Here is a 56778-nt window from a genome sequence, read left to right on the forward strand (position 1 = left end):
GGGCCGCCAGGGCCCGTTCGTCGGAGATCGGAGAGCGAGCACCGTATGAGCCTGCCGGAGATCGTGTCGCGCGAGGAATGGCTTGTCGCCCGCAAGGAGCTGTTGGCCAAGGAGAAGGAGTTCACCCGCCTCAAGGACGCACTCAACGCCGATCGGCGGCGGTTGCCGATGGTAAGGCTGGACAGGGAGTACACGTTCGAGTCGGCCGAAGGAAAGTCCGGCCTGCTCGATCTGTTCGCGGGCAAGCGCCAGCTCATCGTCCAGCACGTGATGTTCGACCCGGCCTGGGAGGCTGCCTGCCCCGGCTGCACGGCCAGCGTCGACGAGATCCCCGAGGGTCTGCTGGCCCACCTGCGGATCCGCGACACCGAATTCGCTCTGGTCTCGCGCACGCCGCTGGAGAAGTTGGAGCAGTACCGGCAGCGCCGGGGCTGGTCGCTCCCGTGGTACTCCTCCTACGGCAGCGACTTCAACTACGACTTCCACGTCTCCCTGGACCCCGCCGTGGCGCCCGTGGAGTACAACTACCGCAGCGCCACCGAGCTCGCGGAGGTGAACGCGGACTGGCTGACGGACGGCCCCTCGGAGCAGCCCGGCATCAGCTGCTTCCTGCGCGAGGGTGACGACGTCTTCCACACCTACTCGACCTTCGCGCGCGGCAGCGAGGCGCTCGGCGGCGCCTACGCCTTCCTCGACCTGACCGCCCTCGGCCGCCAGGAAGCCTGGGAGGAACCGAAGAACAGGTCGGCGAATCCGCGCGGCGCCGACCCGACCTTCGCCAACTGAGCCCAAAATAGTTCGGGAGAGTTCTCGCCCGGGTGTCGAAATCGCGGAGCGTGCTTCTACCTGTCAGTGAGAGCGCCCCACCCGAGGGCGTGCGAGCCCGAGGAGCAGGACATGAAGTACATGCTGTTGATGCAGTTCAGCACGGCGACGGCGGACTTCCCGACGATCGACACCTGGACGCCCGAGGAGATCCAGGCGCATATCGGCTTCATGCGCGACACCAACGCCAAGCTGTCCGCCGCCGGCGAGCTGGTCGACGCGCAGGGGCTGGCGATGCCGGACACGGCGAAGATCGTCCGCTCGCACGGCGGCGGCGCGCCCGTGGTCACCGAGGGACCCTTCCCCGAGACGAAGGAGTGGGTGGCCGGCTGGTGGATCGTCGACTGCGAGACCTCCGAGCGGGCCGTGGAGATCGCCGCTGCGGTGTCGGCGGCGCCAGGTCCCGGTGGGGCGCCGCTGAACATGCCGATCGAGGTGCGTCAGGTGATGTCGGCGCCGACCGAGGAGCTGTGACCGCTGACTGACCCCCGCGTGCCGGTCGAGGCCGTGCCCGTCGACGACCTGCTGCGCGAGCTCGCGCCGCAGGTCGTCGGCGTGCTCACGCGACGGTTCGGGGACTTCACCGCCGCCGAGGACGCCGTCCAGGAGGCGCTGCTGGCCGCCGCCGTGCAGTGGCCCGAGGAGGGGATTCCCGGCAACCCGCGCGGCTGGCTGATCCAGGTCGCCCAGCGCCGGATGACCGAGGAGGTGCGCAGCGAGCAGGCGCGCCGCCGTCGGGAGGACCAGGTCGCCCGGCAGGTGCCGGACGACCGGCGGGCGGCGCCCGCGGCGGACGCCGAGGACGCGGCCGGGCGCGACGACACGCTGACGCTGCTCTTCCTGTGCTGCCACCCGGTGCTGTCGCCGCCCTCGGCCCTCGCACTCGCCCTGCGCTGCGTCGGCGGGCTGACCACGGCCGAGATCGCGCGTGCGTTCATGGTGCCTGAGGCGACGATGGGGCAGCGGATCAGCCGGGCGAAACAGCGCATCAAGGCGTCCGGCGTCCCGTTCCGGATGCCGGAACGGGACGGCTGGGCGGAGCGCCTCGACGCGGTACTGCACGTCCTCTACCTGATCTTCAACGAGGGCTACGCCACCAGCGTGGGCGACGACCTGCAACGGGTGGAACTGGCCCGCGAGGCGATCCGGCTGACCCGGGCCGTGCAGGCGCTGCTGCCCGAGGACAGCGAGGTCGCCGGGCTGCTGGCACTGATGCTGCTCACCCACGCCCGCAGCCCGGCCCGCACGGGGCCAGGCGGCGAGCTGATCCCGCTGGCCGAGCAGGACCGAGGCCGGTGGGACGGCGCGGCCATCGCCGAGGGGATCGCGCTGATCACCGCCGCACTCCCGAGGGGCCCGGTGGGCCCGTACCAGGTCCAGGCGGCGATCGCCGCCGTCCACGACGAGGCCGCCACGGCCGCGGAGACCGACTGGCCGCAGATCCTCGCCCTCTACGGCGTACTCGAACGCATCTCCGAGAATCCGGTGGTCGGGCTCAACCGCGTCGTCGCCACCGCCATGGTGCACGGCCCGCAGGCGGGCTTGAGCGCCCTGGACGCCCTCGCGGCGGATCCCCGGCTGAAGGGCCACCACCGGGTCACCGTGGTGCGGGCCCATCTCCTCGAGATGGCCGGCGACCGGGCCGGCGCGGCCGAACTCTTCCGCGCCGCCTCCCGCGCCACCGCCAGCCTCCCCGAACGCCACCACCTCGCCATCCGTGCCGCCCGCCTGGCCGGCCCCGACGGCGCCGGCACCGGCGGAACGGCGGGACCCGCGGCCTGACGCGTGGAGCAGCAGCGCGCCTCGGAGCCGAACGGCCCACGCGGCGTGCGCGGCGGGAGACTGCGGCGTCAACTGGCGGAGGGGGATACATCCAGATTTCCCGGAGCAACCCTCAAGAGCGGAGCTCACCATGGCGATCGTGGCCGTGTTCGACCTTCCCGGTGTCACCCAGGCCCAGTACGACGAGTCCACCTCCCGGCTGTCCGGCGGCGGCAAGATGACCTCACGCGCCGACTGGCCGGTGGCCGGGCTCATCTCACACGTGGCGGGGCCCAGCCCGTCCGGGTGGTTCGTCGCGGACGTGTGGGAGTCCAAGGAGTCGTTCGAACAGTTCGGCACGGTCCTGATGCCGATCCTGGCCGAGATCGGCTTCCCCGACGTGCAGCCGAAGATCTACCCGGTCCACAACGTCGTCACGTCCTGACCCTCAGGCCGAACCCCTGGCCGGCAGCGCAGGCCAGGGGTTCGGCTGCGGGCTCAGCCGGTGACCGGTGCCAGGTCGATGCGGTCGATGTTGGGCGCGTAGGCGGTGGGGTTGGCGAAGGTGACGGTGTTGGCGCCGGAGGTCAGCGTCACCGGGACCGGCAGCGCCCAGTAGCCCGACCAGCTGTAGGTGTTGCGGAACATGACGGTCTGCGCGGTACCTCCGTTGACGGAGATCTGGGCGGCGCGGGAGACGACGTTGGTGTTGTAGTTGCCGCTGCCTGAGACCTGGTCGTTGGCGTAGCGGACCAGCATGACGTAGCGCCCGACGCTCGGGGCGTTCACGTGGAACGTGAGCGTGTTGGCCGCGCCGTTGCCGATGTAGCCGACGTCTTTCCCGCCCGAGGCGTTCGCATCGGCGGTCACCACGGCGGTGCCGGCCAGGGTGGCGTTCTCGGCCTCGTAGCTCGTCACGCCGGTGGTGTCGCCGGAGCCGTCGACGCGCAGGTCGCGCACGGAGGTGAGACCGCTGCCGGTCGGGGCGAGGTTGATCCGGTTGTTGCCCGCGAAGAGGTAGAGCCGGGTGGCGGCGTCGGTGAGCGTCCCGCCGGTGGAGCCGAGCGTCGCGGCCGTGGTGCCGTCGAGGCTGAGGGCGGTGCTGCCGCCGGCCGAGGAGTAGTCGGTGTGGACGGTGTAGTAGCCGTCCTTGGGGGCGTACACGTCGAAGGTCGCGGTGCTGCCCGAGGAGAGGGCCAGGGCTCCGGTTCCGGTGGTGCCGGAAGCGGTGTAGTCGTACGTCGGGCTCCCGGTGGCGTCCGCGTAGGTGGCCTCGTAGACGGTCTCCGGCGTGGCGCTCGCGGCGGTCAGGTCGATCTTGTCGAGGGTGACCTCGTTGGTGCCCTTGGCCAGGGTCAGCGTGTGCGTACCGGCGCTCAGCGTGAGACTGACCGGGGCCTTGCTGCGGTAGGTCCAGTTCAGCGTGGACGGGTAGGCGACGGTCTGCGCGGAACCGCCGTCGACGGTCAGCGTCTGGGTGGCGGGGCCGCCGGACTGGTTGCCGTAGAAGACGTCGAGGTTGTAACTGCCGGTGGTCGGCACGGTGACCGTGAAGGCGACCTTGCTGGTGGACTGGTTGAGCGAGCCGACGTCCTTGCCGCCCGAGCTGGTGTAGCCGTTGGCATTGGACTGGCTGGCCTGGGTGTAGACGGTGCCGTTGGTGATGGCGGCGTTCTCCGCCTCGTAGGAGGCGGTCCAGGGCACCACCGGAGCCGTCGGCGTTCCGGTCCCCGCAGGGTTCACGGTGATCCGGTAGGCCGCAAGAGAGTTGAGCCCGGTGAGCGGGACGGTGACGCTTCCGTCAGCGGCGACGGTGTACGTCGTACGGGCCAGCGTCAGCGGCGCGGCGGCGGCGCCCTCGTACCCGCTCCACGCCGTCTGCTGCACGCTCACATCGACCTGGCTGCCGAAGGTCGCCGCCGGGATGTGCTCGATCACCGCGCTGACAGACCCGGAAGCGCCGCCGAGCAGCACCTGGGCCTGCTTCTTCGAGGTGTCCAGCGAGGCGGTGCCCTGCAGGGTGTCGACGGTGTCGAGCTGAGGCGGCGTCACCGCGACGGTCTGCCCGCTCAGTCCTGCGTACCAGCGAAGCAGCCACCAGTCGCCGTTGGGGATGTTCGTCTGCCCGACGTTGTCGTCCAGGTTGCCGGCGATGTCCCAGTAGGCCTGGTCGGCGTAGACCTTGTTCCGTTCGAACATGGAGATCCACTGGATCATCTGGCCGGGCACCGAGAGGTCGCGGCGGTTGCCGTACTCGTCGATGTCCACGGGCAGGGCCGCGATGCCGTCGGCGCTCTCCAGGGCGCGGTAGGCGGCGATGTGGGCGTCGAAGCCGGTGAGCGAACCGGGGTTGAGCTCGTGCCAGGTGGTCATGGTCGGCAGCACGTTGTTGGCCTTGGCCCAGGGGTAGAAGTCGCCCATGAAGCGGGCGTCCCAGTTGGCCTCGTTGGGCCCGGCGATCCGCGCGGTGGGGATGATGGAGCGGATCTTGTCGTAGACCGAGATCCAGTCGGCCTCGAAGGTCGCCCGGTTGGCCGCGTAGGTGGTGGCGTCGGAGACGCCCAGGTTGTACCAGATCCAGTCGGGCTCGTTGAAGGGCACGAAGACGAACTTCGCCGCGTCCGGGCCGGCCGCGACCTTGCGGACCATGGTGTCGACCTTGGCCAGATAGTCGCTGATGCCCGGCTGCTCATAGGGCCACTTGGCATAGATGTCCTGCATGTAGATCAGCACGTCGCCGCCGCCGTCGGCCTTGTAGCCGGGCTCCACGGCGAGCGCGTCGCCGTTGGGGTGCTGCAGTCCGTCGGGGGCCTTCTGCGCGATGGTGGTGACGTGCAGCGGGGCGACCAGATTGTCGCCGGGGACGCCCTGGTCGCTCAGCCCGTAGAGCGAGCCGTTGGCGCCGTGCAGGACGGCGCCGGTCGTGGCGGCCAGGTCGACGCCGAGTTGCGGGGTGGCCGCGTGGGCGGCGGGGACGGAGAGCGCGGTGGCCGCGAGCGCGGCACTGAGCAGGGAGGTGCCGAGGAGCCTACGAGAGCTTCTGCGCATGGGTGTCCTCCTCCCCCCGCGTCGTCGCGGGAGGGTGACGGGTGCCGCTGGGTGGGGTGGGGACGTGCAGGGTGTGCGCGGCGCTACTTGACCGCGCCGCTGGTGATGCCGGCGACGATCCGGCGCTGGGCGACCAGGAAGACGGCGACCATGGGCAGGCTCATCACCACGACGTAAGCGAAGATCAGGTGCCAGTTGTTCAGATACAGCTGCGCGCTGGCCACCTGGTAGAGGTTGAGCGGCAGGGTCGCCTGGTCTCCCCCGCCGAGCACGAAGAAGGCGTAGAAGATGTCGCTCCAGGCGAAGAGCATCACCATGATGGTGGCGGTGGCGATCACCGGGCGCAGCAGCGGCAGGATGATCCGTGCGAAGATCCGCAGCGGTCCCGCGCCGTCCACCCGGGCCGCCTCCTCCAACTCCTCCGGCAGCGTGCGGATGAACCCGGTCATGAAGAAGATCGAGGTGGACAGGTACATCCCGGTGTAGACCGCGATCATGCCGGGCCGGGTCCCGGCGAGGCCGAGCTGGCGCAGCTCCATCACGATGGTGATCACCGCAGGCGGGAGCAGCAGCCCGCTGATGGTGACCGCGTACATCGCGCCGACCAGCCGCCCCCTGCGCCGGGCGAAGACCCAGGCCGCGCCCGCGCCCAGAACGAGGATCAGCACGACCGACGGCACGACGACCAGCAGGCTGTTGAAGAAGCCCTGGAAGATCTTGCCTTCGTCGACGGCCTGCCGGTAGTTCGCCGCCGCCTGGAAGTGGTGCGGGAGCGCGAGGTTGGGCTTGACCGCCTCGGCCTGCGGCTTGGCCGAGGTGACGGCGACCAGCCAGAGCGGGACGCCGATGGTGACGGCGGCCAGCACCAGCACGACCAGGGGCCGGACGAGGTCCCGGGCGCTGCGGCGCGGCGCGCGGATGACGCGGGTGAGTACGGCCGTGGTCACAGTGCCTGCTCCCGTCGGCGCAGTCCGATGATGACCGGGACCGCGAGAACCACCACGATGAGGAAGAGCACCAGGCTCATCGCGGAGGCCTGCGCGTACAGGCCCTCGCCGAAGATGCGGAACATGTAGATGTTGAAGACCTCGGTCTCGCTGCCGGGACCACCGCCGGTGGTGGCCTGCACGATGTCGAAGGTGTTCATCGAGCCGATCAGGGCGGTGGTGACGTTGAAGGTGGCGGCGGGGGCCAGCAGCGGGAAGCGGATGGACCAGAAGCTGCGCCAGGCCCCCGCGCCGTCGATCCTGGCCGCCTCCATCACGTCGGCGGGAACGCTCTTGAGGCCGGCCAGGTAGATCAGCATGGCCAGTCCCATCCATTTCCAGGCGTGGATCAGCGTGGTGACGACCAGCGTCCAGGTGGTGGAGCCGAGCCAGGGGGTGTTGACGTGGTGTCCGGCCAGGGCGGACAGGAGGCTGTTGAGGGCGCCGTCCTGCGCCAGCAGCGCGCGGAAGACGTAGCCGACCGCGAGCGCCGAGATCAGCACGGGCAGGAAGAACGCTGCGCGGAAGAAGCGGTTGAAGCGCGTGTCACGCTCCAGCAGCAGGGCGAGCGCCAGTCCGAAGCCGTTCTGGAAGAGCGCGACCAGCACCGCGTATTCCAGGGTGATCCTGATGTCCCGCAGCATCGAGCCGTCGTGCAGGATGCTCTGGAAGTTGGAGAACCCGGCGAAGCTGATCCCGGTGTGGAAGGCCGACCAGTTGGTGAAGGGGTAGACGAAGTTCAGCAGGTTCGGCAGCAGGAAGAAGACGCCGAACACCGCGATCGCGGGCAGGGCGAACCACCAGGGCTGGTCGGCCCGCCGCTTCCGGCTGCGCCCGGCACCGCGCACGGCGGGCGGGCGGCCCGCGTCCGGTTCGGCCGCGGCGTCCGGGACGCCGGCGGCGGTGGCTGTGTGCGCCACGACTGGTACCTCCGTGAGAGGGCCCCCGAGGCCGGGGCAGGGAGTGGTCGGCCCCGGGGGCGGTGGTGCGATCCGAGTGACGGTCAGGCGGTGTCCGGATCAGAAGCCGGCGATGGCACGCGCCTTGAGGACCTGGGTGAACTGGTCCTCGGCGGCCTGGGCGACCTGCTGCGGCGTCTTCTTGCCGTAGATCATGTCGGCGAGCGCCAGGTGCATGTCGGGGGCGGTCAGTGCCTTGACCTGGAAGACGCCGATGGCGGTGTCCAGCGCCTTGGCCTGGTCGACGGCGGTCTGCGGCAGACCGGCCGGGTTCGGCACGGCGGGCTCGACCGAGACGACCTTGTTGGCGGCGATGTAGTCCGCGTAGTCCGGGCCGAGCCAGTAGGCCAGGAACTGGCGGGCGGCGTTCTCCCGGCTCGCGTCACCGGACTTGAAGGCGACCACGCCGTTGGTCTGGTCCGGGGAGTACTCGGCGGTGGCCGAGCTGTTGGAGATCGGGAACCAGCCGAGCTTGGCGTCCATCTCGGCGGTGCTCGAGGTGGCCTGGATCTCGGACTGCAGCGACGTCACGTTCAGCGCCATGGCGGCGGTGCCGTCGAGGATCGCCTTGCCCTGGTCGACGAAGGTGCCGGTCTTGTAGTCGGCCTGGGCCAGCCCGGCGTCGAGCAGCTTGGTCTTGTACTTGGTGATCGCGCCGACGATCGTCGGGTTGGTCCAGCTGTCCTTGTTCTTGTTGAGGTTGTCCCAGAAGCTCTGCTGCAGGTCCGTCATCTGCACCTGGACCTGCCACTGCAGCGGCCACTTGTCGCCGCCGACCTCGAAGAACGGAGCGACGCCCGGCGCCTTGGCCTTGATCTGGGCGGCGTCGGCGAGCATCTCGTCGTAGCTCTTGGGCATCGCGGTGATGCCGGCCTTCGCGAAGACGGCCTTGTTGTAGTAGACGCCGAGGACGGCCGGGCTGGTCACGATGGCGGCGTAGCGGTGGCCGTCGACCTGGCCCAGACCCTGCTCGGTCTTGCCGAGCGTGGACACCCACGCCTCGTTGTCGAGCGGCAGCAGGTTGGTCTGCGGCTGGATGAAGGGCAGCGTGCTGCCGGTGGGCTGCCAGAACATCAGGTCGGGCTTGACGCCGGAGGCCAGCTTGGTCGGGACGTTGGACTCGTAGGGGTCCGGTATCACCTCGGTGGTGACGACGGCGCCAGTCGCCTTCTCGAAGGCGTCGATGGCCTGCTTGGGCTCGTTGACGCTGTTCTGCGCCACCCACATGGTCAGGTGCACGCCCTTGAGGCTCGCGCCGGGGTCCACCGAGGTGGTCGGCGCGGCGGCGGAGCCGGCCGAGGTGGCGTCACTGCAGGCCGCCGTGGTGAGCGCGAGAGCACAGCTGATCGCGAGGGCGGGGAGAACTCTCTTCATGGTGGCTTCCTTGCCTTGGTTCAGAGGAGTCGTACGAGTGGGGGCGTGCTGCCGATCCGTGTGAGCGCTAACAAATGGTTGGAGAGTCCGTACGCGGAGGCGTGCTCGACGTTCGGCTAGCGGGCGAGCGAACTTTCGCGGAGGACCAGCTCCGGCTTGGCCACCTCGACCGCGCTCCGCGCCGCCGCGCCCGGCGGGTCGAGTTGGTCGCGCAGCAGGGCGAAGGCCGCCCGGCCGATGCCGGTGAAGTCCATCCGCACGCTGCTCAGCGAGGGGGTGAGATAGGCGGAGTGCGGTGCGTCGTCGAAGCCGATGACACTGACGTCGCCCGGCACCGAGCGACCCGCCTCGTGCAAGGCGCGCAGCACGCCGAGGGCCAGGTCGTCGTTGCCGCACAGCACCGCGGTGACCGTCGGATCCCGGGCCAGCGCGAGCCCGGCCTGGTAGCCGGCTCTCGCGTCCCAGCCCTTGCCGCAGGGCTTCGGCGGGGTGACACCGGCGTCCTGCAGCGCCTCCCGCCAGCCGGCCGCGCGCGGTGAGGGCCGACGGGCGCCCGGAGAGGAGGAGGGGATCGCCACGTAATGGACGGTGGCGTGCCCCAGACCGAGCAGGTGGGCGGTGGCCTCCCTGGCGGCTGCGCGGTCGTCCGCCCAGACCGACGGGCGGGCCGGGATCCGGCCGCCCGCGGGGCTCTCCACGGCTGCGGTGCACGCCAGCCCCGAAGGGACGCGCTCCAGCGCCGCTGCGCCGATCCGGTCGTAGGCGATGACCAGGACGCCTCCCCCGCTGTCCGCGGCGGCGGCCAGCGCGCGGTCGATGTCGGCGTCCTCGTCGGAGTCGAGCACGCTGACGCCCACGGAGAAACCCGCCGCCCGAGCCTCCTCCTCCACGCCCTGCAGGGTCGCCGCATAGCCGTAGAGGGTGGTGTTCGAGGTCAGCACGGTCACCGCCCTGACCGGACCGCCGGCCAGCGCCAGTGCGGTGGCGCTACGCCGGAAGCCCAGCTGGGCGATGACCGCGTGGACGCGGTCACGGGTCTCCGGCCTGACACTCGGGTGATCGTTGATCACCCGGGAGACCGTCTGGTGGGAGACTCCGGCGACACGCGCCACGTCGCGGATGCTGGCGGCCTTGCGCTGCTCGCCCTCGGGTGGGGCGGCGGCGTCCGCTCTTGTGTGACCGGTCACAGGCATGCCAGGATTGTTAACGGTCACATGGACGGGCGTCAAGAGTCCGTAATCAGGGATTTACCTCCACGCAGCATGGGCCGCACTCCTCGGCCGAGCTGTTCCTCACGGGGAATCAGCAGCTCAACAGCGCTGCGCTGAACACGAATCGCCGTACACGCACACAGCCGTAACTCGCACGCAAGGGGAAGACGCGTTGACAACTGTTGCCCGCACGAGTGCACCGTCCCTGCTCTGGTCGCACCCGGCGCTCGGCCTCCAGCTGCTGCTGGCCGAGGACGGCGGTGTTCGGCTCGGCGCACCGGGGCAGCCCTGGGAGTCCCTGGTCCCGCTGGTCGAGATCACCGCGACCGGGCACGGGCGGGAGTGGTCCGGCGAGAGGTTCATCGAGACCGCCGTCGGCGCCAGGATGCGTCACCGCGGCCATCTGACGGACCATCGGGACGGCTGGGACCGCCTCCGCGTCCACCTGCACGACCCCGTCAGCGGGCTGACCGCCGTGGTCGCGCTCAGCACGCGCGACACGCTGCCCGCACTGCCCGTGCTGCGGGCCGAGGTACTCCTGCGCAACGACGGCGAGGCCACGCTGCGGGTGGAGTCGGTCAGCACGCTCACTCTGGGCGGCCTGGCCGACGCGAGCGGGCGCCTCGACGGCCTGGACCTGCAGTGGGCCGACAACGACTGGCTCGCCGAACTCCGCTGGCAGCAGGCCCCGCTGCGCCGGCACGTCGTCGACCTGACCCGCTCCGCGCACGGCCACGAGGGGCGGGGCTGCTTCGAACGCAGCTCGCAGGGCAGCTGGTCCACCGGCCGCCATCTGCCGATGGGCGTCCTGAGCCAGCGCGGCACCGGTCGCGCCTGGGCCTGGCAGATCGAGTCCGGCGCTGGCTGGCGCTACGAGGTCGGCGAGCGCGAACACGCCGCCTACCTGGCCCTGTTCGGCCCCGACGACGCCCACCACCAGTGGCACCGGACCCTCGCGCCCGGCGACGAGTTCACCACCGTGCCCGCCGCCCTCGCCGCCGTCCCCACCGGCGGCCCGGAGGCCGCGTTCGGCGCGCTGACGGCCTACCGCCGCCTGATCCGCCGCCCGCACCTGGACCAGTGGACCTTGCCGGTGATCTACAACGACTACATGAACACGCTGATGGGCGATCCCAGCACCGACCGACTGCTGCCGCTCATCGAGGCGGCGGCCGGCGTCGGCGCCGAGTACTTCGTCATCGACGCCGGCTGGTACGACGACGACGCGGAGGGCTGGTGGGACTCGGTCGGTGCATGGGAGGCCGCCGAGAGCCGCTTCCCCGGCGGGCTGCAGCGGGTCCTCGACGCGATCAGGGACCACGGCATGGTGCCCGGCCTGTGGCTGGAGCCGGAGGTGGTCGGGGTGCGCAGTCCCCTCGCCCGCACCCTGCCCGAAGCGGCCTTCTTCCAGCGCGGCGGCGTCCGGGTCACCGAGCACGGCCGCCACCACCTCGACCTGCGCCATCCCGCCGCCCGCGCGCACCTGGACGCCGTGATCGACCGCATCGTCGGCGAGTGGGGAGTCGGCTACCTCAAACTCGACTACAACATCAACGCCGGCCCCGGCACCGAGCTGAACGGCGAGGCGCCGGGCGCGGGGCTGCTCGGCCACCACCGCGCCCACCTGGCCTGGCTCGACTCGGTCATGGACCGCCACCCCGGACTCGTCCTGGAGAACTGCGGGTCGGGCGGACTGCGGATGGACTACGCCTTGCTCGCCCACACTCAGCTCCAGTCCACCAGCGACCAGCAGGACTTCCTGCGCTACCCGCCGATCGCCGCCGCCGCTCCCACCGCGGTGCTGCCCGAGCAGGGCGCCGTCTGGGCCTACCCCCAGCCCGAGTTCACGGACGACGAGATCGCTTTCACGCTGGCCGGCGCGCTGCTGGGCCGGATCCACCTCTCCGGCTTCCTGGACCGCATGAGCACCGGCCAACGCGCGCTGGTCACCGAGGGAATCACCGCCTACAAGCGCGTCAGGGCGGAGCTCCACGACACCGTCCCGTTCTGGCCCCTGGGCCTGCCCGGCTGGGACGACGACTGGATCGCCCTCGGTCTGCGGGGCGATGCGTCGAGCCTGGTGACGGTCTGGCACCGGGCCGCAGCGGCCGGCGGGTCGGCCGGCGGGTCGGCCGGTGTCTCTGGGCCTCGCCGCGTGCTGCCCCTTCCCCACCTGCGCGGGAAGGGCGCTCGCGTCGAGGTGCTCTACCCGGCCTCGGCGGCGAGCGGAATCGAATGGGACGACGAGCGCGGCGAACTCACTGTCGAGCTGCCGAACCTCCCCGGGGCCGTCGTGGTGCGATTCGGGCCGAAGCCACCCGCTCGTCACAGCAGCGGAGCGGACCTGGGATGATCGACCCATGGTCGACCGCATCATCGCCGCCTGTGACGGCGCCGCCAAAGGCAATCCCGGGCCCGCCGGCTGGGCCTACGTCATCGCCGACTCCTCCGGCGTCCCCCAGCGCTGGCGCGCGGGCGCGCTCGGGCACAGCACCAACAACATCGGTGAACTGACAGCGCTGGAGCAGCTGCTGGCGGACACCGACACCTCGGCGCCGCTGGAGGTCAGGCTCGACTCCACCTACACCCGCGACGCGGTCACCAAGTGGATCGCCAACTGGAAGCGCAACGGCTGGCGAAAGGCCGACGGCAAGCCGGTCCTCAACCAGGAGCTGATCCAGCACATCGACGAGCTGCTCACCGACCGCGAGGTCACCTTCGTCTACGTCCCGGCGCACCAGGTCGACGGCGACCCGTTGAACGCGATCGCCGACAAGGCCGCGAGCGACGCCGCCCGCCACCAGCAGGACGCCTCCGGCACCGGAGCCGACCTGCCCGTCCCCGACCCGGTCACCCCGGCCGGCCCGGCCAAGATCGCCCGCGCGCCACGCCCCGCAGCGAAGACCTCCTCCGGCGGCGGGTCCGCCCGCACGCTGGCCGCCCGCTATCCGGGCACCTGCCCCTGCTCCCGCCCGTACGCCAAGGGAGACAAAATCACCAAGGTCGGCTCCGGCTGGGGCCACCCGGAGTGCGCCGCAGCCTTCGCCTGAGGCCCGCCGCCGCCTGCGGCAGTCTCCCGACGCCGGCGGGCCGGCGGGCAGCCTGCGTCGGCCCGGCGTTCAGGCACCCTCCGGAAGCTGAGGCGTTCCGGCCGGTCAGCGCGTCAGCGCCGCCACCAGTCGTCGAGCGGGGTGACCGGGACGGTCCGCTTGTGTCGGGTCGCGAGGAAGATCGACTCCAGCTTCGCCGCCACCTCGGGCGCGACCTCGGCGCCTTCGAGGTATGCGTCGATCTGGGTGTACGTCAGGCCCAGTGCCACCTCGTCGGGCAGCGCGGGCCGGTCGTCCTCGAGGTCGGCGGTCGGCACCTTCTCCCAGACGCTCGGCGGCGCGCCCAGCTCCTGCAGCAGCGCTGCGCCCTGGCGCTTGGTCAGTCCGGTGAGGGGGGTGAGGTCGACACCGCCGTCGCCGTACTTGGTGAAGAAGCCGGTCACGGCCTCGGCCGCGTGGTCGGTGCCCACCACGAGCAGGCCCAGCTGCCCGGCGACCGCGTACTGGATCACCATGCGCTCGCGGGCCTTGATGTTGCCGCGCACGAAGTCCCGCAGCTGGGCCTGGTCCCCCAGCGCCTCCTGAACGCCCTGCGCCGCCTCGGCGGCGACCGCGTCCGCGCTCGGCTTGACGTTCACCGCGATCGACCGGTCCGGCCGGATGAAGCCCAGCGCGATCTGCGCGTCGTGCTCGTCGGCCTGCACGCCGTAGGGCAGCCGCACCGCGACGAAGGTGGCCTCGTGCCCCTCGGCGCGCAGCTCCTCACTCGCGAGCTGGCAGAGCCGTCCGGCCAGCGTGCTGTCCTGGCCGCCGCTGATCCCGAGGACGTAGCCCTTGGCCGGGGTCGAGCGCAGGTAGTCCTTGAGGAAGTCGACTCGCTGCCGGATTTCCGTCTTGGGCACGATGGTCGACTTGACGCCGAGCTCGGCGACGATCTGCTCGCGTAGGTTCGCCATTCCAGCACTCTACCGTGGCCCCGGACGCGGGTGGATCATCCCCCTGCGCGCAGACGCCCTCGTCAGAGGGTGAACGTCGTTCCCACGGTGTTCGGCACGAACGCCTCGCCGAAGCGGCGGGCCATCGCGTGCTGCGCGCGCCAGCCGGTGCAGTGCGCGGGCACGAGGACCTTCGGCCCGAGCGCCGCCAGGTCGTCGAGCACGCGCGGGATCAGCGGTTCGAACAGCGGTCCGTTGAGGTGGAATCCGCCGAGCGCGGCGTAGAGCGGCTGATCGCCGGTCAGCCGGGCCGCGTAGCGGCAGATGTTCACGATCCCGGCGTGCCCGCAGCCCGTCAGGACGACCAGGCCCGCGTCGCGCACGCGGACGATGAGCGCCTGGTCGTCGAGAACCAGCGGGTCGGGCTCCCACCGCCCGCCCAGGAAGGCCTGCTGCGGCGGAAAGCCGGGCTCGTAGCCGGTGACCCTGGGCACCTCGCCGGTGATCAGGACCGATCCGTCGAGCAGGAAGCTGGGCCGACGGTTCTCGATGATCTGGAAGCCGGTCTCCTCCAGCCCGCGCCGGCTGACCGTGGGGATCTCGATCGGCTCCCGGCCGGGGAGCAGGATCCGGCGCTGCCGCCAGAAGTGCGGGTGGATCAGGACCGGCATGTTGCGTGGGCCCAGGGCGCGGGCCAGTCCGTCGAGGCCGGTGGTGTGGTCGAAGTGGCCGTGGCTGCAGATGATCGCCTCGACGGAGGCGGGGTCGATGCCCAGCCGGCTCATGTTCGCGACGACGCCGTCTGGGCTGATCCCGGTGTCGAAGAGGATCCGATGCGACCGCTCACCCTTGCGGACCGTGACCAGCATGGAGAAGCCGTGCTCGGCGATCAACGCGTCCGGCACGGTGCCGTTCGTCATCACCCCGCAGTCGCGCCGACCCGCGAGCACGACGTCGGCCCGGCGGGCCGGGCCCTGGTCGGGCATGAAGACGTCGGTGATGTTGTCCATCAAGGAGACGATCTCGACGGAGTCGACCGGGTCGAGCAGGATCGGATCGCCGATCTCGACGTCATGCAGGACGGCGGCTGCGGCCTGCGGCACTGGCGGACTCGGGTCGACGCACATGGCAGCCTCCGACCGGCTCGGTGCCCCCAGTTTAGGCCGCCGTCCGGGTCCCGCAACGGCATTCCCAGGGAGCGACGTCAGTCGTGCGGTCCGCCGTCGACCCATTCGCTGCTGTGCCACACGGGACCTGCGGGACCTTCGGGAGCCGCCGTGCCGCGCGGGTGCTGATGGGCGGCGAGCGCGGTGTCGAGGTCCGGGTGCCAGGGCACCTTGCAGTCGGCCGCGAGGCGATCGCCGTCAGGGGCGTGGGCGACGAGTTCCAGGGGACGTTGCTGCTCGGACAGCTGCCGCGCGGCGCGGGTGAGGGCCGCGTGGCCCGCTTCGGACCAGCCCTTGAGGTGGGTGAGGTCGAGCAGGAGCAGGCCCTCGCCGCGGGCGACGGCCCAGCCGACAGCTCCGGTGAAGCGGGCGACGGCGCTGTCTCCGAGGTAGCCGGTGACCTGGAGGACATCGGCCGTGGGTCGGGTGGTCAGATGCCACTGGATGGTCATCGCGCGGTTCCTCCGGCTGGTCAGTGGCGGTGGCTGCCGACGTAGAACATCAGCATGACGAAGCCGGCGAAGATGTGGAAACCGATGACGTAGATGAACGCGCGGATCCAGACGCCCCTGTTGGCCCGGCGTCCGCCGCCCTCGCTGCCGTCGTCCTCGGGTTCGGGACGGCTCTCGGCTGTGGTCATCGCGGCAGGTCTCCTTCGCGCCCTCGGTCGGGCGGTGACAGCGGCCGAAGTCGGGAAGCGCCGGGGATCACGACGCCACTGCCTCGTCGGTCTCGGCCTCGCGCAGCTCGGCGAGCAGGTCCTGCTGGCCGGCGAGCAGCTCGGTCAGGATGCGGCGGGCCGAGCGCAGCAGCTCGGCGACGTCGCCGCCTGCGAGGGAGTACACGACGGTGTCCGCCTCGCGCACGGAGTTGACGATGCCCGAGCGGCGCAGCACGGCGAGCTGCTGGGACAGGTTCGAGCGCTCGACCTCGATGTTGGCCAACAGCTCCCGCACCGGCATCGGCCCGTCCTGCAACAGTTCGAGCACACGAATGCGCACCGGATGCCCGAGCATCCGGAAGAACTCGGCCTTGGCCTGATACAGCGGAACCGGCACGTTCCTCAACTCCCGTCCCACCCGGCGGACTCGTCCGAGCCGGGCCCCCTCGCAGCTCGGCGGCACCCGCCGGGGCCACGCGGGCCGTCCCTCGCCGGTGGGCCCGCAGAGCCCCGGCGACTGCACGCAGCGGACAGCATCGCAGCAATTGAAGAACTTTTCAATTCGCTGACATAGGCGGACCGTCGCCTCCTGCCCGCCGACCGCCGCTCAACAGAGGCGCGTGACCTCGCCCTCCACGACGAGAGCCTGCCCGTCCCGCAGGGTCCGGTGCGGGGTGCCCGCTGCCCGGTAGTGCGCCGCGACGAGGCCGAGAGCCTCCGTCTCCGGATGCGCGGGCGAGTCGACGTGCGGCACGAAGACGTAGTCGAGGATGCCCAACCCGTCCCAGATCACCGGCTCGCCGTAGATCCGGGGCACCACCTCCGGGTCGTCGCACGGAGCCAGTCCGCGCAGGCTCGGTCCGAGCACGCACGGCCCGGCGCTGTAGCCGGCGTAGACCAGGGCGTCCCTCCGCAGCAGCGCGGTCAGCGCGGTATCCGCACCGCTGCGGGCGAGAGCGTAGCGGAGCATGAAGACGTTCCCGCCACGGATCCACACCGCGTCGAACCGGGCCAGCTCGGCTTCGGCGACGGTGGTGCCGGGGCCCGCGCCGGGGCCGTCGAAGTAGTCCCGCAGGTCGACCTCCCTCGGGCGCAGCCCCAGCGCGGCGAGCGCCTCGACCTCGCGCTCGACGCCGGCAACGCGTTCGTGCGCGGGCTGGCCGTCCATCGCGTTCGCGATCACCGCGATCTCGGCCGGGCGCGATTCGCCCAGCAACGCCAGGAACTGCTCGGGCTGCTCGCCCATGCGGAAGGAGGAGAGATACATGCGCATCCCCGGACCCTACGCGGTGTGCCCGAGCCGATCGTGAGCTGAACAGACGTCATGACCGGCCCGTGCGGGCCGGCCATGACGTCATGTGCGCAGGATCAGACGAGGTCGAACCGGTCCAGGTCCATGACCTTCGCCCACGCCGCGACGAAGTCGTTGACGAACTTCGCCTTCGCGTCGTCGCTCGCGTAGACCTCGGCCAGCGCGCGCAGCTCGGAGTTGGAGCCGAAGAGCAGGTCGACCCGGGTGCCGGTCCACTTGACCGCGCCGGTCGCGGCGTCGCGGCCCTCGAAGCTGCTCGCGTCCTCCGACGTCGGCTTCCACGTCGTGCCCATGTCGAGCAGGTTGACGAAGAAGTCGTTGGTCAGCGTGCCCGGGGTGTCGGTGAGGACGCCGGACGAGGACTGCTGGTGGTTCGCGCCCAGGACGCGGAGGCCGCCGACGAGCGCGGTCATCTCGGGGGCGCTCAGGTTGAGCAGGTTCGCCTTGTCGATCAGCAGGTACTCGGCCGGCAGGCGGTTGCCCTTGCCGACGTAGTTGCGGAAGCCGTCCGCCGCCGGCTCGAGCGCGGCGAAGGACTCGACGTCCGTCTGCTCCTGCGTGGCGTCCGCGCGGCCGGCGCTGAAGGGCACCGTGACGTCGAAGCCGGCGTCCTTGGCGGCCTTCTCGACGGCGGCGCCGCCGGCCAGCACGATCACGTCGGCCAGCGAGACCTGCTTGCCGCCGGTCTGCGCGGCGTTGAAGCCCTGCTGGATGCCCTCCAGGGTACGCAGCACCACGGCCAGCTGGTCCGGGTCGTTGACCTCCCAGCCCGCCTGCGGCTGGAGCCGGACGCGTGCGCCGTTCGCGCCGCCGCGCTTGTCGCTGCCGCGGAAGGACGCGGCCGACGCCCAGGAGGCGGAGACCAGCTGCGACACGGACAGGCCAGAGCCGAGAATCTGGGCCTTGAGGGCGGCGACGTCCGCGTCGGAGACCAGCTCGTGGGTCACAGCGGGGAGCGGGTCCTGCCAGAGCAGTTGCTCGGTCGGGACCTCCGGGCCGAGGTAGCGCACGATCGGGCCCATGTCACGGTGGGTCAGCTTGAACCAGGCGCGGGCGAAGGCGTCCGCGAACGCGGCCGGGTCGGCCAGGAAGCGACGCGAGATCTGCTCGTAGGCCGGGTCGAAGCGCAGCGAAAGGTCGGTCGTCAGCATCGTCGGGGCGTGGCTGCGGGACGCGTCGTGGGCGTCGGGGACGGTGCCCGCGCCCGCGCCGTTCTTCGGCTTCCACTGGTGGGCGCCGGCGGGGCTCTTGGTCAGCTCCCACTCGTTGCCGAAGAGGATCTCGAAGAAGCTGTTGTCCCAGGCGGTCGGGGTGTTCGTCCAGGCGCCCTCGAGGCCGCTGGAGATCGTGTCGACGCCCTTGCCGGTGCCGAAGGAGCTCTTCCAGCCGAGGCCCTGCTGCTCGATCGGGGCCGCCTCAGGGTCGGCGCCGACGAGGTCCGCGTCGCCCGCGCCGTGGGTCTTGCCGAAGGTGTGACCGCCCGCGATCAGGGCGACCGTCTCCTCGTCGTTCATGGCCATCCGGTGGAAGGTCTCCCGGATGTCGCGGGCCGCGGCGATCGGGTCCGGGTTGCCGTTGGGGCCCTCGGGGTTGACGTAGATGAGGCCCATCTGGACCGCGCCGAGCGGGTTCTCCAGCTCGCGGTCGCCGGTGTAGCGCTCGTCGGCGAGCCAGGTGGTCTCCGGGCCCCAGTAGACGTCCTCGTCCGGCTCCCAGACGTCCGCGCGACCGCCGCCGAAGCCGAAGGTCTCAAAGCCCATCGTCTCGAGGGCGACGTTGCCGGCCAGGATCATCAGGTCGGCCCAGGAGAGGCTCTGGCCGTACTTCTTCTTGACCGGCCACAGCAGGCGGCGGGCCTTGTCCAGGTTGACGTTGTCCGGCCAGCTGTTGAGCGGCGCGAAGCGCTGCTGACCGGCGCCGCCGCCGCCGCGGCCGTCGCTGATGCGGTAGGTGCCGGCGCTGTGCCAGGCCATGCGGATCATGAACGGGCCGTAGTTGCCGTAGTCGGCCGGCCACCACTCCTGCGAGCTGGTGAGCACCTCGGCGATGTCCCGCTTCACGGCGGGGAGATCGAGGGTCTTGAAGGCGGCGGCGTAGTCGAAGTCCTCACCCAGCGGGTTCGCCACGGCAGGGTTCTTGGCGAGGATCTTCAGATTCAGCTGCTCCGGCCACCACTGGCGGTTTCCACCGCCCTGGGTCGGGTGCGCGGCGCGCCCGTGCGCGACAGGACAACCGCCGCCGCTCGGCGCGTCCGCGGCGTTGGCTTCGTGGATCTCGGTCATGGGAATCCTTCCGGAACAGGCTGGTCACGGGGCGCAGGCTCTGCTGCCGTAGTGGAGTCTTCCTGCCCCTTGGCTATCACCAGAACCGATCCTACGATGGACAGAATCCAAGTCAAGAAGCGCACCAAGACGGTAGCGGTAAACTTCGGCCGTCCCCACGGAATCCGATAGGTGAACCCATATGAGTGACCTGCTGCAACGACTGCGAGGACGCGGCTGGCGGATGACCTCCCAGCGGCGTGTCGTCGCAGAGGTCCTCGACGGCGAGCACGTGCACTACACCGCCGACGAGGTGCACGCCAGAGCGAGCGAGCGACTGCCCGAGATCTCCCGGGCGACCGTCTACAACACCCTGGGCGAGCTGGTCTCGCTCGGCGAGGTCATAGAGGTCGCCACCGACGGCCGCGCCAAGCGCTACGACCCCAACGCCCACCACCCGCACCAGCACCTGGTCTGCTCCAACTGCGGCACCATCCGCGACGTCCACCCGGCCGGCGACCCGCTGGCCGACCTCCCGGCGGCCGAGCGCTTCGGCTTCACGGTCTCCCAGGTCGAGGTCACCTACCGCGGCCTCTGCCCCTCCTGCGCCTAGCGGTCAGGCCGGCGCAGCGGTCACGGCAGCGAAGCCGCCTTGCGCAGTAGCACCGCGCGCTCGCGGACGTTGGCGCAGAGGCGCGCGGCGAGCTCCAGTTCGGCCCGCGCCTCGGCGGTCCGGCCGAGCCGGGCCAGCAGTTCGCCGCGGACGCCGGGCAGCAGGTGCGATCCCGCGAGACGGCCGGAGACGACCAGCTCGTCCACCATCGCCAGGGCCTCCTCCGCTCCGTGCGCCATCGCCACGGCGACGGCCCGGTTGAGCTCGACGACCGGGGACGGCGCGACGCGCCCGAGCGCCTCGTAGAGCAGCACGATCCGCTCCCAGTCCGTCTCGCGCACCGAGGACGCCGACGCGTGGCAGGCGGCGATCGCGGCCTGCAGGCCGTAGGGTCCGAGGCCGCGCCCGGCGGCCGAGGCCCGGCCGAGCGCGGCCAGGCCGCGACGGATCGCCGAGCGGTCCCAGAGCCGACGGTCCTGGTCCTCCAGCAGCACCGCCTCGCCGTCCGGCCCGGTGCGTGCGGGAAAGCGCGCGGCGGTGAGCTCGAACAGGGCGAGCAAGCCGGACACCTCCGGCTCGTCGGGCAGCAGGGCGCCGAGCATCCGGGCCAGCCGGATCGCCTCGTAGGCGAGGTCGGGGCGGAGCAGGCTCTCCCCGGTGGTCGCCTTCGAGCCCTCGGTGAAGATCACGTACAGCACGCTCAGCACCCCGCCTAGCCGCTCGCGCCGGTCCTCGGCCGGGGGCAGTTCGAAGGGGACGCCCGCCGCCGCGATCGTCTTCTTCGCGCGGGTGATGCGGGCCTGCACCGTCGGGACCGGCACCAGGAACGCCCGCGCGATCTCCTCGCTCGACAGACCGCCGACCACGCGGAGCGTCAGCGCCACCCGGGCCTCGGGCGAGAGCACCGGATGGCAGGCCACGAACATCAGCGCCAGGACGTCGTCGTCGACCCGGTCCGGATCCCACGGCAGATCCGCCGACCGCTCGGCCACGACGCCCTCGCCGCCCGCGTCGGCCTCGCCCTCGGCCAGCCCGCCGGCCAGCAGGGCGTACCGCTCGTCCAGTGCGGACCTGCGGCGGAAACTGTCGATCGCGCGCCGCCGCGCGGTGGCGAGCAGCCAGCCCACCGGGTTCGTGGGCTCGCCGTCGCGCGACCAGCTGACCAGCGCCTCGGCCAGCGCCTCCTGCGCGACGTCCTCGGCGAGGGCGAAGTCGCCGGTGTAGCGGGCGAGCGCGCTGACGATCCTGGCGGACTCGATCCGCCAGACCGCCTCGACCGCCCGCCGCGCCGACTCCGGGCCGGCCGGGCGGTCGGGCAGCGGGCCGTCGCTCGGCGTTGGCGTCACAGCTGGCCGGTGCGCTCGCGCCAGGCCCGCTCCTTGACGATCCACTCGTTGTCCTGCGGGAACTCGTCGATGCCCGGCACCCGCCGGATCTCGCACTTCGAGCCGGTGATCGCCGGGATCCGCTTCGCCCAGGCGATGGCTTCCTCCTTCGTGGCCACGTCGATCAGGTAGAAGCCGCCGAACAGCTCGTGCGTCTCCCCGTACGGGCCGTCGGTGACCACCGGCGTCTCGCTGCTGTAGTCGACGACCACGCCCTGAGCCGGGTCGTCCAGGCCCTCCGCGGCGACGAGCACGCCGGCGCGGATCAGCTCGTCGTTGAAGCGGCCGACCGTCTCCAGCATCTGCTCGAAGGGGGTCTCCATCATCTTCGCGAGGGACTCGTCCGTGTTGCGGAAGATCAGCATGTACTTCGCCATCGTCGGCTCCTTGAAGGTGGGGTCGCGTATCGACCCTCTCACCCCAAGGTCGAACGGGGCCGGCACGGATCGACACGACACGACGGACGAATCCTGAGCGATTCTTCCGCCGGTTCAGCTACGGCTCTCCTGCCCCCGCTGCCCCAGGCTGAGCGCGGCGTAGAGGACGAAGGAGCTCGCCAGACCCACCGCCCAGCCGTAGTCGGCCAGCGGCTTGAGGAAGGGGATCACTCCCCCGGCAGGGAACGGGCCCTGGCTCACGGTCGAGTACGAGCCGCCGATCGCCAGCAGCCCGCCGACGAGGAGGGCGACGAGGGCGCGCAGGTTCCAGCCGCCGGTGTACCAGTAACGGCCGTCGCGCCGGTACAGCTCCGCCAGGTGCAGACTGGTGCGGCGGACGAACCAGTAGTCCGCGATGAGGATGCCCGCCACCGTGCCGAGCAGGCCGCCGACCACGCCGAGCCAGGTGAAGATGTAGACGTGCGGGTTGGCGATCAGCTTCCACGGCATGATCAGCACCCCGACCACACCCGTGATCAGCGCCCCGGTACGGAAGTTGACGTACTTCGGCAGCAGGTTGGACAGGTCGTAGGCGGGGCTGACGACGTTGGCGGCGATGTTCACCGACAGGGTGGCCACCATGACGATCAGCAGCGCGAACAGCGCGCCGACCACGTTGCTCATCTTGGCGGCGAGCTGGATCGGGTCCCAGATCGGGGTCTTGTAGACGGCCTCCGCGCCGGAAGTGACCAGCACGGACAGTACGGCGAAGAGTGTCATCGTGGTCGGCAGTCCGAGCGCCTGCCCGTACAGCTGGGACCGCTGACTGCCGCCGAAGCGGGTGAAGTCCGGGATGTTCAGCGACAGCGTGGACCAGAAACCGATCATGCCCATCAGCGAGGGGAAGAAGACCTTCCAGAACCCGGCGCCCCAGCCCAGCGCCGAGGGCTGACTGAGCAACGGGCCGAATCCGCCCGCCTTGGCCGCCATGAATCCGAGCAGCGCCAGCGCACCGACGATCACCAGCGGCGCGGCCCAGTTCTCGAACCGGCGCAGGGTCTGCATGCCGCGCGTGATCACCGCGACCTCGATCAGCCAGAACACCAGGAACGAGAGCCACTGCGTCCACGGCGTGCCCTGGACTGTGCTCGCGTTCAGCCAGCCGTGGCCGAAGAGCTTGCCCGCGAGCAGGTAGATGCCCTCCCCGCCGATCCAGGTCTGGATGCCGAACCAGCAGCAGGCAACCGCCGCCCGGATCAGCGCCGGCAGGTTCGCGCCGCGCAGCCCGAAGGAGGCCCTGGCGAAGACCGGGAAGGGGATGCCGTACTTGGTGCCCGCGTGGCCGGTCAGCAGCATCGGCAGCAGCACGATCACGTTCGCCAGGCCGATGGTCAGCACCGCCTGCTTCCAGTCCATCCCCAGCGCGACCAGCCCGGACGCCAGCGTCCAGGACGGGATGCAGTGGGCCATGCCGACCCAGAGGGCGACGTAGTTGTAGGTGTTCCAGGTCCGGCGCTCGACCGGCACCGGCTCCAGGTCGGCGTTGGCGAAGCGCGGATCGTCCAGCACCACACCCTGGGCGAGGGCGACCCTGCCGTCCGGATACGTCTGCTGGATCGCGGCTGTGTCAGGTCTCGGAACTGCGGCAGAAGACATCGGGCCACCTCGGTTCGCAGGTCTCACGCGCGTAGAACGTTCCAGCAGCGTGGACCCTTCACCTCGTCCCGACAACGGGACAAACCAGACAAGCAGCCGACAAGAGCGCCCCCGCACCCGAAGTCACGGGTGCGGGGGCGTTCGAGGAGACGCGGAGCGTCAGTGCGCCGGGGCCGGGAAGGTCGGGTACTCGACGCCGGAGACGTGCTGGACGACCCGGATCACCTGGCACGAGTAGCCGAACTCGTTGTCGTACCACAGGTAGAGGATCGCGTTGTCGCCCTCGACCTTCGTCGCGCCGGCGTCGACGATCGACGCGTGGCGCGAGCCGATGAAGTCGCTGGAGACCGCGTCAGGGGCGTTGGTGAAGTCGATCTGACGCTTGAGCGACGAGGTCAGCGACACGTCGCGGAGGTAGTCGAGCACCTCCTCGCGCGTGGTCTCGCGCGCGAGCTGCAGGTTGAGGATGGCGATCGAGACGTCCGGCACCGGGACCCGGATCGAGCTGCCGGTGATCTTCGCCTTGAGGTCCGGCAGCGCCTTCGCCACGGCGGAGGCGGCGCCGGTCTCGGTGATCACCATGTTCAGCGGGGCCGAGCGGCCGCGACGGTCGCTGCTGTGGTAATTGTCCAGCAGGTTCTGGTCGTTGGTGAACGAGTGGACCGTCTCCACGTGGCCGCGGAGCACACCGTACTCGTCCTCCATCGCCTTCAGCGGCGGCACGATCGCGTTGGTGGTGCAGGAGGCGCAGGAGATGATCTGCTCGTCCGGCTTGATCATGTCGTGGTTGACGCCGTGCACGACGTTCGGGACGTCGCCCTTGCCCGGCGCGGTCAGCACGACCTTCGCGATGCCGGGGCGCAGGTGCTTCGACAGGCCCTCGCGGTCACGCCACTTGCCGGTGTTGTCGATCAGGATGGCATCGCTGATGCCGTACTCCGTGTAGTCGACCGTGGTCGGGTCGTCGGAGTAGATCACCTGGATCGCATTGCCGTTGGCGACGATCGTGCTGGTCGCCTCGTCGACGGTGATCGTGCCGTGGAACTGGCCGTGGATCGAGTCGCGGCGCAGCAGCGAGGCGCGCTTCACCAGGTCCTCGCCGGCGCTGCGGCGCACGACGATGGCGCGCAGGCGCAGGCCGTTGCCCGAGCCGGCCTTCTCGATCAGCAGGCGGGCGAGCAGGCGGCCGATCCGGCCGAAGCCGTAGAGCACGACGTCGCGGGACTCGCGGCGCTCCGGCTTGTTCTCACCGACGGCTCCGGCGACGGCGTGGGCCGTGAACTCCTCGACCGAGAGGCTGCGGTCGTCGGCGCGGTAGGTCGCGGCGAGCATGCCGATGTCGATCTGCGAGGGGCCGAGATCGAGGGCGGCGAGGGCCTGGAGGAACGGCATGGTCTCGGTGACCGAGAGCTCCTCGCCGGCTATCTGGCGGGCGAACCGATGGGTCTTGAGGATGCTGACCACCGACTTGTTCACCAAGGAACGGCTGTGCACGAGGACGGTGACGTCCCGCTCCCGCTGCAGCCTCCCGATGATCGGGATCATCGACTCCGCGATCTCTTCGCGGTTCTTCCAGTCAGTGAACAAGTCTTCGTTGACAGTCACAAGTCCATCTTTCGCGAGCTAGGTGGTACCCCCATGGTATCTTTCGGCCACTTTGATCATTCGCACGGTCCCCGCGCCGCGCACACCGCCACCTGCGGCGAATGGCGAAATGCCCAGAAAAACACTTGGACGCCGTGAGCAGCGTCACGGGACACTACGGGTTCCTGCCTCCCCGTACCCACGCGGACGCACTCACTCGGACAGGTTGGCATGAGATCGCCACAGGAGCGCGAGCTCCCGCCCGGCAAGGGCGCGGTGCTGCTCGCAGTTCGTTACTACGCACGGGAGTTGACCCGACTACGCCGGCTCACCCTGCCGGCCCTGCTGCTGCCGGCGCTGGGCAACATCGGCATCGGCTACATCGCCCCGCTGGTCGTCGCGAAGCTCGTCGGCCGGATCGCCGGCAACGGCGGCGTCTCCGTCGGTGCGGCGCTGCCCTACGTGATCGGCTTCACCGTCGTGCTGCTGCTGGCGGAGTCGCTGTGGCGGATCGGGCTGCACTGCCTGAACCGCCTCGACGCCCTCGGCATCGAGCACCTCTACGTGATCGGCATGGACGAGCTGTTCGCCAAGGACAGCGCGTTCTTCCACGACAACTTCGCCGGATCGCTGACCAAGCGGGTGCTGAGCTTCGCCTCCCGCTTCGAGGAGACGGTCGACACGCTGACGTTCCAGGTCGTGGGCAGCCTGGTGCCGCTGCTGTTCGGCTCGGTCGTGCTCTGGCGCTACGACCCGCTGCTCGTCGTCGCGCTGCTGGCGCTGATCGCCGCGACCGCGCTGATCGTGCTGCCGCTGATCCGGCGGCGGCAGCGGCTGGTGGACGAGCGCGAGGAGGCGATCGCCCGGGTGTCGGGCCACGTCGCCGACAGCCTGATGAACATGGACACGGTCCGTGCGTTCGCCGCCGAGGAGCGCGAGGCGGCCGAGCACCGCTCGCGCGTCGCCGAGTCGCGACGGCTCTCGCTGCGCTCGTGGGACTACGGCAACCTGCGCATCGACACGCTGGTCGCGCCGATGTCCGTGCTGACGAACGCGCTGGGACTGCTGCTGGCGATCATGCTCGGCGGGGGCAGGCACGGCGTCGAGGCGGTCGTCGTCGCCTTCACCTACTTCTCCAACGCGACGCGGATCATGTTCGAGTTCAACCAGATCTACCGCCGCCTGGAGAGCGCGATGACGGAGGCCGCGCAGTTCACCGAGCTGCTGCTGGTCCCGCCGACGGTGGTCGACCCGGCGTCGCCGGAGCCGCTGCGCTCCCGCGCCGCCGACGTCAGCTTCGAGAACGTGACCTTCGCCCACGCGGGTGCGGACCCGCTCTTCGAGGGCCTCGACCTGGCCGTGCCCAGCGGGGCGAAGATCGGTCTCGTCGGCCGCTCCGGTGGCGGCAAGACCACGCTCACCCGGCTGCTGCTGCGGATGACGGACATCGACGGCGGCCGGATCCTGATCGGCGGACAGGACATCAGCAAGCTGCGCCAGGCCGACCTGCGCAGCCTGACCGCCTACGTGCCGCAGGACCCGGCGATGTTCCACCGCACCCTGCGCGACAACATCGCCTTCGCCCGGCCCGACGCCACCGAGGCGGAGATCCGGCGGGCGGCGGAGGCGGCGCACGTCACCGAGTTCGCGGACGCGCTGCCGGACGGCTTCGACACCATGGTGGGCGAGCGGGGCGTCAAGCTGTCCGGAGGACAGCGGCAGCGGGTCGCGCTCGCACGGGCGATTCTGCGCGACGCGCCGATCCTGCTGCTCGACGAGGCGACCAGTGCGCTGGACTCGGAGAGCGAGGTGCTGGTCCAGGAGGCGCTGTGGCGGCTCATGGAGGGGCGGACGGCGCTGGTGGTGGCCCACAGGTTGAGCACGGTCGCAGGCATGGACCTGCTCGTCGTCCTCGACCGCGGCCGCATCGTCGAACAGGGCACCCACCAGGAGCTGCTGGCGGCGGACGGCGCGTACGCGAAGCTGTGGCAGCACCAGTCCGGCGGCTTCCTCGACGAGGCACCGGCGGCGGCCGACGCGCGCTGAGCGGGTGCTCGGTTGAGCGGGTGCGCGCCGGTCAGCCGTGCGGCGGGATACCGAGCAGGGTGTGGTCCGCGTGGGCGGCGACCTCGTCGAGGAGTCGGCGCAGGTGCGCGCCGCGCAGTCGGTAGAGGCGGGCGCGGCCGTCGGCGCGCTGGTCGACCAGGCCGCTGATGCGGAGCTTGGACAGGTGCTGGCTGGCGGCCGTCGGCGAGCAGCCGGCCGCCTCGGCCAGCGCCGTCACACCCAGCTCCTGGTCGCGAAGTGCCCAGAGCAGCCGCAGCCGGGTGGGCTCGGCGAGCATCGCCAGAGCGCCGACCGCGGTGCCCACCTGGGCCTCCGACAGCGGCCGACCGGGCTGCGGGTGCTGATGGGCCGGGGTCTCGACGGCTGCTGCCTCGGGAGGGGTCGTCATGTACGACATCTTCCCACCTGCGAAGGCATGGCAGGTGGGTGACCCGGAGATTAACCTTCTCATCTTCACGGATGCGCAGATGACGTCCTATGGTGGAGTCGTGAACACGCTTCCCGCCCTGCTGCTCGCCGCCGGCGGCGTCGGCTTCGGCCACGCCGTGATGCCCGACCACTGGCTCCCGCTCGCCGTGCTGTCCCGCACACGCCGCTACCGGACCGGGCGCGTGGTCCGGCTCTCGCTCGCGGCAGAGCTCGCGCACGTCGTGGTCTCGCTCCTGCTCGGCGCGGTGCTGGTCGTCATCGGGCTCCAGTTCCGTGACACCGTCGCCCAGCACGCCGACCTGATCGTCGGCGGGATCCTGCTCGCCACCGGCGCGGTCTTCCTGGCCCTGGACCTGTTCGGCAAGGGCCACGGACACGACCATGGCCATAGCCACGGCCACAGCGACGCCGCCGAGGGCCACCACCACGGTCACGGGCACACGCACGGCCACGAGCACGTCCCCCACGGGCACAGCACGACCGCCGTCCTCGACCGGCCCGACACCCACACGCACACCCATACCCACACCCACACCGATCAGCGGCGCGCCGCCCGCGGCCTCGCCGGACTGCTGATCCCCTTCGGCGCCGCCGCCTCCCCCGACCTGACGATCCTTCCGGTCTTCCTCGCGGCCGGCGCGCTCGGAACCGGGGCCGCACTCGGCTCCCTCGCCGTCTTCGCGGTCGTCACCATCGGCACCATCGTCGGCCTGACCACCGCCACCGCCCTCGGCGCACGCAGGCTCAACGCGCCCTGGATCGACCGCCGCGCCAACCTCGTCACCGCACTCACCCTGCTCGTCATCGGCGGCCTGGTCGCATTCGGCGTCATCTGAGCATCCGGTGTGGGTGCGTTCAGATTTCGTCAAGATCGTTGGAACCGGCGTCCCCCTGGGATGAAATGGTCGGCGGCGGCGAACCGAACCGCCCGCACCGCAGACCGGGGGAACGATGGCGCAGGTACTGATCGAAGAGAATTTCCGGCACCTCGACGGCCAGGACGTCGAAAGCCTTATCGAGGCCTTCGCGGGCCTCGGCCTGCGTGCGGAGCCCACGCAGCCGCGCAGCGCGCCGCAGCGCCACGGCTGGGTCCTGACGCTGCACTGGCTCCGGGAGGACGACGAGGCGCGCATCATCGACGAGGCCCTCCTCGCCGGCGTCGTGGCCGCGGTCCGCAGCGTTCTGGGCGTCGAGCACCCGGCGAGCCTGGGCGGCACCCGCGTCCGCGAGCGCACGCTCCCGCTCCGCGTCGACGTGCGGGGGCGTACGGGCACGCTGCTCACCTCGGTCGCGGTCGCGGTCCCGAGCGTCGGCTGACGTCGTGTCGGCCCCGCCGCAGCTCACTTGCTCTGGGACGGCGGGGCCGTGGGGAGGTTCCTTCCGTGGCGTCGGAGACTGCGGCACGTGATCTGGACCAGCCGGACCCGGCAGGTGTTGGATACCCGGATGGCAGAAGCTGAGTTGACCGGGGCCGCCGGATCCGTGATCGCCGAGAACACAGTTCCGCCCCGGCCCGGGTCGCTCTGGCGGCATCGCGACTTCCTGCTGCTCTGGGGCGGGCAGACCGTCAGCGAGGCCGGGTCGGCGGTCTCGCTGCTGGCCCTGCCGCTGGTCGCCGTGACCACCCTCGGGGCCACGCCGTTCGAGGTGTCGCTGCTGTCGTTCCTCTCCTCGCTCGCGTTCCTGCTGATCTCGCTGCCGGCCGGGGTGTTCGTCGACCGGACGCGGCGCAAGCACGGGCTGATGATGTGGTGCGACCTCGGGCGGACGCTGCTGATCGGCTCCGTCCCCGTCGCGGCCGTGCTCTGGCACGTGACGCTGTGGCAGCTCTACGCCGTCGCCGCGCTGGCCGGAGTGCTGACGGTCTTCTTCGACGTCGCCTACCAGAGCTGGCTGCCCACGCTCATCAGCGGCGAGCAACTACTCGACGGCAACGGGAAGCTGGGGACCAGCGCGGAGGCTTCCCGGCTGGTCGGGCCGTCCCTCGGCGGCGCCCTGGTCGGGGCGCTGGGCGCGGCCCGGGCCGTCGCCCTGGACGCCGTCTCCTTCGCGGTCAGCGCGCTGTCGCTGCTGCTGATCCGCCCCCGGGAGCCGCAACCGTCCGCACCCGAGGTGCGCGAGCGGGTGCCCTTCCGCGCCGCGATAACCGAGGGACTGCGCTTCGTCGTCACACATCCGGTCCTGCGCAGAATCGTCGCGTGCACCGGCACCTGCAACTTCTTCGAGACGGCCAGCTCCGCGCTCTACGTCGCGTTCCTGGTGCGCGACCTGCACGCGTCGCCGACCGTGATCGGCCTGGTGCTCTCCCTCGGGGCGCTCGGCGGGGTCGGCGGCGGCCTGGCCGCCGGTCGGCTGGCCAAGCGCTTCGGGTCGGCGCGGATCATCTGGCTCGCCATGCTCGTGCCCGCGCCGCTCTACTTCCTGATCCCGTTGGCCTCCTCCGGCTGGGGCGTCGCCGAGTTCGCGGTCGGCTACGCGGCCTCCTCGTTCATGGCGCTGGTCTACAACACCGCGCAGCTCTCCTACCGCCAGCGCATCTGCCCCTCCGGACAGCGTCGACCAGCGCCTGCTGCAGCTGCTGGCCAGGAAACAGCAACTCTTCGACGCCTACGCACGCCGCAGCGACGCCGCCGAGGCCAGCCCGGACGCGCTCGACGCGACCGACGCCTCCCTGGCCCGCCTGATCATCGAGGAGGAACAGGTCCGGCTGGCGGGCCGGGCCTGAGACCGTCTGACGCCCTCTCAGGCCTGGACGTCGAAGGGACGCATCATCTCGTTGTCCTCGTGGTCGAGGATGTGGCAGTGGTAGACGTAGCGGCCGGGCAGGTCGAAGCGGGCCTTGAGCCGGGTCGTCTCGCCCGGGTAGGCGAGTACGGTGTCCTTGTAGCCGGTCTCCCAGGCCTCGGGGCCGCGCACCGTGCCGTTGGCGGCGGTGCGGCTGACGACCTGGAACTGGGTCTGGTGGATGTGGATCGGGTGTCCGTCCACGGTGAGGTTGACCAGGTCCCACTCCCCCACCGTCCCGGCGACGGGCTTGACCGAGACCGGGTCGCTCCACATCTCCATCGCGCCGGTGCCGTCCGGGTTCAGCGTTCCCAGCGCGCCGACGATCGGGGCGCCGGGGAAGCTCGACGAGTCGCCCTCGTTGAGCGAGACGGTGAACTTCTGCCCCGGCGTGCCGAGTCCGGCGAGCCGCGGCAGTTGCAGGTGGGCCGGCGGGACGGAGGCGTCGTGCCCCTGGCTGTAGCCGACGACGATCTTCATGACCTGCCCGCTGGTCCAGTGGTCCGCCGCGACGAAGTCCGCGTCGGGAACCCCGCCGTGGTACGGCACGTCCGGGCCCTCGTTGATGACGTACAGCGTGGTCCCCGCAGGGACGGCGGTGAAGTCGAGGATCAGGTCCGCCCGCTCCGCCGGGGCGATCAGCGCCTGGTTCAGCTCGACCGGCGCGGGCAGGAAGCCGCCGTCGCTGCCGATCTGCCAGATGGGCAGCGCCGCGGTCGCCGGACGCTTGGCGAGCGGGTCGGCGACGACCTTGAGGACCAGCGTCCTGGCGTTGCAGGAGTTGACCACGCGCAGCCGGTAGCGCCGGCGCGAGGCGTGCCAGACCGGCCAGCTGCTCCCGTTGACCAGCATGGTGTTGCCGAAGGACTCGGGGTTCCAGAACGGCGGCACGTCGCTGGTGGGCAGCCAGGGGCCACCGGGGGTGGTGTCGCCGAAGAAGGTCCGACTGTCGGGGAAGAAGAGGGTGCCGTCGGTGTTGAAGCAGCGGTCCTGGATCACCATCGGTATCTCGGCGTCGCCCGAGGGAAGCACCCCGGCGGGGAGGTCGGCCGGGCCGCCGCGCAGCAGGTACATCCCGGCCAGGCCCGCCTGGACGTTGAGCCGGGTCATCCCGAGCACGTGGTCGTGGTACCAGAGCGCCGCCGCCCGCTGGTCGTTGCTGTACTGGTAGACCGAGGAGCCCGGCCGCCAGTGGACCCCGTAGCGGTCCTGGGCCTCGGCCCGGTACCGGTCGTACCAGCTGCCCGTGGTGGCGTAGCCGGCCGGGATGCCGTCGGCGTCGGGGAGGGTCCACGCCTCGGGGTAGCCGTCGCTCTCCTCGGTGACGTGCGCGCCGTGCAGGTGGGTGACCAGCGGAACCGGGCCGGTGTAGGGCAGCGGCGTCGAGCTGAAGGTCGGTCGGCTGTCCCGGCCGGCCAGGCCGCCGCCGGGGTTGGCCCAGTGCAGGCTGGGGTCGACGGTGAACAGGTGTGGCAGCCAGCGCCCGTGCCCGTCCGCCAGGCCGTTGGTCCAGGTCACCCGGACCGGGCGGCCGACGCGCGCCTCGATCGTGTGCGCCGGCGCGTGGAAGCTGCCGGGGGCGCCCGCGGCCCCGTAGCCCCAGACGGTGGTCCGCGGGTAGCCCCGGGGCAGGATCTGCTGGGTGAACTGCCGGGCGACGATCTCGTACACGTCGACGTCGCCGTGGGCGGCGCTGCCGTGGCACGGCATGACGGGCAGCCGGCGCAGCTCGGTCTGGTACTTGGGCACCGACACCGGGTCAAGGGAGCCGCCGGGCAGCGGGTTCGGCCCAGCGGTCGCGGCGATCAGCCCCGGTGTGCTGCCGCCCGCCCTTCCGACGGTCGACGCGGCGCCGGTGACGCCGACAGCGGTCACCACTCCGCCCGCCGCGGCGGCACGGAAGAGCGTGCGGCGCGTGACGGATCCCGACGTGCCCACGCTACCCGAAATGTCTGAATCAGCCATGACAACACTCCATTCGTCACGATCCCCATGCGTGGACGAGCTGACGTGCGCTCAGCAGGCGCGCTGCTGCGCGCGAGCCGTCGTGTGCGAAGTCCCCCGGCACTGGAATGACTGAGTGGCGATCCCGTCGGTGCCACCACAGTTGGTGGTGATCCCCCCGTGCTGGATCACGCATGGACTCTAGCGGCTGGACGTGTCGGCGAGTAGCGGTCTCAGCGATTAATTCTGTGTTTCCTCTGAGCGCCCGAAGAACTCGCCCCGAATGCGCCTCGAACGCGCGCTGCCTCGCGCGCCCCGGAGTCCGGGGGCGCGCGAGGTAGCGGGATGGAGCTGTGCGGTGGGACCGACGCTAGTCCGTCGCGATCGCCCGCAGGACGTTCATCCGGGCCGCGCGGAAGGCCGGGAAGAGCGCGGCCACCAGGCCCACGACCGCCGAGCCGAGGAAGACGACGCCGATCGTGGTCCACGGGATGCTGAGCACGCCCAGCCCGACCAGGCTCAGCAGCCGCTGGGCCGCGATCCCCCAGCCCAGTCCCAGGCCGACGCCCAGGACCGCGCCGAACAGGGCGATGACCACCGACTCCAGCCGAACCATGCGGCGCAACTGCCTGCGCGACATCCCGATGGCCCGCATCAGCCCGATCTCCCTGGTGCGTTCGACCACCGAGAGGGCCAGGGTGTTCACCACGCCCAGCACCGCGACGATGATGGCCAGCGCCAGCAGCGCGTAGATCATGTTGAGCAGTTGGTCGAGCTGCTGCTGGATCATGTCCTTGTATCCGGCCTGGTCGCGGACCTTGACCTGCGGATAGTCGGCCGTGGCGGCCTTGAGCGAGGCCGCCGCCTCGGCTTGCTGACCCGGCTGCGCGGCCGCGAACATCATGTTGTTCAGCGGGAACGTGTCGGCCGGAAGGTACTTCCTCGCCTCCGCGATGTTCAGATACATCGCGCCCCGGTCGAAGACCGTGTCGTCCGAGGTGATCGCCCGGACGGTGAGCTCGGCCGTGGCACCGCCCGTGAAGGCGACGCCGATCCGGGAGCCGAGGGCGACCTTGTGGTCCTTGGCCCAGCCTGCGGGCACCGACATCGCTCCCGGCCCGTAGGCGTCGATCAGCTTGCCCTGCACGGTCTTGGCCTGCAGGTCGTCGGTGTAGGACGGCGTGGCCGCCGCGACCTCGGTCTTGTCCTTGGTTCCGTCCGGGGCGATGACCGTCGCGGCGACGTCGGCCCGGTCGGTGACGTGGGCCAGGTGGCCCGCGGCGTGGATGGCTTGCGCCGCGGCCGGGCTGATCGGCCGGCCGTTGCCGGACTGGATGATGAAGTCGGCGCCGACGGACCTGTCCATCTGGTGGGTCGCCGAGGCCACCATCGAGTTGCCGACCACCGACAGCCCCGAGACCAGTGCGAGCCCGATCATCAGCGCGGCCGCGGTCGCGCCGGTGCGGCGCGGATTGCGCAGGGCGTTGCGTTCGGCCAGTCGTCCCACCGGGCCGAACATCCGCAGCGTCACCGCGCCGAGGACCCGGACGACCAGGCCCGCGAGCAGCGGTCCGACCACCACGAAGCCGACCAACGTCAGCAGCACGCCCAACGCGAGCAGCCCGGAACCCGCCGAGGCGGTCGCGGACGTGGCGGCCAGCGTGAGGGCCGTGCCGCCAGCCGCGGTGAGCAGCACCCCGAACGCGGCCCTGACCCGTCCGGCACGCGCGTCGGCGGGGGTGCCGGCGTCGCGCATGGCGGCCATCGGCGAGATCGCGCCGGCCCGACGGGCGGGCAGCATCGCGGACACGACGGTCACCAGGACGCCGAGCGTCAGACCGACCAGCGGCGTGGCCGCCTTGATCGTCAGGTTGGCGGTGTCGAGGTGCATGCCCAGCGCACCCATGATCTTGATCAGCCCGACGGCCAGGCCGATGCCCGCGCCGATCCCGGCGACCGAGCCGACGACCCCGAGCAGGACGGCCTCGAAGAGCACCGAGCGGTTGATCTGCCGTCGGCTCGAACCGATGGCCCGCATCAGCCCGATCTCCCTGGTGCGCTGCGCGACCAGCATGGAGAAGGTGTTGACGATCAGAAAGACGCCCACCAGGACGGCGATCCCGGCGAAGCCGAGCAGCACGTACTTCATCGGGTCGAGAAAGGAACCGATGTCCTTCTGCCCCTGGGCCTTCTCCTCGGCGGCCGTCCGCACCTGGTAGGTCCCGCTGCCGAGGGCCGCGTCGACGCGCGCCTTGAGCTGGTCGTTGCTGACGCCGGGCGCGGCGGTGAGCGCGTAGTCGGTGAACGCGTCGCGGGAGCCGAGGAGTTCGCGCTGCGCGGTCCCGGTGTCGAGGTAGACGAGCGTCGCGCCCGGATTGGTGGTCTTGAAGGTGGCGATGCCGCCCACCCGCACGGTGAAGTCGCCTCGGGCGGAGATGATCCGCAGCCGGTCGCCGATGCCCAGGTGGTGCTTGGCCGCCGTGTCGGCGTCGAGGACGGCCTCGTCCGGCTGCTGCGGGGCGTGGCCGGAGGTGATGCCGACGGTCCGGGTCTGGGTCCGGTCCCAGTTGGAGACGATGGTGGGCGCGCCGGTGCTGGAGCCGATGTCCTGGTTGTGGCTGTCGGCCACGGTGACCTGGCCGCTGCTGACCTCGGGCACGACGTCCGCGACGCCGGGAACCTGGGCCAGCCTGGTCTGCAGGGAGGCCGGGAGGGTGTCCGGCGCGCCGGTCTTCTGCGCGTTGTCCACCTGGTGGGGCCGGACGGTGACGTCGGAGAAGGTCGTCGCGAAGAGCCGGTCGAAGGTGGAGTTCATGGTGTCGGTGAACACCAGCGTGCCGCAGACGAAGGCCACGGACAGCAGCACGGCGACGGCGGAGAGGGCCATCCGGCCCTTGTGCGCGAGGAAGTTGCGCAGGGAGGTCCGCAACACGGTCATGACGTCCGGCCCCGGGAGTCGAAGGACTTCAGCTTCTCCAGCACCGCGTCCGCGGTGGGCGCGATCATCTCGTCGACGATGCGGCCGTCGGCGAGGTAGAGGACGCGGTCCGCGTAGGAGGCGGCGACCGGATCGTGCGTCACCATGACGATGGTCTGGCCGAGTTCGTCGACGGAGCGGCGCAGGAAGCCCAGGATCTCCGAGCCTGCGCGGGAGTCGAGGTTGCCGGTCGGCTCGTCGCCGAAGATGATCTCGGGGCGCGCGGCGAGGGCCCGCGCCACGGCGACCCGCTGCTGCTGCCCGCCGGACAGCTGCGCCGGCCGGTGCTTGAGGCGTTCCGCCAGGCCGACCGTCTCCACCACCCGCTCCAGCCAGGCGCGGTCCGGGGTGCGGCCCGCGATGTCCATGGGGAGGGTGATGTTATCGAGTGCGTTGAGCGTGGGCAGCAGGTTGAAGGCCTGGAAGATGAAGCCGATGCTGTCCCTGCGCAGCCGGGTGAGCCGCTTGTCGCCGAGCTTGGTGATCTCCGTCTCGCCGACCCAGATCTGACCGCTCGAGGCGGTGTCGAGACCGGCGAGGCAGTGCATCAGCGTGGACTTGCCGGAGCCGGAGGGCCCCATGATCGCGGTGAACCGGCCGCGCGGCATGTCGACGTCCACCCCGTCCAGCGCGACGACGCGGGTCTCGCCGCTGCCGTAGGCCTTGGTGAGCGCTCGCGCGCGGGCGGCGACAGCCGTGCGTTCTCCGTTGCCCCGGGCCTGGGGACTCCATACGGACGTGGTCACTGACGGCTCCTGAATGCTCGACACGGGCGTGCGTCCTTGTGCATCCAGGCTGCTGGACCGGGTACCTCGGCAGCCATGGGGCAGGTCACCGTGCCGGGGTGGGGCTACCCCCACCCCGGCAACCCGCGCCTGCGGCCGTCGGATCCGCGTGCCAAGCAGACGGCGCCGCTCACCGCTGGTTGGCGGCGATCAGCCGGTAGTCGGTGAACACCACCGGGCCGGCCGCAAGCACCGGCCGGTAGACCGCCTCGAACGCGCGGACCGCCGCCGAGGCGCCATGGGCCTCGTGCGCGGCCTCGTCGGCGAAGGTGAAGAGGTGGACGAATCTGGTCGGGTCGTCCTGCTGCTGCCACGCGGCGTACATGAGGGTGCCGGGCTCGTTGGCGGCGACGTACGCCACGAAGGCGGCGATCGCCTCCGTCACGGCGGGGACGCCTTCGGGCATCACCTGGTAGTGCGCGGTCTGGTAGATGGGCACGTCGGAGGCTCCTCGGCTCGGACGAATCCCCCTCTGACCCATTGCACCGCCGCCGACCGGACCAGGCCATCCGGCGCGCGGGGCCACCGGGTCCGAAGATTCACAAGTGAAGGACGAGATTCCTGCAACGTGCGGCGGTGTCGGGCGAGTCTCCCGTTCGGGGGCTGCACCACCGAACTCGTCCTGCCACGGCCGGCGCCACGTCAGCCTCCCCGGCCGCGCGGGACCCAGCACGTGACAGGGACTGACCATGCATCGTCTCCTCGGTCGACGGCTCGCCGCGACCACGCTGGCCACCGGCGTACTGTTGGCCACCGCTCCGGCGCTGGCCGCGCCCGCCTTCGCCGCCCAGCCCGCTGCCACGCGGCCCCACCACGCGGCGCCCGCCGGCCACTCGGCCGCCCACTCGGCTGCCGACGTGCTCGACGCGCTGACCCGCGCCACCGAGGTGCGCTACGCCGACGCCCACTGGAACTGGACGGCGTGGAACGACAGCACGCCCGTCGCCTTCGGCGGCGACCAGCCGAACTACCAGTGCGCGGAGTTCGTCGCCCGCTCGATGGCTGCCGCAGGCCTCATACCGGGCCTCGGTCCGAACGACCCGCAGAGCGCGTACTTCACCTACCAGGCCCCCAACGGCAAGGTGTACGACCTGCTGCTGATCTCGGATCTGCCGCAGTATCACAACCTCTACGACTACCTGATGGACAGCGGCGTGGCCCAGGACATCGGCGACCACCCCGAGCTCGCGCAGCCGGGCGACATCGTGGTCACCTACGCGGGCCCCGGCGGCACCAAGAGCCACACCGGCCTGGTCGCCCAGGCGGCGACAGCCACCTCCGAGGCCACGGTCGACGGCCACAACCACGCCAGGATCGACTTCGGTTACCACTACTTCGCGCCCTCGCACCTGGTGCGACTGGTTCCCGACGCCGCGCTCGAGGTGTGGACCTGGGCCCTGCAGCAGCAGGCCCTGCACGCGAGCGGCGCCGGCGTCGGCTCACCGCGGACCCAAAGCCCGCGCCTCGGGTCGCCGATCCCGAGCGACCCGGCCGGCCCGCAGGTCTGATCCGGCAGCGGCACGTCGCGTCACTCCACGCCGCTCCAGGCGTGGAGTGGACCGACCCAGACGGCGGTGATGCCGCTGATGTACCTGGCCCCGCAGACGTCGTCGGGGACGACGAGCTGCGGACCCGCCTCGTCGAGGGGGCGGCCGTCGATGCTGGTGGCCAGCAGGATCGGTCGGCCGCTGAACTCGGGGTCGATCTCGGCCCAGGAGAGCAGCACGAAATGCCCGTCGGCCCCGGTGACGGTCAGCAGATGGCCCAGTCGGCCCTTGCGGGTCGCGGACGCGAGCCGGGGCTTCGTCGTCCCCAGCACCTCCCAGAGGCGCGGGCCTTCGAAGGTGTGGCGCTGCGGCCCGTTGGTGCGGCAGTCGAAGGTGACGTCCGCCCGATGGGCGGAGAGTCGGCGCAGCTGGTCCACGGTCAGTTCCGCGGGCTGTTCGATGTGGCCGTGCAGTCGGACGGCGGGGGCGGCGCGGTTCACGGGCGGGCTGGCCCCTTCCCTGAGGTGCGGCAGGTCTTCCAAAGCGATACCCCGCCAGGGACTCACCGAACCGCACCTGCGACAGAGCAGCGTCGAAAACCCTCGCACTTGCCATGCACCGACCGCCCGCCAGTTCGCAACTGCGATGGCTGGGGTGGGCCCGCCGCGCCCACTCGCCTCCTACACCCAGAACGCCGCGATCTGCGCGGCGAGGGCCAGGCCCTGGGCCCGGCCGGCCTCGGCGCACGGGGTGCGGACCGTCGGGTCCAGCGGGTTCGGTCCGATCGCCGCGATCGACGCCGCGTCAGGCCCGACCACCTCGACCGCCCCGTCGAGACCCTCCACCTGTGCCTCGAGGTCGCCGTCGGCCGCCGCCAGCGGAGCAACGATCAGCACCTTGTCGCAGCCCTGCGCGAGATCCGCGTTGCACATGGACCGCATGCCGCCGTCCATGTAGCGCGCGTCGCCGATCGTGACCGGCGGCCAGACACCGGGGACGGCACAGCTCGCGGTGACCGCGTCGACCAGGCCCACGCCGGAGGTCCGCTCGAAGAGGACCGGCTCGCCGTCGCTCACGTCGACGGCGACGATCACGACGTCCCGGGTGGACCACTCGTGGACCGGAAGCCGCGCCGCGACGACCTCGCGCCGTGCCGCCTCGGAGACAGTCTCCGTCTCCACCGCCACCTTTCCGGCGAAGCGTCGGCGCTCGGTCGGTTCGAGGGCGGCGCTCTCGGCCCAGCTCGCCATCAACGCCTCGACGGAGACCCCGGAAGCGATCTCCCGCGTCTGCAGGGCCGGGTCCGCCTGGCGGGCGTACAGCTCACCCAGCGCCGCACCGCTGGCGACCTGCGCGGCCACCACCGATCCGGCCGAGGTCCCGACCAGCCGGTCGGCGTCGGTGACGTCCGCCCCCGCCTCCGCCAGCCCGGCGAGCAGCCCCGTCGCCCAGGCGACGCCCGCCGGGCCTCCCCCGCCGAGAACAAGTGCACGTGTGGTCACGATGGCATCCCCCTGGCGATTCACGGTCCCGAACTCTGAACTCTCGTCAACGAGCGTATACGGTCGGTGCGACAGAAGATCCGCAACAGCCGGTCGGGTACGGTGCCGACGACCGTCCCTCGACCCGTCCCCCGGGAGCCTCCGTGCCCGTCGTCCACCAGCCCCGACCCGTCCTGGACGTCCGCGCCGCCCTCGGTGAGGGTCCTCTCTGGGACGCCCGCGAGAACGTCCTGTGGTGGGTCGACATCCCGCGCGGTGAGCTGCACCGCTACGACCCCGCTCGCGGCAGCGACACCGTCCGTGCCTTCTCCGGCCCGCTCAGCGCCGTCGCCCTGCGGGCGCGCGGCGGCCTGCTCCTCGCGCTCGGCGCGACGGTCGCCGTGCTCGAGCCGGATGCCGCAGGCGTCGCGCCGCGCCCGCTCGCCCAGCTCCCCATGCCGTCCCCGGAGCACCGCCTCAACGACGGCCGCTGCGACGCCCGCGGCCGGTTCTGGGTCGGCAGCATGGCCGAGGACGATCCCGGCACCAGCGCGCTGTACCGAATCGAGCCGGACGGCGCGGACGCTCGCGTGGTCGAGGTACTGACCGGCGTCAGCATCTCCAACGGCCTCGACTGGTCGCCCGACGGCTCCCTCGCCTACTACGCCGACTCCCCCACCGGCGAGGTCGCCGTCTTCGCGGCTGACGACTTCCGCCGCGTCGGCACGCTCGCCCGGTTCACCGGCTGCGTCCCCGACGGTCTCACCGTCGACGCCGAGGGCGGCATCTGGGTGGCCCTCTACGACGGCCACGCCGTCCATCGCTACCTTCCCGACGGCACCCTGGACGCGGTCGTGACCGTCCCGGCCGCGATGGTCACCAACTGCACTTTCGGCGGCCCGGAGCTGAACACCCTCTACATCACCACCGCGAGCCGCGGGCTCAGCGACGCCGAACGCGCCGAACAGCCCCACGCCGGCGCCCTCTTCGCCTGCGAGCCCGGCGTCGCCGGTCGCCCCGCCCACCGCTACGCGGGGTGACCTCAGGGGCGGCCGAGGCGTTCTTGTCATGCAGCGGGCATCTGTGCCGCAATAGGGGGTCACGGGTACCGCCAACGAGCCGCACCGGAGGCCTGGATGAGCGCACGCAGACTGGGACCGACCACCCGCCTCGTCACCCCGCTGCTGCTCGTCTCGGCCCTCACCGCCTTCGCGCCCCCACCCGCCACCGCGCCTACAGCCGCGCCCGCCGCCACGCCCGCGCCGAAGTCGGCCGAGGCCACCGGGACCGGCGGCGCGGTCGCGAGCGTCTCCGCCGAGGCCACCGACATCGGCATCGCGGTGCTGCGCCACGGCGGCAACGCGGTCGACGCCGCCGTCGCCACGGCCGCCGCGCTGGGCGTCACCGAGCCCTACTCCTCCGGCATCGGCGGCGGAGGCTACTTCGTCTACTACGACGCCCGCCGCCACCAGGTGTTCACCCTGGACGGCCGCGAGACCGCACCGGCCACCGCCACCTCCGGCCTCTTCCTGGAGAACGGCAAGCCGCTGGCCTTCGGCGACGCCGTGAGCAGCGGTCTCTCCGTCGGCGTCCCCGGCAGCGCGCAGACCTGGCAGGAGGCACTGGACCGCTGGGGCAGCCGCTCGTTCGCGGATCTGCTCCGGCCCGCGGAGAGGCTGGCCGAGAAGGGCTTCGTCGTCGACCAGACCTTCCACGACCAGACCGCCGCCAACCAGACCCGCTTCGGCTACTTCCCCGCCACCCGCGCCCTGTTCCTACCGGGCGGCCAACCGCCCACCGTGGGCAGCGTGTTCCGCAACCCGGATCTGGCCGCGACCTACCGGGAGCTCGCCCGTCAGGGCACGGCCGCGCTCTACCGGGGCGACATCGGCAGGGACATCACCTCGCTGGTGCAGCGGCCCCAGGTCGACCCGGCGTCGGGGTGGAACGCCCGCCCCGGACAGCTGAGCACGGCCGACCTCGCCGCCTACCGGGTGCGCGCCCAGGCGCCGACCGAGGTCGACTACCGCGGGCTCGACGTCTACGGCATCGCGCCCTCGTCCAGCGGCGGCACCACCGTCGGCGAGGCGCTCAACATCCTGAACACGTTCGACCTCGCCCACGCCTCCTCCAGCCAGTACCTGCACGACTACCTGGAGGCGAGCCGGATCGCGTTCGCGGACCGCAACCGCTGGGTCGGCGACCCCCGCTTCGTGGACGTGCCGACGCAGGGCCTGCTCTCGCAGCGCTTCGCCGACTCCCGCGCCTGCCTGATCTCGCCCACCTCCAGCCTGACCAGCCCCCTCGCCCCCGGCGACCCGAACAACCCGGGCGCGGGCTGCGTCAGTTCGGGCACCCCGGCGCCCACCACCACCGAGGGGACCCACACCACCCACCTCACGGTCGCCGACCGCTGGGGCGACGTCGTCTCCTACACCCTGACGATCGAGCAGACCGGCGGCAGCGCGATGGTCATACCGGGACGCGGCTTCCTGCTCAACAACGAGCTGACCGACTTCGACTTCACCCCGGCGGTCGCCGGCGTCCCCGACCCCAACCTGCCCGGCCCCGGCAAGCGCCCGCGCTCCTCGATGTCCCCGACGATCGTGCTCAAGGACGGGCGCTTCGACTTCGCGCTCGGCTCCCCCGGCGGCTCCACCATCATCACCACCGTGCTGCAGGTGCTGACCGAGCACGTCGACCGAGGGCTCAGCCTGGAGCAGGCCATCGCCGTGCCCCGGATCAGCCAGCGCAACCGCTCCGTCACGGACGCCGAACCGGCCTTCCTCGGCTCGGCCGACGCCCAGGCGCTGACCGCCATCGGCGAGACCTTCACTCTCAATCCGGAGATCGGCGCGGCGGCCGGCATCCAACTCCTGCCGGACGGACAGCTCCAGGCGGCAGCTGAACCGGTCCGCCGTGGCGGGGGCGCCGCCGCCGTGGTCGACCCGGCCCCGACGGGCTGACGCGGGCAGCCCGGCCGGTCAGTAGCCGGCCGGGCGGACCAGGCCGGTCTCGTAGGCGAAGACGGCGGCCTGCGTCCGGTCCCGCAGGCCGAGCTTGACCAGGATCCGGCTGACGTGGGTCTTCACCGTCTGCTCCGCCACGATCAGCTGCACCGCGATCTCCGCGTTGGACAGCCCCTGGGCGATCAGCGACAGCACCTCGGTCTCGCGCTCGGTCAGGTCGCCCACCCGCTCCCGCAGCGGCTGGCGCGGCGCGCCAGGCATCCTGGCGAACTCGCTGATCAGGCGCTTGGTGATATTGGGCGCGAGCAACGCGTCGCCCCCGGCCACCACCCGCACCGCCTGCGCCAGTTCGTCCGCCGAGGCGTCCTTGAGCAGGAAGCCCGACGCGCCCGCGCGCAGCGCCTCGTAGACGTACTCGTCCAGATCGAAGGTGGTCAGCACCAGCACCTTGACCTGGCTGTCCGGCGGCCCGGTGATCCGCCGGGTCGCCTCGATGCCGCCGAGCTCGGGCATCCGGATGTCCATCAGGACCACGTCGGGCGCCAGTTCCGCGACCTTCGCGACCGCGTCGAGTCCATCCACCGCCTGGCCGACGACCTCGATGTCGGGCTCCAGATTGAGCAGCACCGAGAATCCCTGACGGACCATCATCTGGTCGTCGGCGATCATCACGCGGATCGTCATGCGGGGTCCTCCAGGGACGCGGGAAGCACGGCCACCACTTCGTAGCCGCCGTCAGGGGTCGGGCCGGTGGCCAGTTCGCCGCCCAGCATGGTGGTCCGCTCGCGCATGCCCAGCAGGCCGTGGCCGATGCCGGGCGCGGGCGTGGGCGGGTGGTCCGGCGCGGCATTGGCGATCCGGACGGTGAGGCCGGTGGCCCGGTAGTCGAGCAGCACCCTGACCGAGGCGCCCGGCGCGTGCCGCATCGCGTTGCTGAGCGCCTCCTGGACGATGCGGAAGGCGGAGAGTTCGACGCCCGGCGAGAGCGCACGCCGTTCCCCGACCGTCTCTATGACGACCGCGAGACCCGCTCCGCGCACGTTCTCCATCAGTTCGGGCAGCCGGTCCAGGGTCGGCTGGGGTGCGTCGCGAACCCCTTCGGCGTGGGGGTCCTCACCGCGCAGCACGCCCAGCACGTGACGCAGTTCGGCCAGCGCCTCGACCGCGTTCTGGCGGATGCCGGCCAGGTTCTCGCGCAACTCCTCCGACGGGTTCTCCACCAGGTGCGGCGCGACCTGCGCCTGGATGGAGATCACCGACATGTGATGGGCCACCACGTCGTGCAGCTCGCGGGCGATCCGGGTGCGCTCCTCCAGCAGGGTGCGCCTGGCGCGCTCCTCGGCGGTCAGCTCCTCCTGCGCGACGAGCTGCGAGCGCGCCACCCGCCAGCCGCGCAGCGAGGCGCCGATCAGCACGGCGATCGAGAACACCATGACGGCGAACCCGATCGCCGATCCCTGCCCCTGCGGCTTGTAGAGCTGGGCGAGCACGGCCACGAACATCGTGATGCCCAGCGCCTCGATCGCGGCCCGCGAGCGCACCCGCAGCGCGAGGACGAACAGCACCAGCGCCTGCAGGAGGATGGTGGCCGGAGTCCAACCGGCCTGCACGGCCGAGTCGGTGCCGGTCATCTGGAAGACGACCCCGCCGCCCCTGGCGAAGGCGGTGGCGGACCAGGCCGCCGCGAGCATCGTCGCGGTCGACAGCCACCAGGCCCTGATCGGCTCCCACAGGGTCGCCACCAGCGCCACCGACTGCAGGGCGGCCAACAGCAGGCCCAAGGGCACGCCGAGGTGGTAGGAGAAGGCGTACTGGTTCGTATTGATCACCAGCAGGGCCGTGGCGAGCAGGACGAACAGCGTGACCACCGCACGCGGCGCCCGGGACGGCAGGCCCGTTCCCGTCCCGCCCCGGCGCAGCCGCCACCCCGAGGCGGACTGGTCCAGCGCCGGGGTGACCAGGTCCTCCCTGATCGTCCGCCCCAGCGCGCGCGCCGCCCCCGTCAGTCGTTTCCTCAGTTCGTCCCCGTTCACGGCACTCACCTTAGAGCCGGTGCGCCAGATCAGCGGGCGCCGACGCCATCGCCGAACCGATCGCGGGCGCGGGCGCGGGCGCGGGCGCGGGCGCGGGCTGCGGCGTGGAACCGGATGACCGCACCACCCTGCTGCCCGTGCCGCGACCGCCCTTTGCCGCCGCCCGTCCCTGTTCGTGGTGGCGGAACGCCACCCAGCAGATCGAGAGCATCAGCGCGAAGACCGGCAGCCAGGCGACCCTGGCCAGGATCCAGCCGGCGCCGTCGGGGACCGTGTGCAGGCCGAGCAGCGGGTGTCCGGCGAGCAGGCCGAGGGCGGCGACGGTCATGGCCGCGGTCTGGTGCCACAGGAAGATGGTCATCGCGGACAGGTTCACCAGCGCCACCGCGGCCCAGGCCCCCGGCCTGGCCAGCCACCGGCGCAGCGGGCCGAGGAGCAGCAGCGCCGCGCCGCACTGGGCGAGGCCGAAGGTGACGGCCGCGAGCGTGGGCGGGTTGAGGTTCGAGATGTGCGCGCCCGGCACGCCGACCATCGAGGCGGGGTAGCCGGCGAACAGGACGAGCAGCGCAGTGGCGGCGGCACCGCCGAGCAGCAGCACCCAACCGGTCGCCCGGCTCTTGAGCCCTTCCCTGGCCCACGCCGCGCCCAGGCAGTAGGGGACCAGCCAGCCGGCGGGCAGGTTGATCCAGCCCACCCAGGCCGGTCCGTGGAAGCCGTAGCGCCACAGGTCCACGTAGAGCACGACCGCGAGCGGCCAGAGCGGGTGCAGCCGGGCGACCAGCGGGGTCGCCGCCGTCAGCGCCGCGAAGACCAGCAGGAACCAGAGCGGTGAGAGGACGAGCTTCACCAGCGTGTGCACGGTGGCGTAGTCGACGCCGGAGGCGAGCATCGCGACGGTGACCACGGACCAGACCACCAGCACGGCCGCGACCGGCCGGAAGAGCCGGGTGAGCCGCGCCGCGAGCCACTCCGGGTAGCCGACGCCCTTGGCGCGGGCGGAGGCGTAGCTCCGTGCGGCCACCTGGCCGCCGACCAGGAAGAAGACCGCGAGCGTCTGGAACGCCCAGGAGATCGGAGCCAGTTGGGACATGTGCTGGAGCGGGCTGGCCACGTGGATCTTGCCGCTGTCGAAGACCAGCGCGGTCACCAGCCAGTGGCCCATCACCACGCCGAGGATGGCGAAGGCGCGCAGCGCGTCGATGGCGCGGTCCCGGTCGGGCGGTGTGGCGGCGTCGATCCTCGCCGCCAGCTGACGCAGAGACGTGCTAGGCATGCTGGGCCTCCTGCCCGTTCGTGGTGAGGGCGGTGCTGTGGGAGGTGCTGTGAGAGGTGCTGCTCGCGTCCGCCGCGCCGGTGACGATCGCCGCGATGCTGCGGAGCGCGAGCGAGCCGGGCTTGAGGTAGCCGCTGTGGTCGGCGTCCCCGGCCTGGAAGATCCGGGCGCCGAAGCCCGGGGCGACCGGATCCGCGCCGAGCCCGACGGTGGTGAAGAGGATCGGCAGCCGCAGATGCGGCACGTTCGCGACCCAGTCCTTGCCGCCACGTCCGGCCCAGACCGTCGCCTTGGTGTGCAGAGCGGTGACGTTGCCCGCGTCGCTGCCGACACCGGGGCTTCCGTAGAGGACGAGGTCGGCGACGTCGAGCCCGCTCGCGGCGCGGGCGCAGACCACGGAGCCGTAGGAGTGGCAGACCAGGGAGGTCCGTGCGCCGGGCTTCAACTGCTGCAACTCGCCGACGAACTTGTCGAGTTGCGGTGCGGCCTGGTCCGCCAGGCCGGCCGTCAGCACCTCGGGGCTGACCGTCGCCGGCGTCGCGTACCCGAGCCAGGCGATGACGGCGGTGTGCGCGGCGTCGCCGCCCGCCTGCTGCTCCAGCGCGGCGGCCCCGGCGCGGAGGCGCTCGTAGCTGTCGAGGTTGGTGTCGGAGCCGGGGACCAGCACGGCGATCCGGTCGGCGTGCGCGAGGTCGCCGAACACCTCGACCGTGCGGCCGCCGTCGCGGCCGTCGAAGGAGAGGAAGTGCCGCGACGGGTCCGCCATCGCCTGCAGCGCGGCGGCGCGCTGCTTGTCGCCGTAGGCGTCCGCCATGCGCTCGGCAGCCAGGATGCCGTTCCGGCTCGCGGCGTAGCGGCCGTCCAGTGCGCCGACCCCGCCGACGGCGAGCGGCGCCTGCGCGACCGGCTCCGGCGCGGGCACCGACCCGGGCCCGGCCATACCGGACAGCGGCGCGGCGACGGCCGCTGCCACCAGACCCGCCAACAGCGTGCGCCTCAGGCGCGGGGTGATCCGACGGGACACCATGGCCGACTGCTCCTCTTCGCTACCGGATCGCTCGTCCGCTTCCGGTACCGAAGCTAGAAATCAGGCCTTGTGGTCGGCGTCCCACCGGGGAGCGCTCTTCCGCCGTAGCTCTGGAGTACTACGGGTAGGCAGGGTCGAACCCCACCGTGGACCTTGAGCCCAGCGTGACGGGCTCATCACTGTCCGCAGCATTCACGGGCCGGCTGTGCCCCGAATCACGCCCAAACCACCCATAACTGTGCTCTCGACCACTAACAGGGTCGATTTGCTTGCCCGTCGCGACAGACCCATGTGACGGTGTTGAAACGTCGCCGATCTGATCGACGCTGACTCGATCGACGACGTGGCAGCCACTCCCACGGCTGCCCAGGGGCCCGATGCCCCGGGGCGCGTTCCGCCCTCACAGATCGACCACGGGTCCGCGGTGTGCGGCCGCCGACCTGGTCGAACGTGCACAGCACACCCCCGAGTGGCACCCTGCTGCCTTCCGACGCGCGCCGATGCGCTCGCGCCGGGCAGGAACCGACGTGTCTCCCACGAACGTCCGTGCCGCTCCCTGTCTCTGGAGTGACATGCGCAACAAGGTCCGTCTGGCCACCCGTCTGACCGTCGCCGCCGCCATCGCGGGCGGCGCCGTCCTCACCACCGTCGGCGCCGCGAGTGCCGCGACCCCGACGAGCTACAGCGCCTCCGGCTACGCCGACAACCTCTCCGGCTGGATCGCCGAGGCCCAGGCCGTCCTGGCCGCCGACGGCGACCACGTCCCCTCCGCCGACGCCATCGCGGCCCGCGCCATGACCGAGTCCTCCGGCAACCCGCTCGCGGAGAACCACTGGGACGGCAACCAGGCGCTCTACGGCGGCACTTACGGCCTGATGCAGTTCATCAAGCCGACCTTCGCCACCTGGGCCCTGCCCGGCCACACCAACATCATGAACCCGGTCGACTCGATCATCGCCAGTGTCCGCTACGCGAACCACACCTACGGCGCCTTCGAGAACATCGCCTACACCAAGAGCGGTTACTGACAGACCGTCATCCCGCTGTAGCTGTAGTGCCCCCACCACGCCCCCGGCCGCGCCGGCGCCTCACAGCGCCGCGCGGCCGCGCGCGTTCCCGACCGACGTGTTCCAGACCGACGTGTTCCCGACCGGCCCCGCCGGTCAGCCGATAATCGTCAGCGCCCCCGGCAGCAAGGTGATCCGGGCCGGGAGGGTGGCGATCTCGTCGCCGTCCGCGCAGACGGGGACGGGGCGGTCCGTGTCGACGGTCACCGTGCGGCCGGTGGTCAGGGAAACCTCCGGGCGGTTGATGTGGGTGCCGCGCTTGGCCTCCTGCATGAAGGAGATCACCGCGCTGCGCGGGCCGTCCCCGACGACCATCACGTCCAGCAGTCCGTCGTCCAGCACCGCCGGCGGCACGATCCGCAGACCGTGGCCGTAGGAACCGGAGTTGGCGACCACAACCGTGTGCGCGCGCACCTCACGGCTGACGCCGTCCACCTCGAGGCGGTAGCCCGCAGGACGCCAGCCGAGGATCGCGCGGATCGGGGCGAGCCGGTAGACCAGCAGCGCGGGCAGCCGACGCCCCGCGTTGATGATCTGCGTGGCCACCGAGTCGATCCCGATGTAGACGTTGCCGGGCACGATCGCGCCGTTGACCTCCAGCACGTCGATCGCCCGGGTCGGGCCGTCCAGCAGCACGCGGGCCAGCGCCGCCGGGTCGTTCGGCAGGCCGAGCAGGCGGGCGAGGTCGTTGCCGCGGCCGGCCGGGACGATGCCCAGCACGCCGTCCCCGCGCACCACGCCGTCCGCCACGTCGCGGACCATGCCGTCCCCGCCCACGGCGACGACCACGTCGCCGCCTTCCGCCGCGCGGCGCGCGCAGGCGATGGCGTCCTCGCGGCTGCGGGTGGGCAGCGCCCGGACGCTCGCGCCCGCCGCGCGCAGGTGCTCGGCGACCGCGCCCCAGCGGGCGAAGGCGTCGCCGCCGCCGGAGATGGGGTTGATCACCGCAGTGAAGTCGCGCATGAGTCAGTCACCGTCCGCGAGAGATCTGACGAGCACACCGGGGTTGAGGATGCCGACCGGGTCGAGCGCGCGCTTCACCGCGCGCAGCGCGTCCACCGCCAGCGGGCCGATCTCCTCGGCGTAGGTGTCGCGGTGGTCGGTGCCGACGCCGTGGTGGTGGGTGATCGCGGCTCCGCAGGCGCGGATCGCCGCGTTGGCAGCGGACTTGGCGGCCTGCCACTGCGTGACCGGGTCCTCGGTCTGCGCGCAGGCGACGGTGAAGTACAGCGAGGCGCCGGTCTCGTAGACGTGCGAGATGTGGCAGAGCACCAACGGCGGCGTGGCCTGACCGCTCAGACTGTCCGTCAGCGCAGCGGTGACGGCCGCGCGCAGCTCGTGCAGCCCGGACCAGAAGGTCACCGTCTCCAGCGTCTCGATCAGCACCCCGGCGTCCAGCAGCGGGTCGCGCAGGTACGGCGCGCGGTAGCGGCCGGTGCGCCAGGCTTCGCCGCCCTCCGTCCCGAGCAGTTCCCCGCCCGCGGCCTCCAGCACGGCCGTCGCGCCCGCGCGCCGGGCCGCGACCTCGGCGGCCGTGCCCTCGTAGCCGGTCACCGCCAGGCAGCCGCCGGGCCCACCGCCGAACATCGCCGCCGGGTCGGCCAGGTTGACGCTCGTCTCGGCCTCGTCGGAGAGCCGCAGCACCGTCGGCACCTGGCCGTCCTGGACCAGCTTGCGCAGCGCGTCCGCGCCCGCTTCGAAGGAGGCGAACCGCCAGGACTCGTAGACCCGTTCGGCGGGCGCGGGCCGCAGCCGCACGGTCACCGAGGTGATCACGCCGAGCGCGCCCTCCGAACCCAGGACCAGCTGCCGCAGATCGGGCCCGGCGGCCGACTTGGGCGCGCTGCCGAGCGTCACCGTCCCGCGCGGGGTCGCCAGAGTCAGCCCGACCACCATGTCGTCGAAGCGCCCGTAGCCCGCCGAGGACTGTCCGGCCGAGCGGGCCGCCGCGTAGCCGCCGATGCTCGCACCCTCGTAGGACTGCGGGAAGTGGCCCAGCGTGTAGCCCTTCTCGCGCAGCGCCGCCTCGGCCGCCGGACCGCGCAGGCCCGCCTGGAGCGTCGCGGTACGCGAGATCTCGTCGACGGAGAGCACCGCGTCCAGGCGCTTCAGGTCGACGGCCACCACCCCGGCGAAGCCCGCCCGCAGCGGGGCCAGCCCGCCGACGACCGAGGTGCCGCCCGAATAGGGGACGACCGCGACGCGACGCTCGGCGCACAGCTCCAGCAGCGCGACGACCTCCTCGTGCGTGCCCGGGTACGCGACGGCGTCCGGCGCGTCCGTGCCGTCGCCGGCGCGGAGCCGGAGCAGGTCGGGGGTGGACCAACCGCGGGTGTGCGCGACCCGCGCCTCGTGGTCGGAGCGCAGGTGCCCGGCCCCCACGACGGCGGCGAGCGCGGCCAGCGTCTCCGGGTCGAGCGTGATCGCGGGCAGCAGCACCGCCTCGGGCTCGACCGGCGGCTGCGTGGGCGTCTTCACACCGAAGGCGGCCAGCGTGTCGCGGGCGGCGTCCGGCAGGTGCGTCGCGTGCGCGGGGTCGCCCCAGCGGTAGGGATGGAAGTCCACGACGGGCAGGTCTGACTCGGTCATCGGGCTCGATCCTCGGTGGTGTGTTCACTGCGGGCGGCGACAGCCAACGATGGGCGGGCCGCTGATACACTTCTACATGTGATGTCGCAGCGAATCAACAGCCCCGCCGAAGACTCGCCCATTGAGCCCTCCCGAACGACTGAGCCCAAGGCGGTCGAGTTCAAGGCGGCCAACGCCATTCCCGAGGAACAGATCCTCGACGCGGCGTATCGCCTGCTGCTGACCATCGGTCCGCAGCGGATGACGATGGCCGATCTCGCCCGGCAGGCCGGGGTCTCCCGGGCCACCCTCTACCGCCGCTGGGGTTCGGTACGCGAAGTGCTGGCCGCGCTGACCACTCGGGCGTGGGTCGGGCTGGCCGAACAGGCCTTTCCGGCCGAGACCCGCGCCGACGTCTCCAGTACCGACCACTCCCGGGCCCGCCTGGTCGACGGCGTGGTGCTGCTCGCCCGCGCCATCCGCACCCACCCGCTGCTGCGCACGATCATCGAGCTCGACCCCGAGTTCCTGGCGCCGTACCTGCTCAAGCGGCGCGGCACCAACACCAACCACCAGCTCGCCATGCTGGAGGCGGGCCTCCGCGCGGCGATCGCCGAAGGCGCGGTCCGTGAGGCCGACCCGGCCCTGCTCGCCCGCTCGGTGCTGCTCACCGCCTGGTCCTTCACCCTCACCGGCCCGGTCTTCGCCGACGCCCCCGAGGGCACGGGCCCCGAGCTGGACCGGCTCGACGCCGAACTGCGCCTCATGATCGACCGCTACCTCGCTCCCTGACGCTCGTCCCCGGACGTCACACCAGCATCGGCCCCGGCAGACAGGACCCACCCCCGTGAACTCCTCCCTCAACGCCGCCCGCCGCGCCCGCGAGCTCGCCGCGCTCCGTGCATCGGACGCGCCTGCCGTTGACGTGCTCGTCATCGGCGGCGGCGTGACCGGCGCGGGCGTCGCGCTGGACGCCGCCTCGCGCGGCCTCTCCGTCGTCCTCGCCGAGAAGCACGACCTCGGCTTCGGCACCAGCCGGTGGAGCTCCAAGCTGGTCCACGGCGGCCTGCGGTACCTCGCCTCCGGCAGCGTCGGCATCGCGCACGAGAGCGCGGTCGAGCGCGGCATCCTGATGGAGCGCACCGCCCCGCACCTGGTCCGCGCGCTGCCGCAGGTCGTCCCGCTGCTGCCGGGTACCGGCCGCGCGGAAACCGCCCTGGTGCGCACCGGTTTCCTCGCCGGGGACGCGCTGCGCCTCGCCGCCCGTACCTCGTCCGCGACGCTCCCGCGCTCGCGCCGGCTCTCCCGCGCCGAGGTGCTGCGTTACGCGCCGACCGTCCAGGCGGCCGGACTGCGCGGCGGGTTGGTCTTCTGGGACGGCCAACTCACCGACGACGCCCGCCTGGTGACCGCGCTCGCCCGCACCGCCGCCGGCTACGGCGCACAGGTTCTCACCCGCTGCTCGGCCACCGCCGCCACCGGGACCGGTGCGACCCTGCGCGACGAGCTCACCGGCGAGAGCTTCACCGTCCGCGCCCGCATGGTGATCAACGCCACCGGCGTCTGGGCGGGCAGCCTCGCTCCCGACATCACGCTGCGGCCCAGCCGGGGCACGCATCTGGTGTTCCGTCAGGAATCCTTCGGCGGCCTGACCGCCGGGCTGACCGTGCCGATCCCCGGCGAGACCAACCGCTTCGTCTTCGCGCTGCCCGCGCCCGACGGCCGCGTCTACGTGGGCCTGACGGACGAGGACGCGCCGGGACCGGTCCCCGACGTCCCCGAGGCGACGGACGGCGAGATCGACTTCCTGCTGCGCACCATCAGCTCCGCGCTGCGCACCCCGCTCACCCGCGCCGACCTCATCGGCACCTTCGCCGGCCTGCGCCCGCTGCTGGACACCGGCTCCGGCCGCACCGCCGACGTCTCGCGCAAGCACGCGGTGCTGACCGCCCCCGACGGCCTGGTCACCGTCGTCGGCGGCAAGCTCACCACCTACCGCCGGATGGCCGAGGACGCCCTCGACCAGGCCCTGGCCGCCTCCGGCACCACCGCCGCGCCCTGCCGCACCCGTGCTCTCCCCCTGGTCGGCGCCGCCGACCGGGAGACCCTCGCCCGCGTCGACGCCCCGCTGCGCCTGGTCCAGCGCTACGGCACCGAAGCCCCCGCCGTCCTCGCCGAGGCGGACGGCGACCCGGCCCTGCTCCGCCCGATCGCGCCCGGCACGGACGCGACCATGGCCGAACTCCTCTTCGCCGTCCGCCACGAGGGCGCCCTCGACGCCGGCGATCTCCTCGACCGCCGCAGCCGCCTCGGTCTCTCCCCCGCCACCCGCGCCGCGGCCCTCCCCGCTGCGGAGGCGGCGCTGTCTCGCGACTGACCCCCGCCGCTGTCGGCCTGGGAGCCCCAAGCGTTCCCAGCCGTCTCACTCAGCTGTCCCAAAGCAGTGGTCACGGCCGTGAGCCGGGCCGACGCGTCTCACGATTCCCGGGGGAATCGAACCTGCCTGCCCAGGTAGCGCAAGCTGGCGATCACCACCGGGGCCGACGCCGGCCGACGGTCCAACTCCCTATCAAGGAGAGTCCTTGCGTCTCACCACCCTCGCCAAACGGGCCGCAGTCGTGACCACGTCCACCGTGATCCTCGCTGCCGGGTTCACCGGCAATGCCAACGCCCTCGCCTACGACGGGGCCGACCCCAACGGTTCCGGCTGTTCCGCCGATGCCATCACCGCCGCGTCCGTGCCGTTGGGCAATGGCGGCTACTCCGTGTACGGCACCATGGAGCTGCGATACAGCCCGTACTGCCGTACTGTCTGGGCCCGCGTCTGGTCCGACGGGACCGAACTCTTCGCCCAGGTCCACCGCAACTCGGACGATGCCACCCAAAGCTGCGGGACTCCCACCTGGAGCAGCAGCGCCGGGCGCTACTACTGCTACACGGCCATGCTCAACGACGCGAACGTCACGTCCTACGCCTGGGGGTACGCCTCCTACTACCCGGGCCCCGGCGATGCCAGCGTGACCGGACACACCTCCAACTACTGAGTTCGAGCCAGCGAGATCAACTGTCCGCCGACTCCTTCAGCCAGTCCGGCGTGCGGAACGAGCCCCCGTACATGGGGAGGTCGATCGACGCGCCGTAGCGGGCGAGCTGACTCCAGGGCCGGTTGATCCCGGCCGAGCCGTAGCGGCGGACACGGGTGACGGCGTCCAGGTCGAGCACGTCGACCAGGACCTCCTCACCCGTGCCCGCCTGTTGGCGCACGATGCCCTCCGGGTCGACGATCGCACTGGCGCCGACCCCGGCCGGGTCGGCGGCGTTGACGTTGACGACGTAGAGCTGGTTGGTCCAGGCGTTGGCCCGTGCGCAGACCAGCTCCATCTCCCGGTCGCGGGTGGTGGTCAGCGTCGGCTGGATGACGATCTCCGCGCCGAGCCAGGCGAGTTGGCGCATCGTCTCGGGGAACGAGCCGTCGTAGCAGATGGCCAGACCCACCTTGCCGACGCCGGGGATCTCGAAGAAGGTGAACGAGTCGCCCGGCTCCGCCTCCTCGTAGGGCTGCCACGGGAAGACCTTGCGGTAGCGGGCGACGATCTCGCCCTCCGGTGAGATCACCAGCGCGGTGTTGTGGATCACGCCCTCCGGCGTGCGCTCGAAGACGGTGCCGGGGACCAGCCAGAGGCCGGTCTCCACCGCCAGCGCGCAGATCCGGTCGGTGAGCGGACCGGGCAGGGTGACGGCGGCCTGCTCCATCCAGTCCGCCGGGGCGGGCCGCAGCAGCGGCCCCTCGGCGGCGAGGAAGAGCTCGGGGACGACGACGAGCTGCACGTGCGGGAAGGTCGCCCGCACGGTCCGCACCTGCTCGGCGAAGCGGAGCCAGCTGGCCTCCAGGTCGTGCGGCACGGGCGCGGTCTGCAGCGCGGCGATGGCGAGGGTACGCATGACGACTCAGTCCTCAGTGGGGTCGGTGACGGTGAGATCAGTGACAGAGAGTTCGGTGACGGTGAGTTCGGTGACCGCTGTGCGGCCGTCACGGAAGAAGCGACGGAACCGGGCGCGGACGACCAGCATGACCGGCACGCCCAGGACGAAGGAGCCGATCCCCAGCAGGAACACGCCGCCGACGCCGTGGAAGGACGTGCTGCCGTAGCCGGGCGCGATCATGTCGTGGGCGCTGCGGGCGAAGGCCGCCAGCATCATGAGCCCGCCCAGCAGCGGCAGCACCCCCTTGAGCAGCAGCTCGCGCGGCGACTCGCGCAGTCGCCTGCGGAAGTGCCAGACGCAGGCGAGCGCGGTGGTGCCGTAGTAGCAGGCGATCAGCAGGCCGATGGAGAGGATCGCATCGCCCAGGAACCGCGCCGAGACCAGCTCGAGCAGCACTAGCAGCGCGGCGGCGACGCCCCCGAAGAACATCGTGCCGAAGGCGGGCGTGCGGTGGCGCGGGTGGATCCGGGCGAAGGCGGCCGGCAGCGCGCCGTGCGCGGCCATCGAGAGCGAGCCGCGGGGGCTGCTGACCAGGCAGGTGAGCAGCGCCGAGACCGCCGAGACGCAGACCGCCAGCTTGACCACGGTCGCCAGCGCGCTGCCCAGCACCGGCGGCCCGAGCGTCGCCAGGATGTCGGTGGCGTTGGCGGCGTTGCCCAGCCCGAGGCCGGTCGTTCCGGTGCCGGCGAAGCTGATCGCGGCGAAGGCGGTGAACAGGTAGGTGCCCAGCAGCACGAAGGTGGAGACCATGACGGCCTGGCCGGGGACCCGGTCCGCGTCGCTGGTCTCCTCGTTGACGGTGATCAACGCGTCCCAGCCCCAGTAGATGAAGAGGCAGAGCAGCACCGACTCCGCGAACGGTCCGACGCCGCCGAAGGCGAAGGGGTCGAGCCAGGCGAGCGAGGGTGCCGCCGCACCGTGCCGGGCGAAGGCGGCGAGGCCGAAGCCGAAGAGGGCGATCAACTGGAGCCCCAGCAGCACGTACTGCACCGAGGCGGCGATCTGCACGCCGCGTCGGGCCACGAAGGTCGCGCCGGCCAGCAGCGCGAGCGCGGTGCCGGTGACCGCGACGGTGTTGCCGGTGAGGCTGTCCAGTCCGACGACCTGGAGCAGGTAGGCCGCGCCGACCTGGGACAGCGCGGTCATCGCGATCAGCGTCGCGATCTGCGGCACCCAGCCACCGGCGAGCCAGCCTGTCGACCCGCCGAACGCGCGGGTGGTCCACACGAAGGTGGTCCCGCAGTCAGGCATCTCCTTGTTGAGCTCACGGAAGGCGAAGGCGGTCAGCAGGATCGGCACGAAGCCGACCAGCAGCGCGGCCGGGGCGAGATGGCCGACGACCAAGGTCACCAGGCCGAGGGTCACCGCGATGCTGTAGGCGGGGGCGACGGAGGAGAGGCCGAGGGCCACAGCACCGAGCAGGCTAACCGAGCCGCTGCGCAGCCCCTTGTCCGCGGGGGCGGCGGCCGCGTCGGATCTCTCTCCGGCGTCGGCTTCGGCGTCGGCTTCGAGCGGGTTCATCGTCACGGTGGGGACTCCTGACGTGGGGCAATCGTTTGTTAAATCTGGATTTAAGAAGCGAGCCAGAGCCCTGTCAAGAGCTGAACAGAATTTGTTAAACTCCAGCACAGAACCTGCGACAGGGAGGAACACACGATGCCCGCGAAGAAGGGCGGCAGCAAGGAGGCCCGCCGAGCCGAACTGAGCGCGGCCGTGCAGCGGGCGCTGCTCGTGCGCGGACTGGAGGGCCTGCGGCTGCGCGACATCGCCGAGGAGGCGGGGGTCACACCCGCTGCGGTGCTCTACTACGGCGATCTGGACGCGCTGGTCTACGCGACCTACCAGCAGGCGATCGAGCGCTTCAGTCAGGAGCGCGAGCAGGCCGCGGACCGCTTCGGCGACGCCCGCGACAAGCTCGCCGCCTGCATCGAGAACGGCCCGGCCTCAGGTCCGGACGACGCGCTGACCCGGCTGCTCTTCGAGTACTGGCCACGCTGCCTGCGCGACCCGAAGGCCGCCGCCCTGGACAGCGCATTGACCGAACGTCAGATCGCGGTCTACGCCTCGGTCCTGGTCCTGGGTCAGGCCCAGGACCACTTCGTCCTCACCGACCCGCCGCGGCTGCTCGCGGCCAACTTCGTCGCCATGGAGGACGGCTATCAGATGGAGATTCTGGCGGGGCGCCGCACCCGCACCGAGGTACTGGCGGCGCTCCACTCCTACGCCCGCGCGGTCACCGGCCACGACCCTGGCCGGTCCGCGTCATCCTGATGCCTGCCGCCTGAGGGCGGACGGGCTCAGCCGGCCTGCGCCGCCTTGCGCGCGGCGTCCGCCGCCTGCTTCTCCTTGATCCGCGCTTCCTCCTTGCGGACGTCCACCTGGTTGGCCCGCTCGTGCTGGAGCCAGAGCGGGTTCTCTTCCTTGATCGCGTCGATCTCGGCGGTCGTGAGCGGCTCGGTCAGACCGGCGCGGCCCAGGCCGGAGACGGTGATGCCGAGCTTCGTGGCCACGACCGGCCGCGGGTGCGGGCCGTTGCGGCGCAGGTCGGCGAGCCACTGCGGCGGCGCGGCCTGCAGCGCGTTGAGCTCCTCGCGGGAGACAACGCCCTCCTGGAAGTCGGCGGGGGTGGCGCCCAGGAACACGCCGAGCTTCTTCGCCGCTGTGGCGGGCTTCATGGTCTGCGTCGACTTCGGCGCGGCCTTCTTGCGCGGCGTCTCGCCGTCGGTGCTGTCGGTGCTG

General features: G+C 71.6%; 50 protein-coding genes and 1 pseudogene. 19 read left to right on the plus strand and 32 right to left on the minus strand.

All coding sequences use genetic code 11. The features are described from left to right. Nucleotides 1-45: 45 nt before the first annotated feature. From ABIA32_RS02760 to ABIA32_RS02775, 4 genes are all read left to right on the plus strand, one after another. A complete protein-coding gene (locus tag ABIA32_RS02760; protein ID WP_370092120.1) occupies nt 46-786 on the plus strand; it encodes a DUF899 domain-containing protein in 741 nt (246 codons plus the stop codon). A gap of 111 nt (nt 787-897) precedes the next feature. After that, nucleotides 898-1299 (plus strand): YciI family protein, encoded by a 402-nt coding sequence (locus ABIA32_RS02765; RefSeq protein ID WP_370092121.1) that lies wholly within the window; start codon nt 898-900, stop codon nt 1297-1299. A gap of 18 nt (nt 1300-1317) precedes the next feature. After that, on the plus strand, nt 1318-2607 hold the full coding sequence (locus tag ABIA32_RS02770; protein ID WP_370092122.1) for an RNA polymerase sigma factor: 1290 nt from the start codon (nt 1318-1320) through the stop codon (nt 2605-2607). 130 nt (nt 2608-2737) lie between these two features. Continuing rightward, nucleotides 2738-3031 carry a hypothetical protein gene (locus ABIA32_RS02775; RefSeq protein WP_370092123.1) on the plus strand — a complete coding sequence of 98 codons (294 nt, stop codon included), beginning with the start codon at nt 2738-2740 and terminating at the stop codon, nt 3029-3031. Nucleotides 3032-3084: 53 nt separating this feature from the next. Here ABIA32_RS02775 and ABIA32_RS02780 read toward each other — a convergent pair whose 3' ends face one another. The 5 genes from ABIA32_RS02780 to ABIA32_RS02800 form a co-directional block, all read right to left on the minus strand. Continuing rightward, nucleotides 3085-5634, minus strand: coding sequence for a CBM35 domain-containing protein (locus ABIA32_RS02780; RefSeq protein ID WP_370092124.1), 2550 nt, complete (start codon nt 5632-5634; stop codon nt 3085-3087). 83 nt (nt 5635-5717) lie between these two features. After that, nucleotides 5718-6554, minus strand: a complete 837-nt coding sequence (locus ABIA32_RS02785; RefSeq protein ID WP_370092443.1) for a carbohydrate ABC transporter permease — start codon at nt 6552-6554, stop codon at nt 5718-5720. A gap of 23 nt (nt 6555-6577) precedes the next feature. Continuing rightward, on the minus strand, nt 6578-7468 hold the full coding sequence (locus ABIA32_RS02790) for a carbohydrate ABC transporter permease (RefSeq protein ID WP_370092444.1): 891 nt from the start codon (nt 7466-7468) through the stop codon (nt 6578-6580). A gap of 171 nt (nt 7469-7639) precedes the next feature. Next, nucleotides 7640-8953, minus strand: coding sequence for an ABC transporter substrate-binding protein (locus ABIA32_RS02795; protein ID WP_370092125.1), 1314 nt, complete (start codon nt 8951-8953; stop codon nt 7640-7642). 116 nt (nt 8954-9069) lie between these two features. Beyond that, nucleotides 9070-10146, minus strand: a complete 1077-nt coding sequence (locus ABIA32_RS02800; protein ID WP_370092126.1) for a LacI family DNA-binding transcriptional regulator — start codon at nt 10144-10146, stop codon at nt 9070-9072. 190 nt (nt 10147-10336) lie between these two features. Here ABIA32_RS02800 and ABIA32_RS02805 point away from each other — a divergent pair, with 190 nt between their 5' ends. Further along, complete coding sequence (locus ABIA32_RS02805; protein ID WP_370092127.1) at nt 10337-12517, plus strand: glycoside hydrolase family 36 protein; 2181 nt, start codon at nt 10337-10339, stop codon at nt 12515-12517. 7 nt (nt 12518-12524) lie between these two features. Next, entirely contained in the window at nt 12525-13214 is a 690-nt protein-coding gene (locus ABIA32_RS02810) for a ribonuclease H (protein ID WP_370092128.1), read from the plus strand. Between the two features lie 113 nt (nt 13215-13327). Here the strand turns inward: ABIA32_RS02810 and nadE are convergent, their stop codons facing one another. The 7 genes from nadE to katG form a co-directional block, all read right to left on the minus strand. Next, the gene (gene nadE, locus ABIA32_RS02815; protein ID WP_370092129.1) at nt 13328-14170 is read right to left on the minus strand and encodes an ammonia-dependent NAD(+) synthetase; all 843 of its coding nucleotides are present in this window, start codon (nt 14168-14170) and stop codon (nt 13328-13330) included. A 62-nt stretch (nt 14171-14232) separates the two neighbouring features. Next, a complete protein-coding gene (locus ABIA32_RS02820; protein WP_370092130.1) occupies nt 14233-15276 on the minus strand; it encodes an MBL fold metallo-hydrolase in 1044 nt (347 codons plus the stop codon). 77 nt (nt 15277-15353) lie between these two features. Continuing rightward, a complete protein-coding gene (locus tag ABIA32_RS02825) occupies nt 15354-15767 on the minus strand; it encodes an anti-sigma factor antagonist (protein ID WP_370092131.1) in 414 nt (137 codons plus the stop codon). Nucleotides 15768-15787: 20 nt separating this feature from the next. Beyond that, nucleotides 15788-15955, minus strand: coding sequence for a DUF6126 family protein (locus ABIA32_RS02830; protein ID WP_370092132.1), 168 nt, complete (start codon nt 15953-15955; stop codon nt 15788-15790). Nucleotides 15956-16022: 67 nt separating this feature from the next. Next, complete coding sequence (locus ABIA32_RS02835; protein WP_370092133.1) at nt 16023-16373, minus strand: ArsR/SmtB family transcription factor; 351 nt, start codon at nt 16371-16373, stop codon at nt 16023-16025. A 210-nt stretch (nt 16374-16583) separates the two neighbouring features. Beyond that, nucleotides 16584-17249, minus strand: a complete 666-nt coding sequence (locus tag ABIA32_RS02840; protein ID WP_370092134.1) for a Type 1 glutamine amidotransferase-like domain-containing protein — start codon at nt 17247-17249, stop codon at nt 16584-16586. A 95-nt stretch (nt 17250-17344) separates the two neighbouring features. After that, the gene (gene katG, locus ABIA32_RS02845; RefSeq protein ID WP_370092135.1) at nt 17345-19570 is read right to left on the minus strand and encodes a catalase/peroxidase HPI; all 2226 of its coding nucleotides are present in this window, start codon (nt 19568-19570) and stop codon (nt 17345-17347) included. A 181-nt stretch (nt 19571-19751) separates the two neighbouring features. On the opposite strand from katG, the gene ABIA32_RS02850 reads away from it, so the two are divergent. Then, on the plus strand, nt 19752-20162 hold the full coding sequence (locus tag ABIA32_RS02850; protein ID WP_370092136.1) for a Fur family transcriptional regulator: 411 nt from the start codon (nt 19752-19754) through the stop codon (nt 20160-20162). A gap of 20 nt (nt 20163-20182) precedes the next feature. Here the strand turns inward: ABIA32_RS02850 and ABIA32_RS02855 are convergent, their stop codons facing one another. The 4 genes from ABIA32_RS02855 to ABIA32_RS02870 all read right to left on the minus strand — a co-directional run bounded on the left by ABIA32_RS02855 (nt 20183) and on the right by ABIA32_RS02870 (nt 25185). Then, nucleotides 20183-21532, minus strand: coding sequence for an RNA polymerase sigma factor (locus ABIA32_RS02855; protein ID WP_370092445.1), 1350 nt, complete (start codon nt 21530-21532; stop codon nt 20183-20185). Continuing rightward, nucleotides 21505-21924: a YciI family protein gene (locus ABIA32_RS02860; protein ID WP_370092137.1), complete on the minus strand. Its 420-nt coding sequence runs from the start codon at nt 21922-21924 to the stop codon at nt 21505-21507. The genes ABIA32_RS02855 and ABIA32_RS02860 overlap by 28 nt, the downstream gene beginning before the upstream one ends. Before the next feature lie 114 nt (nt 21925-22038). After that, on the minus strand, nt 22039-23580 hold the full coding sequence (locus ABIA32_RS02865; protein WP_370092138.1) for an NCS1 family nucleobase:cation symporter-1: 1542 nt from the start codon (nt 23578-23580) through the stop codon (nt 22039-22041). Nucleotides 23581-23739: 159 nt separating this feature from the next. Then, nucleotides 23740-25185, minus strand: a complete 1446-nt coding sequence (locus ABIA32_RS02870) for a glyceraldehyde-3-phosphate dehydrogenase (RefSeq protein WP_370092139.1) — start codon at nt 25183-25185, stop codon at nt 23740-23742. Nucleotides 25186-25395: 210 nt separating this feature from the next. On the opposite strand from ABIA32_RS02870, the gene ABIA32_RS02875 reads away from it, so the two are divergent. Continuing rightward, nucleotides 25396-27210, plus strand: a complete 1815-nt coding sequence (locus ABIA32_RS02875; protein ID WP_370092140.1) for an ABC transporter ATP-binding protein — start codon at nt 25396-25398, stop codon at nt 27208-27210. A 31-nt stretch (nt 27211-27241) separates the two neighbouring features. Here the strand turns inward: ABIA32_RS02875 and ABIA32_RS02880 are convergent, their stop codons facing one another. Continuing rightward, the gene (locus ABIA32_RS02880) at nt 27242-27619 is read right to left on the minus strand and encodes an ArsR/SmtB family transcription factor (protein ID WP_370092141.1); all 378 of its coding nucleotides are present in this window, start codon (nt 27617-27619) and stop codon (nt 27242-27244) included. A gap of 100 nt (nt 27620-27719) precedes the next feature. Here ABIA32_RS02880 and ABIA32_RS02885 point away from each other — a divergent pair, with 100 nt between their 5' ends. From ABIA32_RS02885 to ABIA32_RS02895, 3 genes and pseudogenes are all read left to right on the plus strand, one after another. Beyond that, nucleotides 27720-28496 carry a hypothetical protein gene (locus tag ABIA32_RS02885; protein ID WP_370092142.1) on the plus strand — a complete coding sequence of 259 codons (777 nt, stop codon included), beginning with the start codon at nt 27720-27722 and terminating at the stop codon, nt 28494-28496. Between the two features lie 115 nt (nt 28497-28611). Then, nucleotides 28612-28977: a hypothetical protein gene (locus ABIA32_RS02890; protein WP_370092143.1), complete on the plus strand. Its 366-nt coding sequence runs from the start codon at nt 28612-28614 to the stop codon at nt 28975-28977. A gap of 129 nt (nt 28978-29106) precedes the next feature. Then, a pseudogene (locus tag ABIA32_RS02895) lies at nt 29107-30144 on the plus strand (MFS transporter); the annotation flags it as partial. Nucleotides 30145-30402: 258 nt separating this feature from the next. On the opposite strand, the gene ABIA32_RS02900 reads toward ABIA32_RS02895, so the two are convergent. The 4 genes from ABIA32_RS02900 to ABIA32_RS02915 form a co-directional block, all read right to left on the minus strand. Continuing rightward, nucleotides 30403-32409, minus strand: coding sequence for a multicopper oxidase family protein (locus ABIA32_RS02900; RefSeq protein ID WP_370092144.1), 2007 nt, complete (start codon nt 32407-32409; stop codon nt 30403-30405). A 349-nt stretch (nt 32410-32758) separates the two neighbouring features. Next, nucleotides 32759-35326: an ABC transporter permease gene (locus ABIA32_RS02905; protein WP_370092145.1), complete on the minus strand. Its 2568-nt coding sequence runs from the start codon at nt 35324-35326 to the stop codon at nt 32759-32761. Then, nucleotides 35323-36111, minus strand: coding sequence for an ABC transporter ATP-binding protein (locus ABIA32_RS02910; RefSeq protein ID WP_370092146.1), 789 nt, complete (start codon nt 36109-36111; stop codon nt 35323-35325). The genes ABIA32_RS02905 and ABIA32_RS02910 overlap by 4 nt, the downstream gene beginning before the upstream one ends. Before the next feature lie 169 nt (nt 36112-36280). Then, the gene (locus tag ABIA32_RS02915; protein WP_370092147.1) at nt 36281-36589 is read right to left on the minus strand and encodes a putative quinol monooxygenase; all 309 of its coding nucleotides are present in this window, start codon (nt 36587-36589) and stop codon (nt 36281-36283) included. 250 nt (nt 36590-36839) lie between these two features. Between ABIA32_RS02915 and ABIA32_RS02920 the strand changes: the two genes are divergently transcribed. Next, entirely contained in the window at nt 36840-37658 is an 819-nt protein-coding gene (locus ABIA32_RS02920; protein WP_370092148.1) for a hypothetical protein, read from the plus strand. A gap of 20 nt (nt 37659-37678) precedes the next feature. On the opposite strand, the gene ABIA32_RS02925 is transcribed toward ABIA32_RS02920, so the two are convergent. Both ABIA32_RS02925 and ABIA32_RS02930 read right to left on the minus strand, forming a co-directional pair. Beyond that, nucleotides 37679-38137 (minus strand): molybdopterin-dependent oxidoreductase, encoded by a 459-nt coding sequence (locus ABIA32_RS02925; protein WP_370092149.1) that lies wholly within the window; start codon nt 38135-38137, stop codon nt 37679-37681. Nucleotides 38138-38317: 180 nt separating this feature from the next. After that, complete coding sequence (locus ABIA32_RS02930) at nt 38318-39139, minus strand: patatin-like phospholipase family protein (protein WP_370092150.1); 822 nt, start codon at nt 39137-39139, stop codon at nt 38318-38320. A 143-nt stretch (nt 39140-39282) separates the two neighbouring features. Between ABIA32_RS02930 and ABIA32_RS02935 the strand changes: the two genes are divergently transcribed. Both ABIA32_RS02935 and ggt read left to right on the plus strand, forming a co-directional pair. Further along, nucleotides 39283-40158 (plus strand): SMP-30/gluconolactonase/LRE family protein, encoded by an 876-nt coding sequence (locus ABIA32_RS02935; protein WP_370092151.1) that lies wholly within the window; start codon nt 39283-39285, stop codon nt 40156-40158. 96 nt (nt 40159-40254) lie between these two features. Next, nucleotides 40255-42084 carry a gamma-glutamyltransferase gene (ggt, locus tag ABIA32_RS02940; RefSeq protein WP_370092152.1) on the plus strand — a complete coding sequence of 610 codons (1830 nt, stop codon included), beginning with the start codon at nt 40255-40257 and terminating at the stop codon, nt 42082-42084. Between the two features lie 18 nt (nt 42085-42102). Here the strand turns inward: ggt and ABIA32_RS02945 are convergent, their stop codons facing one another. Genes ABIA32_RS02945 through ABIA32_RS02960 form a run of 4 tightly spaced genes read right to left on the minus strand, consistent with a single transcriptional unit; the run spans nt 42103 to nt 46420 of the window. Continuing rightward, nucleotides 42103-42771 carry a response regulator gene (locus tag ABIA32_RS02945; protein ID WP_370092153.1) on the minus strand — a complete coding sequence of 223 codons (669 nt, stop codon included), beginning with the start codon at nt 42769-42771 and terminating at the stop codon, nt 42103-42105. Further along, a complete protein-coding gene (locus ABIA32_RS02950) occupies nt 42768-44120 on the minus strand; it encodes a sensor histidine kinase (protein ID WP_370092154.1) in 1353 nt (450 codons plus the stop codon). The genes ABIA32_RS02945 and ABIA32_RS02950 overlap by 4 nt, the downstream gene beginning before the upstream one ends. A gap of 10 nt (nt 44121-44130) precedes the next feature. Then, a complete protein-coding gene (locus ABIA32_RS02955) occupies nt 44131-45393 on the minus strand; it encodes an acyltransferase (RefSeq protein ID WP_370092156.1) in 1263 nt (420 codons plus the stop codon). Continuing rightward, nucleotides 45386-46420, minus strand: coding sequence for an alpha/beta hydrolase (locus ABIA32_RS02960; protein ID WP_370092157.1), 1035 nt, complete (start codon nt 46418-46420; stop codon nt 45386-45388). The genes ABIA32_RS02955 and ABIA32_RS02960 overlap by 8 nt, the downstream gene beginning before the upstream one ends. A 572-nt stretch (nt 46421-46992) precedes the next feature. Between ABIA32_RS02960 and ABIA32_RS02965 the strand changes: the two genes are divergently transcribed. Continuing rightward, complete coding sequence (locus tag ABIA32_RS02965; protein ID WP_370092158.1) at nt 46993-47448, plus strand: transglycosylase SLT domain-containing protein; 456 nt, start codon at nt 46993-46995, stop codon at nt 47446-47448. A gap of 135 nt (nt 47449-47583) precedes the next feature. Here ABIA32_RS02965 and ABIA32_RS02970 read toward each other — a convergent pair whose 3' ends face one another. Together ABIA32_RS02970 and ABIA32_RS02975 are read right to left on the minus strand one after the other, a co-directional pair. Continuing rightward, nucleotides 47584-48450, minus strand: coding sequence for a diacylglycerol kinase family protein (locus ABIA32_RS02970; protein ID WP_370092159.1), 867 nt, complete (start codon nt 48448-48450; stop codon nt 47584-47586). Nucleotides 48451-48453: 3 nt separating this feature from the next. Then, nucleotides 48454-50076 carry an FAD-binding oxidoreductase gene (locus ABIA32_RS02975; RefSeq protein ID WP_370092160.1) on the minus strand — a complete coding sequence of 541 codons (1623 nt, stop codon included), beginning with the start codon at nt 50074-50076 and terminating at the stop codon, nt 48454-48456. Between the two features lie 81 nt (nt 50077-50157). On the opposite strand from ABIA32_RS02975, the gene ABIA32_RS02980 reads away from it, so the two are divergent. From ABIA32_RS02980 to ABIA32_RS02990, 3 genes are all read left to right on the plus strand, one after another. Continuing rightward, complete coding sequence (locus tag ABIA32_RS02980; protein ID WP_370092161.1) at nt 50158-50847, plus strand: TetR/AcrR family transcriptional regulator; 690 nt, start codon at nt 50158-50160, stop codon at nt 50845-50847. Between the two features lie 55 nt (nt 50848-50902). Next, nucleotides 50903-52432: a glycerol-3-phosphate dehydrogenase/oxidase gene (locus ABIA32_RS02985; RefSeq protein WP_370092162.1), complete on the plus strand. Its 1530-nt coding sequence runs from the start codon at nt 50903-50905 to the stop codon at nt 52430-52432. Nucleotides 52433-52637: 205 nt separating this feature from the next. Then, nucleotides 52638-53099: a DUF2690 domain-containing protein gene (locus ABIA32_RS02990; RefSeq protein ID WP_370092163.1), complete on the plus strand. Its 462-nt coding sequence runs from the start codon at nt 52638-52640 to the stop codon at nt 53097-53099. Between the two features lie 16 nt (nt 53100-53115). Here the strand turns inward: ABIA32_RS02990 and ABIA32_RS02995 are convergent, their stop codons facing one another. Continuing rightward, on the minus strand, nt 53116-53997 hold the full coding sequence (locus ABIA32_RS02995; RefSeq protein ID WP_370092164.1) for a carbon-nitrogen hydrolase family protein: 882 nt from the start codon (nt 53995-53997) through the stop codon (nt 53116-53118). Between the two features lie 6 nt (nt 53998-54003). Then, on the minus strand, nt 54004-55560 hold the full coding sequence (locus ABIA32_RS03000; RefSeq protein ID WP_370092446.1) for an APC family permease: 1557 nt from the start codon (nt 55558-55560) through the stop codon (nt 54004-54006). Nucleotides 55561-55695: 135 nt separating this feature from the next. On the opposite strand from ABIA32_RS03000, the gene ABIA32_RS03005 reads away from it, so the two are divergent. Beyond that, entirely contained in the window at nt 55696-56310 is a 615-nt protein-coding gene (locus ABIA32_RS03005) for a TetR/AcrR family transcriptional regulator (protein WP_370092165.1), read from the plus strand. A gap of 26 nt (nt 56311-56336) precedes the next feature. Here the strand turns inward: ABIA32_RS03005 and ABIA32_RS03010 are convergent, their stop codons facing one another. Next, complete coding sequence (locus tag ABIA32_RS03010; protein ID WP_370092447.1) at nt 56337-56714, minus strand: DUF5997 family protein; 378 nt, start codon at nt 56712-56714, stop codon at nt 56337-56339. Nucleotides 56715-56778 lie beyond the last annotated feature (64 nt).

The organism is Streptacidiphilus sp. MAP12-20 (assembly GCF_041262525.1).
Classification (GTDB): Bacteria; Actinomycetota; Actinomycetes; order Streptomycetales; family Streptomycetaceae; genus Streptacidiphilus.

Bases quoted from the DNA above. Each gene is read 5' to 3' on its own strand.
- ABIA32_RS02975 (WP_370092160.1), bottom strand. From the start codon at position 50,076: ATGACCGAGTCAGACCTGCCCGTCGTGGACTTCCATCCCTACCGCTGG.
- ABIA32_RS02900 (WP_370092144.1), bottom strand. From the start codon at position 32,409: ATGGCTGATTCAGACATTTCGGGTAGCGTGGGCACGTCGGGATCCGTC.
- ABIA32_RS02780 (WP_370092124.1), bottom strand. From the start codon at position 5,634: ATGCGCAGAAGCTCTCGTAGGCTCCTCGGCACCTCCCTGCTCAGTGCC.
- ABIA32_RS02960 (WP_370092157.1), bottom strand. From the start codon at position 46,420: ATGGTGTCCCGTCGGATCACCCCGCGCCTGAGGCGCACGCTGTTGGCG.
- ABIA32_RS02920 (WP_370092148.1), top strand. From the start codon at position 36,840: ATGCATCGTCTCCTCGGTCGACGGCTCGCCGCGACCACGCTGGCCACC.
- ABIA32_RS03010 (WP_370092447.1), bottom strand. From the start codon at position 56,714: ATGAAGCCCGCCACAGCGGCGAAGAAGCTCGGCGTGTTCCTGGGCGCC.
- ggt (WP_370092152.1), top strand. From the start codon at position 40,255: ATGAGCGCACGCAGACTGGGACCGACCACCCGCCTCGTCACCCCGCTG.
- ABIA32_RS02865 (WP_370092138.1), bottom strand. From the start codon at position 23,580: ATGTCTTCTGCCGCAGTTCCGAGACCTGACACAGCCGCGATCCAGCAG.
- ABIA32_RS02945 (WP_370092153.1), bottom strand. From the start codon at position 42,771: ATGACGATCCGCGTGATGATCGCCGACGACCAGATGATGGTCCGTCAG.
- ABIA32_RS02765 (WP_370092121.1), top strand. From the start codon at position 898: ATGAAGTACATGCTGTTGATGCAGTTCAGCACGGCGACGGCGGACTTC.
- ABIA32_RS02760 (WP_370092120.1), top strand. From the start codon at position 46: ATGAGCCTGCCGGAGATCGTGTCGCGCGAGGAATGGCTTGTCGCCCGC.
- ABIA32_RS02830 (WP_370092132.1), bottom strand. From the start codon at position 15,955: ATGACCACAGCCGAGAGCCGTCCCGAACCCGAGGACGACGGCAGCGAG.
- ABIA32_RS02995 (WP_370092164.1), bottom strand. From the start codon at position 53,997: ATGCGTACCCTCGCCATCGCCGCGCTGCAGACCGCGCCCGTGCCGCAC.
- ABIA32_RS02775 (WP_370092123.1), top strand. From the start codon at position 2,738: ATGGCGATCGTGGCCGTGTTCGACCTTCCCGGTGTCACCCAGGCCCAG.
- ABIA32_RS02795 (WP_370092125.1), bottom strand. From the start codon at position 8,953: ATGAAGAGAGTTCTCCCCGCCCTCGCGATCAGCTGTGCTCTCGCGCTC.
- ABIA32_RS02825 (WP_370092131.1), bottom strand. From the start codon at position 15,767: ATGACCATCCAGTGGCATCTGACCACCCGACCCACGGCCGATGTCCTC.
- ABIA32_RS02970 (WP_370092159.1), bottom strand. From the start codon at position 48,450: ATGCGCGACTTCACTGCGGTGATCAACCCCATCTCCGGCGGCGGCGAC.
- ABIA32_RS02980 (WP_370092161.1), top strand. From the start codon at position 50,158: ATGTCGCAGCGAATCAACAGCCCCGCCGAAGACTCGCCCATTGAGCCC.
- katG (WP_370092135.1), bottom strand. From the start codon at position 19,570: ATGACCGAGATCCACGAAGCCAACGCCGCGGACGCGCCGAGCGGCGGC.
- ABIA32_RS02810 (WP_370092128.1), top strand. From the start codon at position 12,525: ATGGTCGACCGCATCATCGCCGCCTGTGACGGCGCCGCCAAAGGCAAT.
- ABIA32_RS02905 (WP_370092145.1), bottom strand. From the start codon at position 35,326: ATGACCGTGTTGCGGACCTCCCTGCGCAACTTCCTCGCGCACAAGGGC.
- ABIA32_RS03000 (WP_370092446.1), bottom strand. From the start codon at position 55,560: ATGAACCCGCTCGAAGCCGACGCCGAAGCCGACGCCGGAGAGAGATCC.
- ABIA32_RS02840 (WP_370092134.1), bottom strand. From the start codon at position 17,249: ATGCGCATGTATCTCTCCTCCTTCCGCATGGGCGAGCAGCCCGAGCAG.
- ABIA32_RS02860 (WP_370092137.1), bottom strand. From the start codon at position 21,924: ATGGCGAAGTACATGCTGATCTTCCGCAACACGGACGAGTCCCTCGCG.
- ABIA32_RS02965 (WP_370092158.1), top strand. From the start codon at position 46,993: ATGCGCAACAAGGTCCGTCTGGCCACCCGTCTGACCGTCGCCGCCGCC.
- ABIA32_RS02880 (WP_370092141.1), bottom strand. From the start codon at position 27,619: ATGACGACCCCTCCCGAGGCAGCAGCCGTCGAGACCCCGGCCCATCAG.
- ABIA32_RS02820 (WP_370092130.1), bottom strand. From the start codon at position 15,276: ATGTGCGTCGACCCGAGTCCGCCAGTGCCGCAGGCCGCAGCCGCCGTC.
- ABIA32_RS02850 (WP_370092136.1), top strand. From the start codon at position 19,752: ATGAGTGACCTGCTGCAACGACTGCGAGGACGCGGCTGGCGGATGACC.
- ABIA32_RS02890 (WP_370092143.1), top strand. From the start codon at position 28,612: ATGGCGCAGGTACTGATCGAAGAGAATTTCCGGCACCTCGACGGCCAG.
- ABIA32_RS02955 (WP_370092156.1), bottom strand. From the start codon at position 45,393: ATGCCTAGCACGTCTCTGCGTCAGCTGGCGGCGAGGATCGACGCCGCC.
- ABIA32_RS02875 (WP_370092140.1), top strand. From the start codon at position 25,396: ATGAGATCGCCACAGGAGCGCGAGCTCCCGCCCGGCAAGGGCGCGGTG.
- nadE (WP_370092129.1), bottom strand. From the start codon at position 14,170: ATGGCGAACCTACGCGAGCAGATCGTCGCCGAGCTCGGCGTCAAGTCG.
- ABIA32_RS02800 (WP_370092126.1), bottom strand. From the start codon at position 10,146: ATGCCTGTGACCGGTCACACAAGAGCGGACGCCGCCGCCCCACCCGAG.
- ABIA32_RS03005 (WP_370092165.1), top strand. From the start codon at position 55,696: ATGCCCGCGAAGAAGGGCGGCAGCAAGGAGGCCCGCCGAGCCGAACTG.